The sequence below is a fragment of the Streptomyces sp. NPDC002513 genome, from assembly GCF_053595355.1.
In genome coordinates this window covers 1-56,627 of sequence record NZ_JBSFXK010000007.1, presented here as the reverse complement: position 1 = coordinate 56,627, position 56,627 = coordinate 1, and the positions used below count along the sequence as shown (strand labels likewise).

General features: G+C 71.2%; 50 protein-coding genes, 1 pseudogene and 1 riboswitch (1 of these 52 running past the window's edge). Of the genes and pseudogenes, 36 read left to right on the top strand and 15 right to left on the bottom strand.

The window, feature by feature from the left end:
• The 3 genes in view from ACWD5Q_RS07295 to ACWD5Q_RS07285 are tightly spaced (at most 1 nt apart) and all read left to right on the top strand, a layout consistent with a single transcriptional unit that may run on beyond the window.
• On the top strand, positions 1-949 hold the 3' portion of the coding sequence (locus ACWD5Q_RS07295; protein WP_451426050.1) for a quaternary amine ABC transporter ATP-binding protein. It extends 329 nt beyond the left edge of the window; 949 of the gene's 1,278 nt are visible here — the last part of the coding sequence; its start codon lies off the left edge, out of view; the stop codon is at positions 947-949.
• Complete coding sequence (locus ACWD5Q_RS07290) at positions 949-2,889, top strand: ABC transporter permease (protein ID WP_451426049.1); 1,941 nt, start codon at positions 949-951, stop codon at positions 2,887-2,889. Before ACWD5Q_RS07295 ends, ACWD5Q_RS07290 begins: the two co-directional genes overlap by 1 nt.
• Before the next feature lies 1 nt (position 2,890).
• Entirely contained in the window at positions 2,891-3,850 is a 960-nt protein-coding gene (locus ACWD5Q_RS07285; RefSeq protein ID WP_451426048.1) for an ABC transporter substrate-binding protein, read from the top strand.
• Positions 3,851-3,987: 137 nt separating this feature from the next.
• Here ACWD5Q_RS07285 and ACWD5Q_RS07280 read toward each other — a convergent pair whose 3' ends face one another.
• A complete protein-coding gene (locus tag ACWD5Q_RS07280; protein WP_451426154.1) occupies positions 3,988-4,512 on the bottom strand; it encodes a carboxymuconolactone decarboxylase family protein in 525 nt (174 codons plus the stop codon).
• 68 nt (positions 4,513-4,580) lie between these two features.
• Between ACWD5Q_RS07280 and pdxR the strand changes: the two genes are divergently transcribed.
• The gene (gene pdxR / locus ACWD5Q_RS07275) at positions 4,581-5,972 is read left to right on the top strand and encodes a MocR-like pyridoxine biosynthesis transcription factor PdxR (protein ID WP_451426047.1); all 1,392 of its coding nucleotides are present in this window, start codon (positions 4,581-4,583) and stop codon (positions 5,970-5,972) included.
• A gap of 17 nt (positions 5,973-5,989) precedes the next feature.
• Here pdxR and ACWD5Q_RS07270 read toward each other — a convergent pair whose 3' ends face one another.
• Complete coding sequence (locus ACWD5Q_RS07270; RefSeq protein WP_451426153.1) at positions 5,990-6,844, bottom strand: hypothetical protein; 855 nt, start codon at positions 6,842-6,844, stop codon at positions 5,990-5,992.
• A 321-nt stretch (positions 6,845-7,165) separates the two neighbouring features.
• Positions 7,166-7,254, top strand: a riboswitch (ZMP/ZTP riboswitch).
• 40 nt (positions 7,255-7,294) lie between these two features.
• Between ACWD5Q_RS07270 and ACWD5Q_RS07265 the strand changes: the two genes are divergently transcribed.
• The gene (locus tag ACWD5Q_RS07265; RefSeq protein ID WP_451426046.1) at positions 7,295-8,746 is read left to right on the top strand and encodes a glycine hydroxymethyltransferase; all 1,452 of its coding nucleotides are present in this window, start codon (positions 7,295-7,297) and stop codon (positions 8,744-8,746) included.
• Between the two features lie 81 nt (positions 8,747-8,827).
• Here the strand turns inward: ACWD5Q_RS07265 and ACWD5Q_RS07260 are convergent, their stop codons facing one another.
• Entirely contained in the window at positions 8,828-9,502 is a 675-nt protein-coding gene (locus tag ACWD5Q_RS07260) for a hypothetical protein (protein ID WP_451426045.1), read from the bottom strand.
• Positions 9,503-9,619: 117 nt separating this feature from the next.
• On the opposite strand from ACWD5Q_RS07260, the gene trpS reads away from it, so the two are divergent.
• The gene (gene trpS, locus ACWD5Q_RS07255) at positions 9,620-10,633 is read left to right on the top strand and encodes a tryptophan--tRNA ligase (RefSeq protein WP_451426044.1); all 1,014 of its coding nucleotides are present in this window, start codon (positions 9,620-9,622) and stop codon (positions 10,631-10,633) included.
• Between the two features lie 167 nt (positions 10,634-10,800).
• The gene (locus ACWD5Q_RS07250) at positions 10,801-11,382 is read left to right on the top strand and encodes a 2'-5' RNA ligase family protein (protein ID WP_451426043.1); all 582 of its coding nucleotides are present in this window, start codon (positions 10,801-10,803) and stop codon (positions 11,380-11,382) included.
• A gap of 46 nt (positions 11,383-11,428) precedes the next feature.
• Here the strand turns inward: ACWD5Q_RS07250 and ACWD5Q_RS07245 are convergent, their stop codons facing one another.
• On the bottom strand, positions 11,429-12,193 hold the full coding sequence (locus ACWD5Q_RS07245; RefSeq protein WP_451426042.1) for a decaprenylphospho-beta-D-erythro-pentofuranosid-2-ulose 2-reductase: 765 nt from the start codon (positions 12,191-12,193) through the stop codon (positions 11,429-11,431).
• Positions 12,194-12,351: 158 nt separating this feature from the next.
• Here ACWD5Q_RS07245 and ACWD5Q_RS07240 point away from each other — a divergent pair, with 158 nt between their 5' ends.
• On the top strand, positions 12,352-13,266 hold the full coding sequence (locus ACWD5Q_RS07240; protein WP_451426041.1) for a YihY/virulence factor BrkB family protein: 915 nt from the start codon (positions 12,352-12,354) through the stop codon (positions 13,264-13,266).
• Here the strand turns inward: ACWD5Q_RS07240 and ACWD5Q_RS07235 are convergent.
• The gene (locus tag ACWD5Q_RS07235; protein WP_451426152.1) at positions 13,214-14,476 is read right to left on the bottom strand and encodes a D-alanyl-D-alanine carboxypeptidase family protein; all 1,263 of its coding nucleotides are present in this window, start codon (positions 14,474-14,476) and stop codon (positions 13,214-13,216) included. The genes ACWD5Q_RS07240 and ACWD5Q_RS07235 overlap by 53 nt on opposite strands.
• Positions 14,477-14,678: 202 nt before the next feature.
• Between ACWD5Q_RS07235 and ACWD5Q_RS07230 the strand changes: the two genes are divergently transcribed.
• From ACWD5Q_RS07230 to ACWD5Q_RS07220, 3 genes are all read left to right on the top strand, one after another.
• Positions 14,679-14,921 (top strand): SCO4848 family membrane protein, encoded by a 243-nt coding sequence (locus ACWD5Q_RS07230; protein ID WP_451426151.1) that lies wholly within the window; start codon positions 14,679-14,681, stop codon positions 14,919-14,921.
• A gap of 17 nt (positions 14,922-14,938) precedes the next feature.
• Positions 14,939-16,243 carry a metallophosphoesterase gene (locus ACWD5Q_RS07225; protein ID WP_451426040.1) on the top strand — a complete coding sequence of 435 codons (1,305 nt, stop codon included), beginning with the start codon at positions 14,939-14,941 and terminating at the stop codon, positions 16,241-16,243.
• A gap of 161 nt (positions 16,244-16,404) precedes the next feature.
• Complete coding sequence (locus ACWD5Q_RS07220; protein ID WP_451426039.1) at positions 16,405-17,961, top strand: ABC transporter substrate-binding protein; 1,557 nt, start codon at positions 16,405-16,407, stop codon at positions 17,959-17,961.
• A 77-nt stretch (positions 17,962-18,038) separates the two neighbouring features.
• Here ACWD5Q_RS07220 and ACWD5Q_RS07215 read toward each other — a convergent pair whose 3' ends face one another.
• The 7 genes from ACWD5Q_RS07215 to ACWD5Q_RS07185 all read right to left on the bottom strand — a co-directional run bounded on the left by ACWD5Q_RS07215 (position 18,039) and on the right by ACWD5Q_RS07185 (position 23,691).
• Positions 18,039-18,761, bottom strand: a complete 723-nt coding sequence (locus tag ACWD5Q_RS07215; protein WP_451426038.1) for a TetR family transcriptional regulator — start codon at positions 18,759-18,761, stop codon at positions 18,039-18,041.
• 11 nt (positions 18,762-18,772) lie between these two features.
• Entirely contained in the window at positions 18,773-19,384 is a 612-nt protein-coding gene (locus ACWD5Q_RS07210; RefSeq protein ID WP_451426037.1) for a Uma2 family endonuclease, read from the bottom strand.
• A gap of 166 nt (positions 19,385-19,550) precedes the next feature.
• Positions 19,551-20,312, bottom strand: coding sequence for a succinate dehydrogenase iron-sulfur subunit (locus ACWD5Q_RS07205; protein ID WP_451426036.1), 762 nt, complete (start codon positions 20,310-20,312; stop codon positions 19,551-19,553).
• Entirely contained in the window at positions 20,312-22,066 is a 1,755-nt protein-coding gene (gene sdhA / locus ACWD5Q_RS07200; protein ID WP_451426035.1) for a succinate dehydrogenase flavoprotein subunit, read from the bottom strand. Before sdhA ends, ACWD5Q_RS07205 begins: the two co-directional genes overlap by 1 nt.
• Positions 22,067-22,085: 19 nt before the next feature.
• Positions 22,086-22,568, bottom strand: coding sequence for a succinate dehydrogenase hydrophobic membrane anchor subunit (locus ACWD5Q_RS07195; RefSeq protein ID WP_451426034.1), 483 nt, complete (start codon positions 22,566-22,568; stop codon positions 22,086-22,088).
• Positions 22,569-22,573: 5 nt separating this feature from the next.
• Complete coding sequence (gene sdhC, locus ACWD5Q_RS07190; RefSeq protein WP_451426033.1) at positions 22,574-22,954, bottom strand: succinate dehydrogenase, cytochrome b556 subunit; 381 nt, start codon at positions 22,952-22,954, stop codon at positions 22,574-22,576.
• 167 nt (positions 22,955-23,121) lie between these two features.
• Positions 23,122-23,691 (bottom strand): 2-oxo-4-hydroxy-4-carboxy-5-ureidoimidazoline decarboxylase, encoded by a 570-nt coding sequence (locus tag ACWD5Q_RS07185; protein WP_451426032.1) that lies wholly within the window; start codon positions 23,689-23,691, stop codon positions 23,122-23,124.
• A gap of 358 nt (positions 23,692-24,049) precedes the next feature.
• Here ACWD5Q_RS07185 and ACWD5Q_RS07180 point away from each other — a divergent pair, with 358 nt between their 5' ends.
• The 10 genes from ACWD5Q_RS07180 to leuE all read left to right on the top strand — a co-directional run bounded on the left by ACWD5Q_RS07180 (position 24,050) and on the right by leuE (position 34,478).
• A complete protein-coding gene (locus ACWD5Q_RS07180; protein ID WP_451426031.1) occupies positions 24,050-25,606 on the top strand; it encodes a beta-N-acetylhexosaminidase in 1,557 nt (518 codons plus the stop codon).
• Positions 25,607-25,957: 351 nt separating this feature from the next.
• A complete protein-coding gene (locus tag ACWD5Q_RS07175; RefSeq protein WP_451426030.1) occupies positions 25,958-26,545 on the top strand; it encodes a hypothetical protein in 588 nt (195 codons plus the stop codon).
• A gap of 162 nt (positions 26,546-26,707) precedes the next feature.
• Positions 26,708-27,100 carry a hypothetical protein gene (locus tag ACWD5Q_RS07170; protein ID WP_451426029.1) on the top strand — a complete coding sequence of 131 codons (393 nt, stop codon included), beginning with the start codon at positions 26,708-26,710 and terminating at the stop codon, positions 27,098-27,100.
• 209 nt (positions 27,101-27,309) lie between these two features.
• Entirely contained in the window at positions 27,310-27,927 is a 618-nt protein-coding gene (locus ACWD5Q_RS07165) for an RNA polymerase sigma factor (protein ID WP_451426028.1), read from the top strand.
• A 30-nt stretch (positions 27,928-27,957) separates the two neighbouring features.
• Entirely contained in the window at positions 27,958-28,809 is an 852-nt protein-coding gene (locus ACWD5Q_RS07160; protein WP_451426027.1) for a hypothetical protein, read from the top strand.
• Between the two features lie 407 nt (positions 28,810-29,216).
• Positions 29,217-29,894, top strand: a complete 678-nt coding sequence (locus ACWD5Q_RS07155) for an RNA polymerase sigma factor (RefSeq protein WP_451426026.1) — start codon at positions 29,217-29,219, stop codon at positions 29,892-29,894.
• A complete protein-coding gene (locus ACWD5Q_RS07150; RefSeq protein ID WP_451426025.1) occupies positions 29,894-30,955 on the top strand; it encodes a hypothetical protein in 1,062 nt (353 codons plus the stop codon). The genes ACWD5Q_RS07155 and ACWD5Q_RS07150 overlap by 1 nt, the downstream gene beginning before the upstream one ends.
• A gap of 546 nt (positions 30,956-31,501) precedes the next feature.
• Complete coding sequence (locus ACWD5Q_RS07145) at positions 31,502-33,082, top strand: acyl-CoA mutase large subunit family protein (RefSeq protein ID WP_451426024.1); 1,581 nt, start codon at positions 31,502-31,504, stop codon at positions 33,080-33,082.
• An 80-nt stretch (positions 33,083-33,162) separates the two neighbouring features.
• Positions 33,163-33,756 (top strand): Uma2 family endonuclease, encoded by a 594-nt coding sequence (locus tag ACWD5Q_RS07140; protein ID WP_451426023.1) that lies wholly within the window; start codon positions 33,163-33,165, stop codon positions 33,754-33,756.
• A 65-nt stretch (positions 33,757-33,821) separates the two neighbouring features.
• A complete protein-coding gene (gene leuE / locus ACWD5Q_RS07135; protein WP_451426022.1) occupies positions 33,822-34,478 on the top strand; it encodes a leucine efflux protein LeuE in 657 nt (218 codons plus the stop codon).
• A gap of 162 nt (positions 34,479-34,640) precedes the next feature.
• On the opposite strand, the gene ACWD5Q_RS07130 is transcribed toward leuE, so the two are convergent.
• Both ACWD5Q_RS07130 and ACWD5Q_RS07125 read right to left on the bottom strand, forming a co-directional pair.
• A complete protein-coding gene (locus tag ACWD5Q_RS07130; RefSeq protein WP_451426021.1) occupies positions 34,641-35,975 on the bottom strand; it encodes an alpha-2,8-polysialyltransferase family protein in 1,335 nt (444 codons plus the stop codon).
• Positions 35,972-36,949, bottom strand: a complete 978-nt coding sequence (locus ACWD5Q_RS07125) for a glycosyltransferase family 2 protein (protein WP_451426020.1) — start codon at positions 36,947-36,949, stop codon at positions 35,972-35,974. The genes ACWD5Q_RS07130 and ACWD5Q_RS07125 overlap by 4 nt, the downstream gene beginning before the upstream one ends.
• Before the next feature lie 198 nt (positions 36,950-37,147).
• Between ACWD5Q_RS07125 and ACWD5Q_RS07120 the strand changes: the two genes are divergently transcribed.
• Genes ACWD5Q_RS07120 through ACWD5Q_RS07105 form a run of 4 tightly spaced genes read left to right on the top strand, consistent with a single transcriptional unit; the run spans position 37,148 to position 42,079 of the window.
• The gene (locus ACWD5Q_RS07120) at positions 37,148-38,518 is read left to right on the top strand and encodes a DUF6716 putative glycosyltransferase (protein WP_451426019.1); all 1,371 of its coding nucleotides are present in this window, start codon (positions 37,148-37,150) and stop codon (positions 38,516-38,518) included.
• Between the two features lie 41 nt (positions 38,519-38,559).
• The gene (locus ACWD5Q_RS07115) at positions 38,560-39,861 is read left to right on the top strand and encodes a cytidylyltransferase domain-containing protein (protein WP_451426018.1); all 1,302 of its coding nucleotides are present in this window, start codon (positions 38,560-38,562) and stop codon (positions 39,859-39,861) included.
• A gap of 14 nt (positions 39,862-39,875) precedes the next feature.
• Entirely contained in the window at positions 39,876-40,814 is a 939-nt protein-coding gene (locus tag ACWD5Q_RS07110) for an N-acetylneuraminate synthase family protein (RefSeq protein WP_451426017.1), read from the top strand.
• Between the two features lie 26 nt (positions 40,815-40,840).
• Positions 40,841-42,079, top strand: coding sequence for a hypothetical protein (locus tag ACWD5Q_RS07105; protein ID WP_451426016.1), 1,239 nt, complete (start codon positions 40,841-40,843; stop codon positions 42,077-42,079).
• 167 nt (positions 42,080-42,246) lie between these two features.
• Here ACWD5Q_RS07105 and ACWD5Q_RS07100 read toward each other — a convergent pair whose 3' ends face one another.
• Positions 42,247-42,867: a GNAT family N-acetyltransferase gene (locus ACWD5Q_RS07100; protein ID WP_451426015.1), complete on the bottom strand. Its 621-nt coding sequence runs from the start codon at positions 42,865-42,867 to the stop codon at positions 42,247-42,249.
• On the opposite strand from ACWD5Q_RS07100, the gene ACWD5Q_RS07095 reads away from it, so the two are divergent.
• The 11 genes and pseudogenes from ACWD5Q_RS07095 to ACWD5Q_RS07045 form a co-directional block, all read left to right on the top strand.
• Positions 42,841-43,761: a LysR family transcriptional regulator gene (locus ACWD5Q_RS07095; RefSeq protein WP_451426014.1), complete on the top strand. Its 921-nt coding sequence runs from the start codon at positions 42,841-42,843 to the stop codon at positions 43,759-43,761. The two genes, ACWD5Q_RS07100 and ACWD5Q_RS07095, sit on opposite strands and share 27 nt — an antisense overlap.
• 81 nt (positions 43,762-43,842) lie before the next feature.
• The gene (locus ACWD5Q_RS07090; protein ID WP_451426013.1) at positions 43,843-44,514 is read left to right on the top strand and encodes a class I SAM-dependent methyltransferase; all 672 of its coding nucleotides are present in this window, start codon (positions 43,843-43,845) and stop codon (positions 44,512-44,514) included.
• 354 nt (positions 44,515-44,868) lie between these two features.
• Positions 44,869-46,086, top strand: coding sequence for an amidohydrolase (locus tag ACWD5Q_RS07085; RefSeq protein WP_451426012.1), 1,218 nt, complete (start codon positions 44,869-44,871; stop codon positions 46,084-46,086).
• A 324-nt stretch (positions 46,087-46,410) separates the two neighbouring features.
• Positions 46,411-47,478: a BMP family lipoprotein gene (locus ACWD5Q_RS07080; RefSeq protein WP_451426150.1), complete on the top strand. Its 1,068-nt coding sequence runs from the start codon at positions 46,411-46,413 to the stop codon at positions 47,476-47,478.
• A 331-nt stretch (positions 47,479-47,809) separates the two neighbouring features.
• Positions 47,810-48,859, top strand: coding sequence for a BMP family lipoprotein (locus ACWD5Q_RS07075; RefSeq protein WP_451426011.1), 1,050 nt, complete (start codon positions 47,810-47,812; stop codon positions 48,857-48,859).
• A 212-nt stretch (positions 48,860-49,071) separates the two neighbouring features.
• Positions 49,072-50,754: an ABC transporter ATP-binding protein gene (locus ACWD5Q_RS07070; RefSeq protein ID WP_451426149.1), complete on the top strand. Its 1,683-nt coding sequence runs from the start codon at positions 49,072-49,074 to the stop codon at positions 50,752-50,754.
• Complete coding sequence (locus ACWD5Q_RS07065) at positions 50,751-51,875, top strand: ABC transporter permease (RefSeq protein WP_451426010.1); 1,125 nt, start codon at positions 50,751-50,753, stop codon at positions 51,873-51,875. Before ACWD5Q_RS07070 ends, ACWD5Q_RS07065 begins: the two co-directional genes overlap by 4 nt.
• Positions 51,875-53,137 carry an ABC transporter permease gene (locus ACWD5Q_RS07060; protein ID WP_451426009.1) on the top strand — a complete coding sequence of 421 codons (1,263 nt, stop codon included), beginning with the start codon at positions 51,875-51,877 and terminating at the stop codon, positions 53,135-53,137. The genes ACWD5Q_RS07065 and ACWD5Q_RS07060 overlap by 1 nt, the downstream gene beginning before the upstream one ends.
• The gene (locus tag ACWD5Q_RS07055; protein ID WP_451426008.1) at positions 53,134-53,544 is read left to right on the top strand and encodes a cytidine deaminase; all 411 of its coding nucleotides are present in this window, start codon (positions 53,134-53,136) and stop codon (positions 53,542-53,544) included. The genes ACWD5Q_RS07060 and ACWD5Q_RS07055 overlap by 4 nt, the downstream gene beginning before the upstream one ends.
• Before the next feature lie 68 nt (positions 53,545-53,612).
• Positions 53,613-54,896, top strand: a complete 1,284-nt coding sequence (locus ACWD5Q_RS07050) for a thymidine phosphorylase (protein WP_451426007.1) — start codon at positions 53,613-53,615, stop codon at positions 54,894-54,896.
• Between the two features lie 789 nt (positions 54,897-55,685).
• Positions 55,686-56,531 (top strand): annotated as a pseudogene (locus ACWD5Q_RS07045) (reverse transcriptase N-terminal domain-containing protein); the annotation flags it as partial.
• Between the last annotated feature and the right edge of the window lie 96 nt (positions 56,532-56,627).

The following is a 56,627-nucleotide window of genomic DNA, read 5'->3' as shown; positions in this document are numbered from 1 at the left end:
CGCCATGGACAAGGCACGGCTGCGCGAACTGCGGCGGCACCGCGCCGCGATGGTCTTCCAGCACTTCGGCCTGCTGCCGCACCGCACGGTCCTCGACAACGTCGCGTACGGCCTGGAGATCCAGGGCGTCGGCCGGGCCGAACGCCGCGAGCGCGCCGCGCAGTTCGTCACCAAGGTCGGTCTGGAGGGCATGGAGCAGCGGCGCCCCAGTCAGCTGTCCGGCGGCCAGCGGCAGCGGGTCGGACTCGCCCGCGCGCTCGCCGTCGACCCCGAAGTGCTCCTGTTCGACGAGCCGTTCAGTGCGCTCGATCCGCTGATCCGGCGCGATATGCAGGAGGAGGTGGTCCGGCTGCACCGTGAGGAGGGCCGCACGATGGTCTTCATCACGCACGATCTGAGCGAGGCCCTCAAGCTGGGCGACCGCATCGCCCTGATGCGTGACGGCCGGATCGTGCAGCTCGGCACCCCCGAGGAGATCGTGGGCTCCCCGGCCGACGACTACGTCCGCGCGTTCGTCCGGGACGTGCCGCGCGAGCAGGTCATGACCGTCCGCTCGGCCATGCGCACCGCGTCCGCGGAGGAGGCGGGGGGCGGTCCGGCGGTGTCGCCGGACGCCACGGTCTCGGAGGCGATCGAGGCGGTCGCCCGCACCGGCTCCCCGGCCCGCGTCATGGACGAGGGCCGCTGCCTCGGCGTCGTCGACCACGAACGCCTCCTCGGCGTCGTGGCCGGAACGGACCAGGACGCCATGGCCGGAACGGACCAGGCCGCCGCGACCGGAGCGAGCGAGGGAGTCGTGGCCGGCACCGGTCAGGCCGCCGCGACCGGAACGGACCAGCACCCCGCCACCCCGTCGGACCAGGCCACCGCCCCATCCGACCAGGCCGCCGCGCACGGAACGGGGCACAGCGCCGTGACCGGAACGGGACAGGCCGAGGAGGTGGCGTGATGGCCACGCTCACCGCGACCGCTCCCAAGGCCACGGTTCCGGGCCTGCTCAGACACCGTGCCGTGGGCAAGCTCCTGCTGCTCGCGGCCGTCGCGGCGGTGCTCGTACCGCTGGCCCACGCCCGCTGGGCGAGCGGCACCTGGCCGCACGCGCTCACCGTCGACCTCTCCGAGCCGCTGGCCTCGGCCAGCAACTGGATCATCGACCACCGCGACAGCCACCCCCTCTTCCTGTACTTCTTCGGCTACGTCAGCAACGCCGTCGTCCTGTCCGTGCGCGCCGTCTACCTCGCGCTGCTCGCGGCGGGCTGGGCGGGCGTGACGGCCGCCGCCGCGCTGCTGGCCTGGCGCGCCGCGGGCGTCCGCCTGGCCCTCGGCACGGCGGCCGCGTTCCTCGTCTGCGGTCTGCTCGGCATGTGGGTGCCCACCATGCAGACACTGGCGCTCATGGTGGTCGCGGTACTCGTCTCGGTGCTGCTCGGCGCGCTGCTGGGCCTCGCCGCGGGCCTGTCGGACCGTACGTTCCGCGCCCTGCGCCCGGTCCTCGACACCATGCAGGTGCTGCCGGCGTTCGCGTACCTCCTGCCCGTCGTCCTGGTCTTCGGCATCGGTGTCCCCGCGGCCGTGCTCGCCACGGTCGTCTACGCCGCCCCGCCCATGGCCCGGCTCACCGCGCTGGGCCTGCGCGGCGCCGACAAGGAGGTCCTGGAGGCGGTCGAGTCGCTCGGCACCACCGCCCGCCAGCGGCTGCTCACCGCCCGGCTGCCACTGGCCCGCAAGGAACTGCTGCTCGGCCTCAACCAGACGATCATGATGGCGCTGTCCATGGCGGTCATCGCCTCCGTGATCGGCGCCGGCGGTCTCGGTGACCGCGTCTACCAGGCGCTCGCCTCCGTCGACGTGGGCGCCGCGCTCGCCGCCGGCATCCCGATCGTGCTGCTCGCGGTCGTCCTGGACCGGGTCACCGGTGCGGCGGGGGCCGGGGCCGAGCGGCCCGGCGGGCGCGCCGGATGGGCGTACGCCGCCGCCCTGACCGTCGCCGTCGCGCTGACCGCGCGTCTCGCCGGCCGGCTGGAGTGGCCCGGCGCGTGGACCGTACGGATCGCCGCTCCGGTGAACAGCGCCGTCGACTGGATGACCGCCCATCTGTACTCGGGCGTCCCCTACGTGGGCGGCACCGCCGACTGGGCGGCCCACTTCACCCCCTGGATCCTGGACCCCGTGCGCGCCGGGCTGCAGTGGCTGCCCTGGTGGTCGGTCCTGCTCGTCGTCGCCGCGCTGGCCTGGCTGATCGGGACCTGGCGCACCGCGCTCACCGCCGTCCTCGCGATGGCCGCGACCGGTGTGCTCGGCGTGTGGAAGCCGTCCCTGGACACGCTGTCCCAGGTGCTGGCGGCCGTCGCCGTCACCCTCGTCCTCGGTGTCGCGACCGGGATCGCGGCCGCCCGCAGCGACCGCTTCGAACGGCTGCTGCGCCCGGTCCTGGACGTCTTCCAGACGATGCCGCAGTTCGTGTATCTGATCCCGGTCGTCGCGCTGCTCGGCGTCGGCCGCGCGCCCGCCGTCGCGGCGGCGGTCGTCTACGCGCTCCCGGCCGTCGTCCGCATCACCGCCCAGGGCCTGCGCCAGGTCGACCCGGCCGCCCTGGAGTCGGCGCGTTCGCTGGGCGCGACCGGCGTCCAGCAGTTGCGCCAGGTCCAGCTCCCGCTCGCCCGCCCGGCGCTGCTGCTCGCGGTCAACCAGGGCGTGGTCCTGGTCCTCGCCGTCGTCATCATCGGCGGTCTGGTCGGCGGCGGCGCGCTCGGCTACGACGTCGTCTTCGGCCTCGCGCAGGGCGACCTGGCGACCGGTCTGGTGGCCGGCGCGGCGATCGTCTGCCTCGGCCTGATGCTCGACCGGGTGACCCAGCCGACGGAGCGCCGCGCGAGGAAGGGAGCGTGACATGGCTCGTACACGCACGAAGACGCTGACCGCCGCCCTCGCCGTGCTGGCGCTGACCACGGGCTGCGGTGCCGCCGACATGACCAGGCAGGCCTCGCCGTTCGCGGGTGCCCAGGGTGCGAAGACGGTGACCCTGTCGGTGCAGTCGTGGGTGGGCGCGCAGGCGAACGTGGCCGTGGCCCAGTACATCCTGGAGCACAAGCTCGGCTACCGGGTCGACACCGTCCAGGTCGACGAGGTGCCCGCCTGGGACGCCCTCGGCCAGGGCCGGGTCGACGCGCTCCTGGAGGACTGGGGCCACCCCGACCAGGAGAAGCGGTACGTCGAGGACAAGAAGACCATCGTCCGCGGCGGCGGTCTCGGGGTCACCGGTCACATCGGCTGGTTCGTCCCGACGTACCTCGTCAAGCAGCACCCCGACATCACGGACTGGAGGAACCTCAACACGTACGCGCACCTGTTCCGCACCGCGGAGAGCGGCGCCAAGGGCCAGTTGATGGACGGCTCGCCGTCCTACGTCACCAACGACAAGGCGCTGGTGAACAGTCTGAAGCTGGACTACCAGGTGGTGTTCGCCGGTTCCGAGGCCGCGCAGATCACGCAGATCAGGCAGTTCGCGAAGGAGCACAAGCCCTTCCTGACGTACTGGTACGCGCCGCAGTGGCTGTTCGAGAAGGTCCCGATGACCGAGGTGAAGCTGCCGCCGTACAAGGAGGGCTGCGACCAGGACGCGGCGAAGGTCGCCTGCGCGTATCCGCACACCCCGCTGCAGAAGTACCTGAACGCGGGCTTCGCGCACAGCGGCGGGAAGGCGGCGGCCTTCCTGAAGAAGTTCCACTGGACCACCGAGGACCAGAACGAGGTCGCGTTGATGATCGCCGACCAGAAGCTCACCCCGGACCAGGCCGCGAAGAAGTGGGTGGAGGGCCACCCCTCGACCTGGCGGGCGTGGCTGTCCTGATCAGCCTTGCCGCAGCCGCGCGGCGGTCCTCCCCGGGGCCGCCGCGCGGCTGCGCTGCGACCAGGGCCCGACGGCGGGCGCGGGCGACCCCGCGCCCGCCCAGCCCGGCCCCGAACGCGCCGGCTCCGCTCACCACGTCACTTGTACTGCCCCGGCCGGTAGTGGCCCGGCACGGCACGGGTCGTCACGCCGAACCGGTTCCAGGCGTTGATCACCGTGATCGAGGCGATCAGATGGGACAGCTCCGCCTCGTCGAAGTGCTGGGCGGCCCTCTCGTACACCTCGTCCGGCACGAATCCGTCGGTGAGGACCGTGACCGCCTCCGTCAGTTCCAGCGCCGCGATCTCCTGCTCCGTGTAGAAGTGCCGCGACTCCTCCCAGGCGCCGAGCTGAACGATCCGCTCGACGCTCTCGCCCGCGGCGAGCGCGTCCTTGGTGTGCATGTCGAGGCAGAAGGCGCAGTGGTTGAGCTGCGAGGCGCGGATCTTCACCAGCTCGCGCAGCTTCGGTTCGAGGCCCTGCCCGGCGGCCGCGTCGAGCCGGACCATCGTCCGGTAGACCTCGGGGGCGTGCCGGGCCCAGTTCAGCCGGGGCGTGTGCTCGGGCGCGTACTCCACGCTCGTCGCGGCCTCGCCGGTCGTCGTGGTGTGGTCGTCGGTCATGGTGTGGTCGTTCGTCGTCATGCCCTCGACCCTAGGAGCGAACCAGCCCAGGAGTATGGTCCATTTCCATGGGGAAATCATGGGCCATTCCGGGCACCGACCTCCATCTGGAGCCGACCGGTCCGGGCGTGCGCCGGGGCCTGACCGACGCGCTGCGCGAGGCGGTGCGCACCGGGCGCCTGGCGCCCGGCACCCGACTGCCCTCCTCCCGTTCCCTCGCGGCCGACCTGGGCATCGCGCGGAACACGGTCGCCGAGGCCTACACCGACCTCGTGGCCGAGGGCTGGCTCACCGCACGCCAGGGCTCGGGCACCCGGGTGGGGGAGCACGCGGTGCCCCCGCGGTCCGACCGGGCGGCCCCCCACCCGCGGGAGCCCGGCCGCCTCCCGTACGACCTCGTCCCCGGCCAGCCCGATCTCGCCTCCTTCCCGCGGACGGAGTGGCTCAGAGCCGCCCGCCGCGCCCTCGCCGCGGCCCCCCACGACGCCCTCGGCTACGGCGACCCGCGGGGTCGCGTGGAACTGCGCACCGCGCTCGCCGGCTATCTCTCCCGGGCCCGGGGCGTACGCGCCGACCCCGACCGGATCGTCGTCTGCGCCGGCTTCGCACAGGGCCTGCGGCTGCTCGGCGAGGTGCTGCGGGACCGCGGGACGGGCTCGCTGGCCGTGGAGTCGTACGGCCTGGATGTGCACCGGACCATCGTGGAGCGGGCGGGGCTGCGCACGGTTCCGCTCCCGTTCGACGACCTCGGGACCCGCACGGACGCGCTGACCGGCGTGTCGGCGGTGCTGCTGAACCCGGCGCACCAGTTCCCGATGGGCGGGGCGCTGCGGTCCGGGCGCCGGGCCGCCGTGGTCGACTGGGCCCGCCGCACCGGGGGCCTGGTGCTGGAGGACGACTACGACGGCGAGTTCCGCTACGACCGCCAGCCCGTGGGCGCGCTCCAGGGCCTCGACCCGGACCATGTGGTGTACCTGGGCACCGCCGGCAAGGCACTGGCTCCCGGGCTGCGCCTGGGCTGGATGGTGCTGCCCCCGTCCCTGGTCCCGGAGGTGATGGCGGTCCGCGAGGGCGGCGGCTGGTCCGGGGGCGTCCTGGACCAGCTGACCCTGGCGGAGTTCATCGCCTCCGGCGCCTACGACCGCCATGTCCGCGCCGCCCGCCTGCGCTACCGGCGCCGCCGCGACGCCCTGGTCGAGGCGGTCTCCGCCCGCGCCCCCGGGGTCAGGGTCAGGGGCATCGCGGCCGGCCTGCACGCCGTGCTGGAGCTGCCACCGGGCACCGAGGCGGCGGTGGTGCGGGCAGCCGCCTGGCAGGGGCTGGCCCTTCAGGGCCTGTCCCGCTTCCGTCACCCCGATGCGGCCACCGAGCCCCTGGACGCCCTGGTCGTGGGCTTCGGCACCCCGCCGGACCATGCGTGGACGGGGGCGCTGGAAGCCCTGTGCCGGGTGCTGCCGTGACCGAGGGGCGGCCGTGATCAGGCCTGGCCGGCCGGGACGTTCGCCGCCGGGGCCGTCGCCGCCGGCGCCTCGCCGAACCGGGCCAGCAGCAGCGCCCCCACCACGGCGACACCGAAGCCGAGCACCGCCAGCCAGGTCAGGCCCTCGCGCGTCCGGTCGCCCAGCCACATCACCCCGACCGCCGCCGGCCCCACGGTCTCGCCCAGCACCATGCCCGCCGTCGCCACCGTCACCGACCCGCCTTCCAGGGCCGTGGTCAGCAGCAGGAAGCCCGCGCCGCCGCCCAGCAGCAGCGCGTACGCCGCCGGATTGGTGAGCAGGGCGGACGGTGTCAGCCCGTCGATCAGCCGTACCGCCACCTCGACCACCCCGAACCCGAACCCGGCGCCCAGCCCCAGCACCAGCGACCGCCCCGGCCCCGGCAGCCGCCCCCCGGCCATCCCCAGCAGCAGCACGGCCACCGCGGTCGCCAGCAGCGCGTACTTCAGCGCCATGGACCCGGCCCGGCCGCCCTCGGCCCCGGAGGCCAGCCCCAGCATCGCGAGCCCCGCGCACACCACCGCGACCGCGGCCCACTCGCTCCCGGTCAGCCGCACCCGCAGCAGCCGCGCCCCGGCCACCGCCGTGACCGCCAGGCTCGACGCGAGCGCCGCGCCCACCGCGTAGATGGGGAGCGACCGCAGCGCCGCGATCTGCAGCAGGAACCCGAGCCCGTCCAGCGCCAGCCCCGCCAGATACCGCCACTGCCGCAGGGCCCGCAGCAGCAGCGCCGCGTCCCCGCCTCCGCCCGGGCGGCTCGCCGCGCGTGCCGCGACCGCCTGCAACACCGTCGCCGCACCGAAGCAGACCGCCGCACCGAGAGCGCACACCATTCCAAAGAACACAAAGCGACTGTAGGGGACCGCGCGGAAACAGGGGGCTGATCGAACATCAGAGTGACGCTCTCCAGTCCTCTCTAGTCCATCTCCACTCCGGGGTCGACAACATCTCACCGACATCTCAACGAAAACTCACTCGACGGGGGACACGACCATGGCGAACACCCGCCGGCAACCACGCTCGGGGAGGGTCGTCCTCGGCGGCATGGGACTCCCTCCGGTGAGGCGCGCCGCCGCCCCGGCGAGGCGCGCCTCACGCCGGGGCCCGCATGGTGGACGTAGGCCCACGGCCGCCGGAGCGGCCCGGTAGGCTGATCGCCGGGCCGTGACTGGCGCGCTGGGATGGGACCGACCATCGGGGAGCGGCCCCGAAGTGACGAGTGCCGTGCGCCTGGGCCGACCGTGAACCGTGACCGCTTCAAGCCACGCCACCCGGAGGCCGACATGCCGGAGCAGCAGCCACTCTCCACCGAGTCCACCGCCTTCCGCGCCGCCCTCGACGTGATCCGCGCCGTCGAGCCCGGCGTCGCCGACGCCATCGGGCAGGAGGTCGCCGACCAGCGCGAGATGCTCAAGCTCATCGCCTCGGAGAACTACGCGTCCCCGGCCACCCTGCTGGCCATGGGCAACTGGTTCAGCGACAAGTACGCCGAGGGCACCATCGGCCGCCGCTTCTACGCCGGCTGCCGCAACGTCGACACCGTCGAGGCGCTCGCCGCCGAGCACGCCAAGCACCTGTTCGGCGCCCCCCACGCCTACGTCCAGCCGCACTCCGGCATCGACGCCAACCTCGTCGCCTTCTGGGCCGTCCTCGCCCAGCGCGTCGAGGCCCCCGCCCTTCAGAAGGCGGGCGTCCGCCAGGTCAACGACCTCTCCGCGCAGGACTGGGCGGAGCTGCGCCAGGCCTTCGGCAACCAGCGCATGCTCGGCATGTCCCTGGACGCGGGCGGCCACCTCACCCACGGCTTCCGCCCGAACATCTCCGGCAAGATGTTCGACCAGCGCTCCTACGGCACCGACCCGGCCACCGGGCTGATCGACTACGAGGCCCTGCGCGCCACCGCCCGCGACTTCAAGCCGCTGATCATCGTCGCGGGCTACTCGGCCTACCCCCGCCTGGTGAACTTCCGGATCATGCGCGAGATCGCCGACGAGGTCGGCGCCACGCTCATGGTCGACATGGCCCACTTCGCGGGCCTGGTCGCGGGCAAGGTGCTGACCGGCGACTTCGACCCGGTCCCGCACGCGCAGATCATCACGACCACCACCCACAAGTCGCTGCGCGGCCCGCGCGGCGGCATGGTCCTGTGCGACCCCTCCCTGAGGGAGCAGGTCGACCGCGGCTGCCCGATGGTGCTGGGCGGACCGCTCCCGCATGTGATGGCCGCGAAGGCGGTGGCGCTGGCGGAGGCCCGGCAGCCCTCCTTCCAGGACTACGCCCAGCGGATCGTCGACAACTCCCGCGCACTCGCCGAGGGCCTGATGCGCCGCGGCGCCACGCTCGTCACCGGCGGCACGGACAACCACCTCAACCTGATCGACGTGGAGACCTCCTACGGCCTCACCGGCCGCCAGGCCGAGGCGGCCCTGCTGGACGCGGGCATCGTCACCAACCGCAACGCCATCCCGGCCGACCCGAACGGCGCCTGGTACACCTCCGGCATCCGCATCGGCACGCCCGCCCTCACCACCCGGGGCCTCGGCACGGTGGAGATGGACGAGATCGGGGCCCTGATCGACCGCGTCCTCACCACGACCGCCCCCGGCACCACCGCCAAGGGCACCCCGTCGAAGGCCCATCACATCCTGGACCCGAAGATCGCCGACGAGGTCGCCCACCGGGCGAGCGACCTGCTCCAGGGCTTCCCGCTCTACCCGGAGATCGACCTGGGCTGATCCGGCCGCCGGCCGGCCTCACGGGCGGTCACGGACCGGTGTGCAAGGACCCTCACGGACCGGCGCTCACGGACCGGGCGTTCACAGTTCGATCAGTTCCTGCCGCGGCTCGCGAGGCACCCCCTGCCTCCGGGCCGCGGCCCGTCGCACGGCGTAGGCGCCGCAGACACCCAGCGCCAGCCCCGCCACGAGTCCCGCGGCCCCCCAGCGCAGGCCGTCCGAGGAGCCGTTGCCGGCCGCGGGGACCGGCTGTCCGAGCAGCCCGTCCCTCACCAGCCGGTCGAAGACCGGCCGCGGTGCTCGGTGCCACCGGATGTCGTCGTCGGAGACGTCCGGCGCCGGATCGGACCGCACCCACGCCGTCCCGTCCGCCGCCAGGAACACCTGGTCCTCCCGCTCCACCGCCACATCGCCGCCCGGCGCCCGGCGCGTGTACGGCCATCCCCCGATCCCGGTCAGCGCCCACACCACGGTGGCCCGCACCCGCGGATACCGGCCCTCGGCCCAGGCGTCCGGCACCGGCTCGGTCGAGGTCTCCGTCGGGGCCGTCAGCTGCCACAGCAGCGCGAAGTCCCGGTCCCCGGAGCGCAGCGTCGTCGTACGGCCCGTGCCGTTCGTCACGACGAGTGCCAGATCGGGGATGTCCTTGGCCATCGCCCGCGCCGGCGCGGCCGACCCCGCGAGCACCGCGACCGTCACCGTCAGCGCCACCATCAGCGCACCCACCCCGCGCACGCCTTCCCCCTCGCTCCTCATGCCCCCTTGTTACACCGTGCGCCGCACCGCCGGGTGACCGCATGGGGCACGGTCCGCTCCGCACCTGATCTCCCTCCGCTTCCGGACCGGTCCCCCGAACCTGAGAGAATGGTGAACATGGCCTCAGACAGTCCCCGCGTGCTCTCCGGAATCCAGCCCACCGCCGGCTCGTTTCACCTCGGCAACTACCTCGGTGCCGTCCGCCAGTGGGTGGCCCTCCAGGAGACCCACGACGCGTTCTACATGGTCGTCGACCTGCACGCGATCACGGTCCCCCAGGACCCGAAGGAACTGCGCGCCAACACCCGTCTGGCCGCCGCCCAGCTGCTCGCGGCCGGGCTGGACCCGGACCGGTGCACGCTCTTCGTCCAGAGCCATGTCCCCGAGCACGCCCAGCTCGCCTGGGTCATGAACTGCCTCACCGGCTTCGGCGAGGCGAGCCGGATGACCCAGTTCAAGGACAAGTCCGTCAAGCAGGGCGCCGACCGCGCGAGCGTGGGCCTGTTCACGTACCCGATCCTCCAGGTCGCCGACATCCTGCTGTACCAGGCGAACGAGGTGCCGGTCGGCGAGGACCAGCGCCAGCACGTCGAGCTGACCCGCGACCTCGCCGAGCGCTTCAACGGCCGCTTCGGCGAGACCTTCACGGTCCCGCGGCCGTACATCCTCAAGGAGACGGCGAAGATCTACGACCTTCAGGACCCGTCGATCAAGATGAGCAAGTCGGCGTCCACGCCGAAGGGACTGATCAACCTGCTCGACGAGCCGCGGACCACCGCCAAGAAGGTCAAGAGCGCCGTCACGGACACGGACACCGTGATCCGGTTCGACCCGGAGGAGAAGCCGGGCGTCAGCAACCTGCTGACTGTCTACTCCACCCTCACCGGCACCGGTGTCGCCGAACTGGAGCAGCGCTACGCCGGCAAGGGCTACGGCGCGCTCAAGACGGACCTCGCCGAGATCATGGTCGACTTCGTGACGCCGTTCCGGGAGCGCACCCAGCAGTACCTGGACGACCCCGAGACGCTCGACTCGGTCCTGGCCAAGGGGGCGGAGAAGGCGCGTGCCGTCGCGGCGGAGACCCTCGCCCAGGCGTACGACCGGGTGGGCTTCCTGCCCGCCAAGCACTGACCCGCCCGTGCCCCGACGCGCCGTGGAGTGCTGCACTCCACTGTGACGGTGCCTGCCCGACGGCAGGGCGTGGTCGTACAGTCGGAAAGCGAACACCGGGCGGCGGCCCGTCCTGCCGCCCGCCACGCACACCAGCACGACACCAGGACACGACGACAGGAGACGACGTGGGGACCGTAACGATCGGTGTGTCGATCGCGGTCCCGGAGCCTCACGGCAGCCTGCTCCAGGAGCTGCGCGCGGGCTTCGGCGACGCCGCGGCCTACGGCATCCCCACACACGTCACCCTGCTGCCGCCGACGGAGGTCGACGCCGCCGACCTGTCCGCGATCGAGGCGCACCTCGTCGACGTCGCGACGGCCGGCCGTCCCTTCCCGATGCGGCTGTCCGGGACGGGCACGTTCCGGCCCCTGTCACCCGTGGTGTACGTCCGGGTCGTCGAGGGCGCGCAGGAGTGCGCCTGGCTGCAGAAGCAGGTCCGGGACGCCTCCGGGCCGGTGGCGCGCGAGCTGCTGTTCCCGTACCACCCGCATGTCACGGTGGCCCACGGGATCGACGAGGCGTCCATGGACCGGGCGTACGAGGAGCTGTCCGGCTACGAGGCCGAGTGGCCGTGCACGGGCTTCGCCCTGTACGAGCAGGGCCCGGACGGCGTCTGGCGCAAGCTGCGGGAGTTCCCGTTCGGGAGCGCCGTGGTGCCGCCCCAGGCCGCCGCCCCGACCGAGGACGCCACCCTCCCCGCCCGTTAGTGCTGCGACCGGAAAGATTCACCGGCGAACCCTTCCGGTCACATGACTAGAGCGGCAGCCGCCGGAACACCGCCCGCGGCAGATGCCGCAGGGCCGACATCACCAGGCGCAGGGACCCCGGCACCCACACCACCTCCGACCGCCTCCGCAGCCCCAGCTCGATCGCCGTGGCGACCTTCTCCGGGGTCGTGGTCAGCGGCCCCTGGTCACGCGCGGCCGTGCCGGGCCGCCGGACGGAGGCGGGGCGTACGACCATGACGTGCGCCCCGGTGCCGTGGAGCGCGTCGCCGAGGCCCTGCGCGAACGTGTCGAGCCCCGCCTTGCTGGAGCCGTAGAGGAAGTCCGAGCGGCGGGCGCGCTCACCGGCGGCCGAGGACAGCACCACCAGCGAGCCGTGGCCCTGGGCCTGGAGCGACCGGGCGCACACCAGGCCCGCCGAGACCGCGCCCGTGTAGTTGGTCTGCGCGATACGTGCCGCGGCCACCGGATCGCGCTCGTCGGTCGCCTGGTCGCCGAGCACGCCGAACGCGAGCAGCACCAGATCGACCGCCCCTTCCGCGAACACCTTGCCGAGCGCGGTCACATGGGACTCGACATCGAGCGCGTCGAAGGCGACGGTGAAGGTGTCGGCGCCGAGCCCGCGCAGCTGCCCGGCGGCCCGCTCCAGCTCGGCGCAGGGACGGCCGGCCAGCCGCACGGTCCGGGTGCCCCGGACGATGAGGCGGCGGGCGGTGGCCAGCGCGATCTCGGACGTGCCGCCGAGGATCAGCAGCGAGCGAGGAGCGCGGAACGCGTCCTGGTGGGCAGGCATGACCGTGACCGTAGCGCTGCCCCAGGGGCATACCCTCTCCATATCCCCACTCGGTGTCGCTGCTCACTGAAACGGGTGAAGCGGGGAAGCCTGAGTACGCCGGGAGGCGGTGACGGGCACGAGGGGGAGCGTCTGATCATGGACTGGTTGATCTGATCATGGACTGGCTGAAGAGACTCCCCGGCATCGGGCCGCTGGTCGTCCTGCTGACGGCCACGCACGCCTGGCGCTCCTACGAACGCCTCGCCCGCGTGAAGTGGACCCGGCTCGCGGCGGCCATGACGTTCGTCAGCTTCGTGGCGCTGTTCCCGCTGCTCACCGTCGCCGCCGCGATCGGCGCCGCGACGCTCAGCGTGGACCAGCAGGACACGCTGCAGGGCAAGGTCGCCGAACAGTTCCCCGGCATCTCCAGCCAGCTCGACATCCACGGACTGGTCCAGAGCGCCGGCACCGTCGGCATTATCGCCGGTGCCACCCTGTTCTTCATCGGCATCGGCTGGGTCGGCCAGATGCGGGACTGTCTGCGCGCGGTGTGGGAACTGCCCGACAGCGGCCAGAACCCGGTGCTGGCCAAGGTCAAGGACGCCGTGGTGCTCATCGGCCTGGGCGGCGCGCTTCTGGTCACCATCGCCATCTCCGCCCTCGCCAGCGCCCTGGTCGACTGGATGGCCGGGGAGCTGGGCCTCGACAAGGGCGGCTGGGGCAGTGTGCTGCTGCGGACCGCCGCCTTCGCCGTCGCCGTCCTCGCCGACTTCCTGGTCCTGCTGTACGTCCTCACCCTGCTGCCCGGCGTGGAACCCCCGCGGGACCGGCTGCTGGTCGCCGCGCTGATCGGCGCGGTCGGCTTCGAACTGCTCAAGGTGCTGCTCAGCGGCTATATCCAGGGCGTCGCCGCGAAGAGCATGTACGGCGCCTTCGGGGTGCCGGTCGCGCTGCTGCTGTGGCTGAACTTCACCGCGAAACTGGTGCTGTTCTGCGCCGCCTGGACGGCGACGCGGAACAGCGGCGGGACCGACGAGGTCAGGGACGGGTCCGGCGACGTACCAGATCGGGCAGCGGCCAGCGGCGATTGACCAGGAAGACGCCCGCGGCGAGCAGGACGAGCACGGCGCCGGAGAGGGCGAGCGCCACCCCGGCCCCGCGCGAGCCGCCGCCCTTCGCCGAGGCGGCCACCGGCTGCACGGGCTCCGCGCTCCCGCCCCCGTGCGGGGTCGCTCCGGCGCCGCCCTGGGAGCTCGTGCCGGCGCCCTTGGGGGCGACCAGCTCGCCCACCGGCCGGACCTTCCCGGCCGCGCCGAAACCCCAGTCGAAGAGCCGGGCGGTCTCCCGGTAGACCTCGTTGTGATCCTTCTTCTCCGGGTTCATCACCGTGACGAGCAGCACCCTGCCGTTCCGTTCGGCGACCCCGGTGAAGGTGGCGCCCGCGTTGGTGGTGTTGCCGTTCTTCACGCCCGCTATGCCCCGGTAGGGGGTGAGGTCGAAGTCCCCCGCCATCAGCCGGTTGGTGTTCTGTATCTCGAAGGACCCGCGGGTCGCCTTGCCCTTCTTCTCCGTGGTCTCGCCCGGGAACGCGGCCCGCACCGTCGAGCAGTACTCCCGGAAGTCCTTCTTCTGCAGTCCGGACCGGGCGACCAGTGTCAGGTCGTACGCCGACGAGACCTGCCCGGCGGCGTCGTAGCCGTCCGGGCTCACCACATGCGTGTCGAGGGCTTGCAGCTCCTCGGCGTGCGCCTGCATGTCCTGGACCGTCTGCGCGACCCCGTGGTTCATCGCGGACAGCACATGAACGGCGTCGTTGCCGGAGCGCAGGAAGACGCCGAGCCACAGGTCGTGGACCGTGTAGGTCTCACCCTCCTTGATCCCGACCATGCTGGAACCGGAGCCGATGCCGGCCAGGTCGGCGGGGGTCACCTTGTGCGTCTGGGTCCGGGGGAACCTGGGCAGCACGGTGTCGGCGAACAGCATCTTCAGGGTGCTCGCCGGGGGCAGCCGCCAGTGCGCGTTGTGGGCGGCCAGAATGTCACCCGACTCGGCGTCGGCGACGATCCAGGAGCGGGCAGTGAGGTCCTTCGGGAGCACCGGGGCGCCGCTGCCGAGGTTCACCTGGGTTCCGGGCCGGCCCAGCAGCTCGCCGCCGACCGTGGACATCACGGCCGGCGGCGTGGCCGAGGGCGACACGGCCGGGCTGCGCGGGGCCGCGAACGCGGTCGCGGGTGCGGCGAGCGAGAGGGACAACACGGCGGCGGAGGCGATCGGCAGGCGACGCCCGGCGATCTTCTTCATGGCGGACACGGTCGCGAACGTACCGGGTGCGCGGGTGGAAGTCCCGGCCGGTCCCAGCCGATACCGCGCACCCCCGGACGAGCGGCCGCGGGAGAGCGACGATACTGGGCTCATGCTGTGCTCCTCCGGGGAACAACTCCCGGACCCCCGGCCGGCCGGCTCGGCCTCGGGTGCCCCGCGCAGCGAGGAAAGGCCCGGTCTTGTGAAACTCAGCCGTCCCGTTTCCTGGTTCCTGCTCGCCTTCGGGGTGTGGAGCTGGGTCATCTGGATCACTTTCGTCAAGAACTTGTGGAAGGACGGCAGCGGACTCGCGTTCGACGACGCGGGGAATCCGACGGCGTACTTCTGGGTCCATCTGACGCTCGCCGTCGTCTCCTTTGTCTTGGGGACAGTCATCGGCGTCATCGGGTTGCGCGGACTGCGCGCGCTGCGACGAACGCCATAACGGGGAGCGGACACACGGTGGTTGTCGTTCTGCTCCTGGTCGCCGGGGCCGTCCTGGCCGCGTTCGCGGCGCTGCACTGGTGGGCGTGGCGCCGGCTGGTCCGCGACACGACCCGCGGCCCGGGCCTCGCCCGGCGCACCGGCACGGTCGTGCTCGTCGCCGGACCGGTGCTGATGGTCGCGGCCCTGGTCGCCGAGCGCGCCGGAGCCCCCTTCTGGCTTCAGCGCGTCCTGGGCTGGCCGGGCTTCCTGTGGCTGGCGCTGTCGCTGTATCTGCTGCTGGCGCTGGTGGCGGGCGAGGTGCTACGGCCTCTGGTGCGCCGCCTGGCGGACCGCGGCGCCCCGGCCGGTCAGACCGCGCCGAGCCCGGCCCCGGTGCCGGCGGGAACGGCCCCCACGACCCCGCCGGCCGCATCGCGGACCCTGGCTCCCGCGCCGGCCCCGAACGCGGACCGGGACCCGAACGCGGCCCCGGCCCCCGCGATCCCGGCCCCCACCCCCTCCCGCCGCCTCTTCGTCTCGCGTGTCATGGGTGGGGCCATGGCCGCCGCCGCGGCCGGCACCGTGGGCTACGGCACCTACGGCGTACTGCGCGGCCCCGCGGTGAAGCGCGTCACCATCCCGCTGGCCAGACTCCCGCGCTCCGCGCACGGCTTCCGCATCGCCGTCGTGAGCGACATCCACCTCGGCCCCGTACTCGGCCGGGACTTCGCACAGCGCGTGGTCGACACGGTCAACTCCACGCAGCCGGATCTGATCGCGGTCGTCGGCGACCTGGTCGACGGCAGCGTGCACGACCTGGGTCCGGCGGCGGCACCGCTGTCCCGGCTGAGGGCCCGCCACGGCAGCTACTTCGTCACCGGCAACCACGAGTACTTCTCCGGCGCCGACCAGTGGGTCGAGGAGGTCCGCAGGCTCGGTCTGCGTCCGCTGGAGAACGCGCGCACGGAACTGCCCGCCTTCGATCTGGCCGGGGTCAACGACGTGGCGGGCGAGAGCGTGGGCGAGGGTCCCGATTTCGCCAAGGCGCTCGGTGACCGTGACACCTCACGCGCCGTCGTCCTCCTGGCCCACCAGCCCGTCCAGATCCACGAGGCGGTGCGGCACCACGTGGACCTCCAGCTCTCCGGCCACACCCATGGCGGCCAGCTCTGGCCCGGCAACCTCGTCGCGGCCGCCGCCAACCCGACCGTCGCGGGCCTGGACCGCTACGGCGACACCCAGCTCTATGTGACCCGGGGAGCGGGCGCCTGGGGCCCGCCGACGCGGGTGGGCGCGCCGTCGGACATCACGGTGGTGGAACTGGCGTCGCGTCAGGCGTGAACCGTGGGCGCTTCACCTGCGGTGAAACCGGCCTGAAACAGCCCCTCGGTAAGTTCTTTCCCATCTCGACAGATCCCCCTTCCCCCGGGTGAAACACCTGTGATTAGGTGATCCGCGCCACAGGGGAGTGGTATGCGCTGAGGGCCTGGGGAGGGGCGCCGATGCGATCTGTTCGCATGCGGATTCTCGCGACCGTGCTGGTACTGGCGGGCGTGGGAGTGGGCGGGTGGCAGTTGCTGCCCGCCAAGGAGAACACCGACAAGACCATCACGGTCGGCACGGCGGACGCCGTCACGTCACTCGATCCGGCGGGCGCCTACGACGCCGGGTCCTGGGCGCTGTACAGCAATGTCTTCCAGTCGCTGCTGACCTTCGAACCCGACGGCGTGGCCCCCGTGCCGGACGCCGCCCAGAACTGCGCCTTCGTGGGCACGGACCTCACGACGTACCGCTGCACCCTCCGCAAGGGACTGAAGTTCCCCGACGGACGCGGCATGACCGCCGAGGACGTCAAGTACTCCTTCGACCGGGTCAAGCGCATCAACTCCGACGTCGGCCCCGCGAGCCTGTTCAAGACGCTCCGCTCGGTCGACGCGGACGGGCTCACGGTCACCTTCCATCTGTCGTCGCCCGACGCGACGTTCCCGTTCAAGGTGGCCACCGGCGCCGGCTCGATCGTCGACCGCAACACGTACCCGAGTGACGCGCTGCGCGAGGACGACGGCGTCGACGGGACCGGCCCGTACACCCTGACGTCGTACACCAAGGGGACGGAGGCCCGCCTCGCCCCCAACCCGCACTACCGGGGCGATGTGAAGAACACCGGCCGGCCCGTCGTGCTGCGCTACTACGCCGACCCGGGCGCCCTGGAGAAGGCGTGGACGGCGAAGGAGGTCGACGTCGCCACGCGTCAGCTGCCGCCCTCCGTGCTCGCCGGTCTCTCGCCCAGCGACCCCGGCCGGCGCGTCAGCGAGACCGACAGCGCCGAGATCCGCAACCTGGTGCTCGACACCGCCGCCGGATCGCCGCTGCACGACCGCCGTGTCCGCCAGGCCCTCGCCCTGCTGGTCAACCGCGAGGAACTGGTCAGCAAGGTGTACGAGGGCACCACCGACCCGCTGTACTCGCTGATCCCGACGGGCATCACCGGGCACACCACCTCCTTCTTCGACCTGTACCCCAGGCCCGACGTGGACAAGGCCCGGGCCCTGCTCACCGCCGCGGGGGCGCAGCTGCCCGTCCACTTCACCTACGGCTATGCCGAGGGCAGGGGCGCCGCCGCCGAGGAGGCCGCCGAACTCAAGCGGCAACTGGAGGCGGGCGGCCTGTTCCAGGTGGACACCAAGGGCTATGAGTGGACCGACTTCCAGAAGCGGTACACGAGCGGCAAGCTCGACGCGTACGCCGTCGGCTGGGTCGCCGACTTCCCCGACCCAGACACCTTCGGCGCCCCGCTCGTCGGCACCGGCAACAGCATGAAGAACGGCTACGGCAACAAGGACGTCGACCGTCTGATCCTGGACAGCCGGCGCTACTCGGACCGCAGCCGCGCCGCCGACGACTTCCAGCGGATGCAGGAGATCGTGGCGCAGGACGTACCGCTGATCCCCCTGTGGCAGCGCAAGGAGTACGTGGTCAGCAGCGAGGACGTCGGCGGCGGACAGTACCTGTCGGACGGCACCGGTGTCTTCCGGCTGTGGCGGCTGGGCTGGATCTGACGGGTCGCCGGGCACGAACCGCCGGTCCACGGCGTGGAGCTGGGGGGCGAGAAGGCGGAGGTGCTGAACCGAAGCGCTCAGGGGCGCCCGTCGGTGGCGGGCGCCCTCGTCCGCCCGGCGGGGTCCGGGAGCGCCTTCGTCATCCCCGGCAGGAAGTCCGTGAACAGCTCGTGCACCTCGTGGACGAGCGGCCTGAGCACCCGGAACCGGGCCAGCGAGACGCCCCGCGCGGTGAGCCGGGCACCGCGTTCGGCCAGCCGGTAGCTGCGCTCGCGCCCCTCGGTCCGGTCGAAGACCCAGTACAGGACGAGCCCCATCTGGGCGAGCCACATCAACTCGGGCAGCACCTCCCGCAGTTCCTCGGGCACCTTGGTCCTCGCGCCGCGGAGCACCTCCTTGTGGACGCTGATGGCCTCCACGCGCGCGTGCTCGGACTCGGGGGAGAACGGGCTGAGCGGGCTGTCAGGGTCGGCGGCGTTCTTGAAGAACTGCACCGCGAACTCGTGGTACGGCGTGGCGATGTCCAGCCATGCCTTCAGCACACCCGCGAGCCGCGCCTCCAGGTCGGTCTCCCCGGCCAGGACGTCCCGGACGGCGGCCTGGTGCTCGGCGGCGATCCGGTCGTAGAAACCCTGGATCAGGTGTTCCTTGCCGGCGAAGTAGTAGTACGCGTTGCCCACGGAGACCCCGGCCTCCTGGGCGATGGCCCGCATGGTCGTCTTGTCGTAGCCGCGCTCCTGGAACAGCCGCATCGCCGTCTCGAGGATCAGGGCGCGGGTCTGCTCGGACTTGGAGGGCACGAGGACAGAGCCTAGTCCTCCTGCTTGCGCCGCCCCGCGTCGAGGATCTCCGCGACGTCCAGGGTGACCTTGGCGCCGAGGGAGTCGGGGAGGGTGACCAGTTCGCCGGGGGCGTGGACGCGGTGGGTGGCGTAGTCGCCGTCTTGCGGGTCCGTGAGGACGTGGATGCGCCGGTGCTGGCGGTCGACGATCACGTACACGGGGACATGGGCGTCGGCGTAGGCGGACACCTTGGTGCGCAGGTCGGTCTTCCAGTTGCCGGAGGTGACCTCCAGGACGAGCCGGAAGGCCACCGGGTCGTGACAGTTGTTCTGGACGAGGTGTTCCTCGAAGTCGGCGTCGACGATGGAGAGGTCGGGAATCGCGTAGTCCTCCCCCCCGTTCCCGAGCCAGAGACCGACTCCCTGGATCACCTTGGACTCCGGTCCGTGCAGGCCGGCTGCGAGGAAGGGGAGCATGACGTCCGTCAGGGCGTTGCCGTGGGCGCCGTCCGGTGGCGGGGACACGATGATCTGGTCTCCGATGATCTCGACTCGGTAGCCCGGCAGGCGCTCCATGATCCGCTTCGCTTCCTCGATCAGCGGACGCTCGTCATGGGGCCGCTCGACAGCTGCTGCTGACATCGGGTGCCTCCTGGGGGCTGGTGTCGAGAGCATCATCGTAGACAAGGGAGCCCCGATTCGTCCCGATCACGACGCTTCACCCGATCGTGACTCCCACGCGTGAGGGCCCCCGTTTCCAGCGGAGACGGGGGCCCTCAGTCGTTGTGCAGGATCGTGCGGGCAGACCTCAGAAGCGGCGCGTGATCAGCGCTCGCTTCACCTCCTGGATCGCCTTGGTCACCTCGATACCGCGAGGGCAGGCGTCCGTGCAGTTGAACGTGGTGCGGCAGCGCCACACGCCGTCCTTGTCGTTGAGGATCTCCAGACGCTGCTCGCCGGCGTCGTCACGCGAGTCGAAGATGAAGCGGTGCGCGTTGACGATGGCCGCCGGGCCGAAGTACTGCCCGTCGTTCCAGAACACCGGGCACGAGGACGTGCACGCGGCGCACAGGATGCACTTCGTGGTGTCGTCGAAGCGCGCGCGGTCCTCCGCCGACTGCAGACGCTCGCGCGTCGGCTCATTGGTGTCCTTCGCGATCAGGAACGGCATCACGTCCCGGTACGCCTGGAAGAACGGCTCCATGTCCACGACCAGGTCCTTGAGGACCGTGAGGCCCTTGATGGGCTCGATCGTGATCGGCGTCTCGGGGTTGATGTCCTTGATCAGCGTCTTGCAGGCGAGACGGTTCTTGCCGTTGATCCGCATGGCGTCCGAGCCGCAGATGCCGTGCGCGCAGGAGCGACGGAACGTCAGCGTGCCGTCCATGTCCCACTTGATCTTGTGCAGACCGTCGAGGACGCGCTCCTTCGGGTCGATCTCCAGCTGGAAGTCTTCCCAGGTCGCCTCCGCCGAGACCTCCGGGTTGAAGCGGCGGACCCGGAAGGTGACGGTGATGTACGGGGAGGCCGCGGACTCCGCCTCGACCTTGTCCAGAACAGGGGTAGCCATCAGTACTTACGCTCCATCGGCTGGTAGCGGGTCTGGACGACCGGCTTGTAGTCGAGACGGATGGACTCGGTGCCGTCGTCGCCCACCTCGCGGTACGCCATGGTGTGGCGCATGAAGTTGACGTCGTCGCGGTTGGGGTAGTCCTCGCGGTAGTGGCCGCCGCGGGACTCCTTGCGGGCCAGCGCGGACACCGCCATGACCTCGGCCAGGTCGAGCAGGTTGCCCAGCTCGATGGCCTCCAGCAGGTCCGTGTTGTACCGCTTGCCCTTGTCCTGGATGGCCACGTTCTTGTAGCGCTCCCGGAGCTCGGCGACCTTCTCGACGGCCGTCTTGATCGTCTGCTCGGTGCGGAACACCATGACGTTCGCGTCCATGGTCTCCTGCAGCTCGCGGCGCAGGTCCGCCACGCGCTCGGTGCCCGTCGACGCCCGCAGCCGCTCGATCTGCGCGACCACCTGGTCCGCCGGGGCCTCGGGCAGCTCGACGAACTCCGCCGTCTGCGAGTACTCCGCCGCCGAGATGCCCGCGCGCCGGCCGAAGACGTTGATGTCCAGCAGCGAGTTGGTGCCCAGGCGGTTCGCGCCGTGGACGGACACACAGGCGACCTCACCGGCCGCGTACAGGCCCGGGACGACGGTGGTGTTGTCCGCCAGGACCTCGCCCTCGACGTTCGTCGGGATGCCGCCCATCGCGTAGTGCGCGGTCGGCTGGATCGGGATCGGGTCCGTGTAGGGCTCGATGCCGAGGTAGGTACGGGCGAACTCCGTGATGTCGGGCAGCTTGGCGTCGAGCTGCTCCGGGGGGAGGTGGGTGAGGTCCAGGTAGACGTGGTCGCCCTCGGGGCCGGAGCCCCGGCCCTCGCGGATCTCCGTGTAGATGGAGCGGGAGACGACGTCACGCGACGCCAGGTCCTTCATGACGGGCGCGTACTTCTCCATGAAGCGCTCGCCGTCCTTGTTGCGGAGGATGCCGCCCTCGCCGCGCGCGCCCTCGGTGAGGAGGATGCCCATGCGCCAGATGCCGGTCGGGTGGAACTGGAAGAACTCCATGTCCTCCAGCGGCAGGCCCCGGCGGTACACCGCAGCCTGGCCGTCACCGGTCAGCGTGTGCGCGTTCGACGTCACCTTGAAGAACTTGCCGCAGCCGCCGGACGCGTAGATCACGGCCTTCGCCTGGAAGACGTGGATCTCGCCGGTCGCCAGCTCGTAGGCCACCACACCGGCCGACTTCTTGACGCCGTCGACCTCGGTGATCAGCTGGTCCAGGACGTAGAACTCGTTGTAGAACTCCACGCCCTCCTTGACGCAGTTCTGGTACAGCGTCTGGAGGATCATGTGGCCGGTGCGGTCGGCCGCGTAGCAGGCGCGGCGGACCGGGGCCTCGCCGTGGTTGCGGGAGTGACCGCCGAAGCGGCGCTGGTCGATCTTCCCCTCGGGCGTCCGGTTGAACGGCAGGCCCATCTTCTCCAGGTCGAGGACCGAGTCGATGGCCTCCTTCGCCAGGATCTCGGCGGCGTCCTGGTCGACCAGGTAGTCACCGCCCTTGACCGTGTCGAAGGTGTGCCACTCCCAGTTGTCCTCCTCCACGTTGGCCAGCGCGGCGGCCATGCCGCCCTGCGCGGCGCCCGTGTGGGAGCGGGTCGGGTAGAGCTTGGTCAGCACGGCGGTGCGGCTGCGCTTCGTCGCCTCGATCGCGGCGCGCATGCCGGCGCCGCCGGCGCCGACGATGACGGTGTCGTACTTGTGGATCTTCATGATTCTCGCAGCCCCGTGCCTAGCGGATGTTCGGGTCGAAGGTGAAGATCACCAGCGTGCCCAGCAGGATGGTGAACACCGTGGCGGTGTACAGCAGGCCCTTCAGCCACAGGCGGGTGTTCGCCTGCTCGGCGTAGTCGTTGATCACGGTACGCAGGCCGTTGGCGCCGTGCAGCATGGCGAGCCACAGCATGGCCAGGTCCCAGACCTGCCACCACGGGGAGGCCCAGCGGCCGGCCACGAAGGCGAAGCCGATCTTGGACACGCCGCCGTCGAGGACCAGCTGGATCAGCAGGTGGCCGAGGACCAGGACGACCAGGACGATGCCGGACAGGCGCATGAACAGCCAGCCGTACATCTCGAAGTTGCCGCGGGTGGACTTGGGAGTCCTCTTCGTCCGCTTGCGGGGCGGCTCGATGACCGGCGCCGGGTGGTCGACGTCGTAGAGCGGGGCACCCTCGACAGGGCCGATGCCGGAGGCGGTGGTTTCAGTCGTGGACATACGCGTCAGCTCCCGAACACTTCACGAGCGGCGTGGCCGAGGACGGGATAGATGGCCCCGAGCATCAGCACGACCCAGAGGCCGACGACCGTCCAGAGCATCTGCTTCTGGTAGCGCGGGCCCTTCGACCAGAAGTCGACGGCGATGACGCGCAGGCCGTTCAGCGCGTGGAAGAGGATGGCGGCGACCAGGCCATACTCCAGTACGGCGACGATCGGCGACTTGTACGTGGCCACGACCTTGTCGTAGGCCTCGGGAGACACACGCACGAGAGCGGTGTCCAGCACGTGTACGAACAGGAAGAAGAAAATGAGGACACCGGTGACTCGGTGAGCCACCCACGACCACATTCCTTCCCGGCCGCGGTACAGCGTTCCAGCCGGCACGGAAGAACCCTCCGGGAGCGGGGACTAGGGCCGCGCCGGCTTCTGTGTCGGTCGGGCCCGGCCGGGTACGGTGCACCGGCCCCCAGCATCGTAGCGACGTGTTGTCGGAACGCTTACGGCGGCCCTACCGATGTGATCAAACCGGCAATCAAACGAGCACGGACGGGCTACTGGGTATGCCCCGCTATGGGGCGGTCCGATGGATTCCGGACGAGGCGGGCCAGTCTGCCCTTCGCCAGGCGGCGCAGTTCCTCGGCGGCGAGCAATCGTTCCTCCTCGGGGTCGTTCGCCCATCGTGACCGGATGGCGGCCAGTATCCGGTCGGCGGACTCCTCCGGGCTCACCTCGTCCAGGCAGATGACGAACACGTGCCCGAAGCGGCTCTCGTAGGCTGCGTGCGCGGCGCTCAGCGCGGTGTGGGCCGCGGAGTAGGCGCCGTCGGGCAGCAGGGTGAGCGTCTCGCCCGCCAGGGCTTCGGCGAGGTCCGCGGGCGACAGGTCGTACGCCGCCTCGTCGGCCGCGGCGAGCAGCGAGTCCACGTCCGGATAGGGGCGGTGCTCGGCGACGCGGTGGACCCAGCGCAGGCTGCGGCAGCAGGCCAGGAGGGCCTGCCGGGCCTCGTCGGCGGGCGCGGAGTTGAACCGCTCCAGGCCGGTGGGGCCGGGAAGGCGGGGGAGACGGTGCGCGGGCAGCGTGGGTCCTCGGCGGATGGCGGCGCGGCGTCCTGTGGACGTCACGTGCGGGGCGGCAGGGAGGGGTGGGGGGAAACGCGCCGTCACGCTATCGACGGCGGTCGGGCAGGCGTCCAGCGCCTGTCCGGTTTTCACCCGAACGGGAGAGTCGTGGAGCGTCCTGTGGACGATCGGAAGCGGCCGGGGTCGTAGGTTCGGAAGGGACGAAGGGGGATGAATGTGTGGAGGTGGGTAGCGTGTGGTCGATAGTGGAGCGAATACCTGCGGGTGTGGCACGTGACGTGGTGGAGCGGGGGCTTACGGTCACGGTGCGGCCGTACGCGGGTGCGGTGCGGGGTGTGGCGCGGTGACCGGCCGGAGGCGACGGGTTCCCGAGGGGAAGACGCACAGGAGGCGCAACGGGTTGCTGCTGGGGGGCGCCGTGGTCGTCGTCGCCGGCGCGGTCGCGGCGGCCGTGGCGCTGTGGCCGTCGGGCGGCGGCACACCTCCCGGTTCCAGGGTCACGACGGGCACCTCCGCCGCGTCTCCGCCCTCGGCCTACCCCCTCTCCCAGGCGCCCCGCACCATCCCGGCCGTCCGTGCGTTCACCCCCGCCCGCGGCCCGGGCTGGCGGCCCGCCTCCGGGGCCCGGGTGGTCGTGGAGGACGCCTCGCTCGCCGACGAGGGGCGGCTGCTGGCCGGGGAGCTGGGAATGGCGTACGGGGGGCGGGGCGGTGCCCGCACAGGTGACGTGGATCTGGACGTGACCGGCGGCGGCGACCCGGAGTCGTACGTCCTGACCGTCCAGAACGGCCGGGTCCGGATCACCGGCCCCGGCGAGGCCGGGGTCTTCTACGGCACCCGCACCCTCAAGCAGGAGGTGCACAACGGCGCCACCGCGCCCGAGGGCGTCGTCCGGGACGCGCCGGCCAAGTCCCGGCGCGGCTTCATGCTCGACATCGCCCGCAAGTACTACACGGCCGGGTGGATCGAGGACCGCATCCGGGAGCTGGGCGACCTGAAGTACAACGAGATCGGGCTGCACTTCTCCGACGACCAGGGCTTCCGTATCGAGTCCACCTCGCATCCGGAGATCGTCTCCGCGCAGCATCTCAGCAAGGCGCAGGTCAAGGCCATCGTCGATCTCGCCGCGAGCCGGCACATCGCCGTCGTCCCCGAGATCGACTCGCCCGGCCATCTGGGCGCCGTGATCGCCGCGCACCCCGACCTCCAGTTGCGCAACGCCTCCGGCGTCGCCGTGCCCGGGGCGGTCGACATCTCCAAACCGGCCGCCGCGAAGATCGTGGACGACCTCCTGAACGAGTACGCGGGCGTGTTCCCCGGTTCCTTCTGGCACCTGGGCGGCGACGAGTACCAGGCGCTCATGGCGTCGAACCCGTCCGCCTCCTTCCCGCAGCTCGCCGCGGCCGCACGGGCCAGATACGGTCCGCGGGCGGGCGTGGCGGACCTGGCGACCGGCTGGCTCAACGACCGGGCGAACGTGATACGCGGCCACGGCCGCACCATGCGCGCCTGGAACGACGGCTTCTACCGGTCGAGCACGGTGGTGTCGCCGGCCAAGGACCTCCAGGTCGCGTACTGGACCGGCAAGGAGTTCGGCGCCCGGCAGCCGGCGGACTACCTGGCCGCGGGCCGGCAGCTGATCGACTACAACGACGAGTACCTCTACTACGTGCTCGGCCAGCCGCAGACCTTCGTCTACCCCACCGGCCGGCGGATCTACGAGCAGTGGACACCGCGGGTGGTCCGGGGCACGACGGCGGTGCCCGCGCAGTACGACGGGCAGATCCTCGGCGGGGTGTTCGCGGTGTGGGGCGACCGGCCGAACGCGCAGACGCAGGACCAGGTGGCGGCCGGGATCCGGATGCCGCTGCGGGCGATGGTCCAGAAGCTGTGGGACCCGCGTACGCCGACGCTGCCCTGGGCGCAGTTCGGGCAGTTGGCGGACCGTCTGGGGTAGGGCGGACCGGGCGTCCGTCCCGGTGGGGGGCGCCCGGCTGCCCGGGGCGGGGGCGCCCGCACGATTGCCGGAGTGGGGCGCCCGATGGCCCGGAATCACGCATTCCGGGTGCGCGCCCGGTGCCGCTGTGGTCTCTTCGGTACCCGGCGACGGAACCGGGGCTCGGCACCCGGCGACGGAACCTGGGCGCACTTGGCCGAAAACACCTCTTCGATCCCTCCGAGGTCCCGGCCGGCGCCCGGCCGGGACGGCGGAGGGCCTCTGTGACACTCCCGATCCGTCTCGCGCAGTAAGGGGAAGTGCAGGCTCCGTGGAGACGAGGCGCCCCGTCGAGGGTGTCGAGGAGGCGTGATGACCCTGGTGGACCTGATCGCGCAGGCCGACGAGCGTGCACTCGCGGCAAGCGGACTGGCTTGTTTGGATCGGTGCATCCCCCTCCTCGGAGGCGACGACGACATCCTGCGCCCGCTGTGGGCGAGCCTCGTCGAGGGCCGCGCGTGGGAGGAGCGGCTCGCGAAGGCGCGGGCCGGACTGGGGACGGAGCCGGCGACGGTGCAGGAGCACGCCCCCGCCGCGGAATGCGCCTTCGAGGCCGAGGCCGCCCGGCTCGCCCGCCGGATGCTGGCGGGCGTCCCCGCCGAGCCGTCCGCCGACGCCCTGCGCCGGTGGGCCGAGGCCTGCTCGGCCGATGCGCTGCGGATCCACCAGCTCCTCGACCCCGCCGCCGGCGACGGCGAGTCCTCCGCGGCGGCCCACCGCGCCGGCCGTACGGATGGCATGCCGCCCCTGGTCGCCGCCGAACTGCGGCGCCAGATGACCGTCCTGGAACTGGTCGGCGGCCACGGGGCGACCGGACTGCGGCACGCCCGTGACGTGTCGGCCGAGGGGCGGCGGGTGCTCCAGGCGGTGGTCTCCCGCCGCGCCCGCGGCCGGTCGTAGGTCCGCAGCGGTCCCCAGCGGACCAAACCCCCTTCCGTGCAAGGATCCTGTGCCCGTCCGGTGGGGCGGTGGGGCGGTCCTGCACCGGTGCCGGGGAACCCCTGGGGAGGGCGTGACGTTTCCCGGCGGCAATGCGCTCTTCCGGATGTGAACGCAACTGAGGTGACCAGGCCCCAAGCCGCCGCCAAGCCCGTGCGCTGGGCGGCCGACGCCGTCGTGGCCCTGCGCGAGGGCGCCCGCCTGCGGCTCGACTACTCGGCGCAGAGCCTGTGGCGGCTGGACCGGACCATCGAGGAGATACGCGGTCAGGGCGCGCCCCATGAGGCCGTGCAGACCGCGCTGCGCGGCTTCGGCGCGTACGCGGGCGAGGTCGTCGTACGGCTGACCGGCGGCGAGTGGTGGACGGCCGGCGACGACCACTGGGTGCGTACCCCCGACGGCCGGCTGTGGGACCCGATCGACGAGGCCCGCCGCTGCTTCCAGGGCGAAGGCTCCCTGCGGCTGCTGTGCCGGGACGCGACGGGCCTGACCGGGAGGCAGGAGGGCACCCTCTGACCCGGGACCCCGGGCCGGTGCGGCGCGTGGGACCCGCACGGATGTGCGCCGCACCGGCACCCCCACCCCCAACGGAGGCGCCTGCCCGGACTCCTGACGGTCAGTGACATTTCCGTGGGAGCGGACGCTGATGACCTTGAGGGCGTGGGCACGACAGGAGTGCACCACGTGCGGGGACGCGAGACCACTCGCCATGAACGAGGACAGCGTTGGGCCACGGAGGGGAACCCCGTCGCACGCAGACGTACGACGGGGAACTGGGCACGGTCGTCGAACGGGCCCAGCAGGGGGACGAGGCCGCCTTCGCGGTGGCGTACCGGATCGTGCAGCCGGGACTGCTCGGCTATCTGCGCGGCCTCGTCGGCGACGACGCGGAAGACGTGGCGTCCGACGCCTGGCTGGAGATCGCCCGTGACCTCGGGCGGTTCAGCGGCGACGGCGCCGGCTTCCGCGGCTGGACCGCGACCATCGCCCGGCACCGCGCCCTGGACCATCTGCGCCGCCAGAAGGTCCGCCCCCGCCCCGCGGTCCTCGACGGCGACGTCCTCCAACTGCCCGGCCGTCACGACACCCACGAGCAGGCCCTGGAATCCCTGTCCACCGAGCACGCCCTGGAACTGGTCTCCCGGCTGCCGCGCGACCAGGCGGAGGCGGTGCTGCTGCGCGTGGTCGTCGGCCTTGACGGGCCCGCCGCCGCCCGGGTTCTCGGCAAGCGCCCCGGCGCGGTCCGCACCGCCGCCCACCGGGGCCTGAAGCGACTCGCGCGCGAACTCGCCGCCCCGGGTGTGACGGAAGACGGCACGGGGACGCTGGGGGAGTCGGAATGAGCGCGGTGCGGGACGGGGACGGACACGGTGATGGGTGAACGACACGACGGTGGCGGGCGCACCGCCCGCCGTCCCGTACGCCCCGGCCCCGAGACGCGCGCGGCCGACGCCCTGCGCGCCGCCTTGCAGCCAGGGCGCCTCGACCCGGAGGCGGAGTCGCGGGCTCTTGCCGCGTTCCGGGAGGCCCGCAAGCAGTGGCAGGACGCACGGCCGGCGCGCACCCGGCGGCGCGACGACTGGCGCCCGCGTGCCCGGCGCCATGTGGGCCGTTCGCTGCGTACGCTGCTCGCCGCCCTGCTGTCCGGCGTGACCCTGGGCGGAGTCGCGGTCGCGGCGATGGGCGAGCTGCCGCACGTCACCGCGCCGCCGCCCGCCCGCTCGGAGGCGCCCGCGAGCCCGGGGGTGCCGGAGCGCACCAGCGGCACCGGTACGGCGGGCGAGACGGCCGGGACGGGCGGGCGGTCCGGGGCGGGCGCGCCGCGCGACGCGTCCCCGAGTCCGGACGCCTCGGCGCGGAAGGCGGCCGACAAGGCGGCCAAGGGGCGACGGAAGGCGGACCGCAAGGCCGCCGAAGCGGCAGCCAAGGCCGCGAACGAAGCGGGCAAGTCGGCAGACAAGGCGACGAAGGAAGCGGGCAAGTCCGCAGACAAGGCGGCGAAGGAGGCGGGCAAGTCCGCCGGCAAGGCGGCGAAGGAGGCGGCGAAATCCACCAAGCTGCCGAAACCGGCGGAGAAGCCGAAGCCTGCCCCCTCCCCGAAGTCCGAGAAGTCCGCCGCGCATCCCGCCAAGGCTCCGAAGCCCGAGAGGACCGTCGCGAACCCCGCCAAGGCTCCGAAGCCCGAGAAGACCGTCGCGAACCCCGCGCACGGGAACCACGGGTAAGAAGAGGTAAGGAAAACGCGGACCCCGCGCGCCGGTTGCGCGCCATCGCCAGGGCCCGCCCAGCGCACTGACGGCAACGGCCGGGGCCGCCACCCCCCACAGGAGAGGCCCCGGCCGTCGCGCGGTACGGGCCGCGCGGCGGCCCGTACTCCCTACAGCGCCGAGGATGCGTTTTCTGTCACACCCCGCCGTGTCACGGGTTGGTCGCGCCGGGTGGGGACGTGGACGCGGAGCGGTTCCAAGTCGTAACGTGCCTTGCGCGCCGACCGCGGATGATCAGCACATCGGGTGAGAGGATCCGCCGCGTCACGAGGGGCCGCAGACCGCAACGAACGATCAGGAACCACGACAGCGAGAACCCGGTCCGCGGGAACGTGCGGGCTGAGGCGTACAGAGGGGCAGTTCGGGTGCTGGGGGACGACGCGGAGCTGACGGCCGCGGTGCTTGCGGCACAGGGCGGGGACGAGACCGCGTTCCGTACCGTGTACCGCGCCGTGCACCCACGGCTGCTCGGATATGTGCGGACGCTGGTCGGCGAGCCGGACGCGGAGGACGTCACCTCCGAGGCATGGCTGCAGATCGCCCGTGACCTGGAGCGGTTCAGCGGCGACGCCGACCGGTTCCGCGGCTGGGCGGCCCGGATCGCCCGCAATCGCGCGCTCGACCACATCCGCATGCGCGGGCGCCGCCCCGCGATCGGCGGCGACGAGACGGAACTGACCGGCAAGGCGGCCGAGTCGGACACGGCGGGCGAGGCCATGGAGGCCCTGGCCACCGGCCGCACCCTCTCCCTCATCGCCCAGCTCCCGCAGGACCAGGCGGAGGCCGTGGTGCTGCGCGTGGTCATGGGCCTCGACGCCAAGTCCGCGGCCGAGACACTCGGCAAGCGCCCCGGAGCCGTCCGCACGGCGGCCCACCGCGGCCTCAAACGGCTGGCGGAACTGATCGATGCCGCCGGTGCGGAGGCGGATCCGGAATCGGCCGGCGGGCTCGGCGCCATGCCTCCCCAGCGCGGGCTGCGCGGGCGCGCGGTGACGTCCGCCGGTGTGACGCAGATGCGCTCGCGGATGCAGAGGGACATGTGATGGCCGACAAGCGGTACAGATGGCTGGACAGTGACGCGGCCGAGCGGCTGCTGCGCGCAGAGCCGCTGGACGCCGTCGACGACGACGCCCGGGAACACGCCGCACGGCTCGCCGGAACCCTTGCCGCACTTGCCGTCACACCCCCGCCGGCCGGCGCGGAACTGCCGGGCGAGGCCGCGGCGCTGGCCGCGTTCCGGGCCGCGCGCACCGCTGCGGAGCGGACGGAGGAGACGCTCGGCCGGCCCGGTCCCGCGTATGCCGACCACCGGGCGGCCGACGCCGGACTGGTACGCCTCGGGCGTTCCGCCGCAAACGGGCGAAGGGCCCGCTGGGGGCGCCCTCTGCGGTTCGGCCTGGCTGCCGCGGTGGCCGCCGGGATGATCGGCGGAGTCGCGGTCGCGGCCGGAACCGGAGTCCTGCCGACGCCCTTCCACGAGGACCCGGGACCCGGGGTGTCCGTGTCGGCGGCCGCGTCGCCGCCGCAGCCGCTGCTCACGGGGACCGGCGGACCGGTGTCCCCTGCGCAGGACGCCGGCGCCGGGTCCGTGCCGGGCGGCTCCCCGAGCGGCGAGGCGGGAGCCGGCCCCACCGCGACCGGCTCCCAGGGCCCCGACGACAACCGCCCCGCCGGACGCTCCCGGGGCGGGTGGACCGCCCTGCGCTCGTCCTGCCGTGACGTGACGGTCGGCAGGGAACTCCGCGCGGACCGGCTGCGCGACCTCCAGGACGCGGCCGGCGGCAGCGGCCGGGTGAAGACTTTCTGCGAGGGCGTGCTCGGCGGCGAGGGCGGTAAGGGCGCCGACGACGGCCGGAAGTCCGGCCAGGACGGAAACGGCCGGAGCGGCGTCGGCGGCGGCGAGGACGGCCACGGCGACGACCGCGGCGGTGGCGGTGACGACCACGGCGGTGGCGGGGGCGACGACCGCGGCGGTGGCGGTGACGACCACGGCGGTGAGGGAAAAGGTCACACACGCCCCGACGGCAGCCGGCTGTCCGGCGAGGAGCCGTCGGGCGCTGCGTCTGCCCCGATCTCGGCCCCGTCGTCACCTAACCCAGGCTGACCTGCGGTTTCGTGTTTGATTGAATTTCCTTCGAGGCGGGTGTGACACTTTCGGCCCCCGCTGCGCAGTACTGAGTGAGCCGACTGGTCATCGGCCGTCGCACAGAGCCGGGGTTCCCCCCGTACCTACGGCTCGTGCCCCGGCGCGGGCGGGACACGTTCCCCCGGTCCCGCCCGCGCCCCCACACGCTTCCACCGGGCCCCTCTCCCCAGCCGACGACGACCTTGTCGCCCGTCCTCACCTGGGAGAACAGCGCCGCGATCGCGCTCTCGTCCCGCCCGCTCCCCGTGTCCATGCTCACGCCGGTCGGCCCACCGCTCCCCGGTGTCACGTCGTGTTCCGTCGTGCCCCGGGAGGCTCCCCCTGCGTGACCGCCGCCGAACCGAGGAGCATGGTTGTGAGCAAGGTCCCAGCCGACGGATCTCCACGGGGCGCACGGCCGCCGCTACAGTCCGTCGCGAGAGAAATCTACTGGCAAGTAACCAAAGCCGGGTAACCCAGCCGGGTCACCGAGCCGGGTCACGGAGCAACGCGGAGGCACACACCATGGCGCGCGAGTCGGAGTCGGGGCTGCCCATCGAGCCGGTGTACGGGCCGGAGGCCCTGGAGGGCTGGGACGCGGCACGGAAACTGGGTGAGCCGGGCGCCTACCCGTTCACGCGGGGCGTGTATCCGAGCATGTACACGGGCCGCCCGTGGACGATGCGGCAGTACGCGGGGTTCGGTACGGCGACAGAGTCCAACGCGCGGTACAAGCAGCTGATCGCGAACGGGACGATGGGGCTGTCGGTGGCGTTCGATCTGCCGACGCAGATGGGGCATGACTCCGACGCGCCGATCGCGCACGGCGAGGTCGGCAAGGTGGGGGTGGCGATCGACTCGGTCGACGACATGCGGGTGCTGTTCGGCGGGATCCCGCTGGACAAGGTGTCGACGTCGATGACGATCAACGCTCCGGCGGCGCTGCTGCTTCTGCTGTACCAGCTCGTGGCCGAGGAGCAGGGGGTGCCGGCCGGGAAGCTGACGGGCACGATCCAGAACGATGTGCTCAAGGAGTACATCGCGCGCGGGACGTACATCTTCCCGCCGAAGCCGTCGTTGCGGCTGATCGCGGACATCTTCAGGTACTGCCGGGCCGAGATCCCGAAGTGGAACACGATTTCGATCTCGGGCTATCACATGGCCGAGGCGGGGGCCTCGCCCGCGCAGGAGATCGCGTTCACCCTGGCGGACGGTATCGAGTACGTGCGCACCGCGCTCGCGGCCGGGATGGACGTGGACGACTTCGCGCCGCGTCTGTCGTTCTTCTTCGTGGCGCGGACGACGATCCTGGAGGAGGTCGCCAAGTTCCGGGCGGCGCGGCGGATCTGGGCGCGCGTGATGCGGGAGGAGTTCGGGGCGCGGGATCCGAAGTCGATGATGCTGCGGTTCCACACGCAGACGGCGGGGGTGCAGCTGACGGCGCAGCAGCCGGAGGTGAATCTGGTGCGGGTGGCGGTGCAGGGTCTGGCGGCGGCGCTGGGCGGGACGCAGTCGCTGCACACGAACTCCTTCGACGAGGCGATCGCGTTGCCGACGGACAAGTCGGCGCGGCTGGCGCTGCGGACGCAGCAGGTGCTGGCGTACGAGACGGATGTGACGGCGACGGTCGACCCGTTCGCGGGCAGTTACGTGATCGAGACGATGACGGACGACGTGGAGGCGGCGGCGCTGGAACTGATGCGGAAGGTCGAGGACCTCGGCGGTGCGGTCGCGGCGATCGAGCACGGTTTCCAGAAGCGGGAGATCGAGCGCAACGCGTATCGCATCGCGCAGGAGACCGATTCCGGTGAGCGGGTCGTCGTGGGCGTCAATCGGTTCCAGCTCGACGAGGAGGAGCCGTACGAGCCGCTGCGGGTGGATCCCGCGATCGAGGCCCGGCAGGCCGAACGCCTCGCCGGGCTCCGCGCGGAACGTGACCAGGGGGCCGTGGACACCGCCCTGGCCGCGCTGCGGAAGGCCGCCGCGGGCGAGGACAACGTCCTGTACCCGATGAAGGGCGCCCTCAAGGCCCGTGCGACGGTGGGCGAGGTGTGCAACGCGTTGCGGGAGGTGTGGGGCGCCTACGTTCCCTCGGATGCCTTCTGAGCTGGTCATTTCGTCCGTATGGGGGAACGTGGGCGGAATCTGCGCACTTCCGGTTACTCTCGTGAAGAGTGGGCCCCGAAATGGAGGATGCCGTGGCTGTACTGCAACACGAGCTGACGTTGGGCGAGGCCGCCGACCTGCTCTCCCGTGCACTGCCTGGGCACCGCGTGGAGATTCTCCAGGGGAGGCTCACTGTGACACCGCCGCCGGACGGCTCGCACGCGCTGTCGTTGACGAAACTCGGCAGGGCGTTCGACCGGGCAGGGATCGTCGAGGCAGGCCGGGAGTACGTCCAGGGCGTCGGCCTCTGGTTGCCCACGCTGCCTGAGGACTTCGCGATTCCCGACTTCTCCGTCGTCGACGAGGACTTCCGCGACGCCCACGTCACCAAGAACTATTACGCACCGGACGTCTTCCGGCTGGTCGTCGAGGTGACGTCGTCGAACTGGGCGGACGACCTGGGCCCCAAGGCCGAGTGCTACGCGGAGGCCGGTGTCCCGGTCTATGTCGTAGCCGATCGCAAACACGACGAGGTTCTCGTCTACCAGGACCCGGTCGACGGTAGGTACCCAGCCCCCGTGCGTTACAAGCGTGGTATGACCGTCCCCGTCCCCGAGTCCGTCGGCGTCGCTCTCGACCTCTCCGTCGACACCCTCCTCGACGGCGACGACTGACCGCCCCGTCTTATCCGTCGAAACCCGCGACCGGAATGTCGTATGCCCGTGCGACACTCCTGTCCATGTTCGGCGTGATCGATCTCCCCACGTATCTGGCAGGACTCGTCCTGATCGTGCTCCTGCCCGGCCCCAACTCCCTGTACGTCCTCTCCGTCGCGGCCCGGCGCGGTGTGCGCGCCGGGTACACCGCGGCGGCCGGGGTGTGGTGCGGGGACACCGTGCTGATGACGCTGTCCGCGGCCGGAGTCGCCTCGCTGCTCAAGGCGAACGCCGTGCTGTTCGGGATCGTGAAGTACGCCGGGGCCGGTTATCTGACGTGGCTCGCGATCGGGATGCTGCGTGCCGCGTGGGGGATGTGGCGGACCCGGCGGGAGAAGAGCGCGGAGGAGGCCCCGGCCGCCGCCACCGCCGCCGGGGAGCGGCCCTTCCGCCGCGCGCTGGTGGTCAGCCTGTTCAACCCCAAGGCGATCCTGTTTTTCGTCGCCTTCTTCGTGCAGTTCGTCGACCGGGCGTACGCCTATCCGGCGCTCTCCTTCGTCGTCCTCGGCGCCTTCGCCCAGCTCGCCAGCTTCCTCTACCTGACCGCGCTGATATTCAGCGGTACGCGCCTGGCGGCGGCCTTCCGCCGACGCAAGCGTCTGTCGGCGGGAGCCACCTCGGCCGCGGGCGCCCTCTTCCTCGGCTTCGCGGTGAAGCTGACGCTGGCGACGAGCGCGTAGCGACGGATCCGGTACGCGATCGGACGGGCCGCGGCCGTGTCAGGGCCCTGCTGAGCCGCGGCCGCCCGTACCGCGCCGGCCGCCGCCCGGCAGCACGACGCCCCCGCCCCTGGCGAACCGGGACGAGGGGGCGTTGCTGGGGGACGGCCGTGGCGGCGGGCGTCAGCGCTTGGCGCCGCGGCGCAGCTCGCGGGCCCGGCGGGCGACCTTGCGGACGGTCGCGTTGCGCGGGATGAACGCGAGCTGGACGGGGATTCCGCCGGGCAGCGCCAGCGAGGTGAGCCGGCGCCGCTTGAAGTACCGCCAGGTGTGGGGGCCGAGGTGCTTGGACAGGTACGCCTCGGCCTCGCCGCGCAGACCCGGGTAGATCTTCGACTGCATCGCGAAGCCCACGGCACGCACGAGCGCGTCGAGGGACGCGACGTCCATGCCCTGGTCCTGGCTGGTGACCGCGGTGCGGTCGGTCAGCTCGGGCAGCAGCGCGTCGACGATCGTGACGGGGATGCGGTTGCTGTTCTCGTACGGCGTCAGACGCTCCAGGAGGGTCTCGGTGCCGATGCGGGCGACCGGGAGGCCGTAGAGCGCGGAGGCGGTGAGCAGAGCGGTGGAGAAGCAGCCCACCACCAGCGCCGGACGCATGCGCTGGTAGAGGACCTCGGCGAGGACGGGGGTGTCGAGCACCGTCAGGTCGGCGCCGAGCTTCTCCGCCTCCTTCTCCAGGATGCGCGACCAGCGCGCCGGGGCCGTCGGATGCGGTTTGAACACCACCCGGGTGTGGCCGAGCGCGACCGCGCCCTTCAGCATCCGTACGTGGAGGTCCTCTTCCTCCTCGGCGGTGAGGATGCCGAGCGCGGAGAGGTACTGGCCGAGCAGCAGCGCCGGTGCGTCGGGGGACGGCAGCGCGTCGCCGGTGTTCTCCAGTTCGGTGAGGACCTTGGCGAACGCGTCCGTCGGCACGATCTCCGGCTCGACCCCGAACTCGGTGAGCAGCAGCGGCTTCAGCCCCGGCACCAGGTCCAGGTGGAGGAGGCGGTCGATGCGGGTGCCGACCAGCGGGTCGATCTTGTTGCGGGTGGGGCCGTAGCTCATCAGGCCGTCCGCGTACACCGTGACCGGCGCCCCGGTGAAGATCTGGCAGAACCCGAGCGCCGGGTTGACCTGGATCGACTCGACGGCCAGCTCGATGTCGTCGTCGCCGAGGTTCCAGGCGAGCCGGAGGTGCCGCTCCCACAGCGGGACGTCGTCCAGCCGCGGGGCCCAGCCGCCCGGGTGGAACGGGGAGATGGTCTCGTTCCAGGAGACGACGTCGTCGAAGCGGCCGCGCAGTTGCTCGAAGCCGGGCATCTCGTCCAGGCCGGGCGTCGTCTCGGGCGTCGCCGCGTTGTTGCAGACGAGGAGTATGCGCCGGTCGGCGGGCGTGAAGCAGTCGCTGTCCAGCGCCGCGGCCAGGGTCGCCGTGCCGTAGAGCGTCGACGCCAGGAAGATCTGCGTCGTCACGCGGCCACCCCCGAGGAGGCGGGACGGCGGCGCAGCCGGCGCAGGCGCGAGGCCCGCTGGATGTCCATGGAGTCGAGGGCCTCGTCGAGTACGTCCTGCGGCATGCGCCGTAGCGCCGCAGCACTCATCGACTTCAGTTTCCGTGCCACCGCAGGCTCGAACCTTTCGATGGATCCCAGATGATGGGAAATGATTGCGCAATATGTGCGAACAGCTTTGGGGAGGAGTTTATCCGCGTCGCGGTCCTCGGCCGTTTCGGCCACCACCTGGTCGAACGCACGGATGAAGTCCAGCTGGCGCACATCGCCGATCTGGGTGAGCGAGGAGGCGACACCGCGCCGGTAGAAGACACCGAGCAGCCCCACCGCGGCGAAGGACTCCGCCTCCCGGTGCAGCTTCCAGATCCACGGCCGGTCCTCGGCCGTGCGCAGCCCGTCGGTGAAGTGCAGCAGGCCGCGGTCGAGGAGCCGGCGGTGGTAGACGCCCGCCCACGCGTACGCGTAGTCGACGGAGGTGGAGCGGTCGGCGGGCAGGATCGCGTCGCGCGGGTTCATCACCACCCCGCGCCGGCCCAGCGGCACCCGGTGGATGGTGCGCGCCCGGGCGGTGGTCTGGACATGGTCGGTGCGGATGAAGTCGCAGCCCAACGTCTCGATGGCGGAGACGAGTTGGGCGTAGTAGCCGGGGGCGAGCCAGTCGTCCCCGTCGAGGAACGTGAGGTACTCGCCGCGCGCCTTGTCGATTCCGGTGTTGCGCGCGGTGGCCAGCCCTCCGTTCTTCTCGTGGCGGACATGCACCGCGCCCGGCAGCTCGCGCTCGGCGCGCGCGAGGATGTCCGGGGTCTCGTCGCGAGAGCAGTCGTCGACGAGAATGAATTCGAAGTCCTCACGCGCGTTCGCACGCAGGCTCTTCAGGGTGTCTGGCGCGTATTGCTGCACGTTGTAGAACGGCACGATGACGGAGAGCTTGACCACCCCTGTGACGTTAGGCGGCGGCCCGGCATTCGTCTTGACCGGCGGCTTGATGCCAGGTGAACGACGCGTGGCGGAACAGTGAATCAAGCTGTTTCATCGGCGTTTCGCGCTCTGATTCGCCGTTCGGAGGTGTGCTGTTAACCTTTTGTTGTATTCCGGTTGGGCTGGGCATCGGAATTGCTTCCTAGCGTCTTCGACGTGCCAGCAAGTACCGCGAAGTCCCTTCGGGTCGCCGTCCTAGCCGATTCCGACACCCGGTGGAAGTGGGGTGCGCTCACCGCGAACCGCATCGCGCCGGCGGAATTCACCGAACCCGTCGGATCCGTCGAACCCACCGAATCCGGCGAATCGCCTGAAACGGTTGATTCAGGCATACGGCTTGACGGCTTCCTCCTGAGGGGCCGTGCCACCCCCACCGCCCGCCAGCTCGCAGAGGTCGGCGTCCACGCGGACTCCCTCCGCGAGGTGACCGCCGTCGAGTTCCTGCGCGAGATGGCGGAGGAGACCTACGACGTCGTCGTGCTCGCCCTCGTCGGCGGCGCCGTCCAGGCGATGCTGCACGGGCTCGCACACGCCTGGCAGGGACACGCACGACGACCCGTGGTCGTCACCGGCTACGTCGGCGTCGTCTACGAGAAGCTCGCCGACGGCCTGCTGCTGCGGCACGGCGCGGACCTCGTACTCGCCAACTCCCGCCAGGACGCCGAGCGTTTCCGCGCGGTGTACGAGGGAGTGGGCGCCGACGCCTCGTCGGTGACCGAGGTGGCGCTGCCCTTCCTCGGAGGCGCCGCCTACGAGAAGAAGGACCCCTACAGGGTCGTCTTCGCGGCGCAGCCCTCCGTGCCCGAGAGCCGCAAGGACCGCACCTACCTGCTGGAGAGGCTGGTCCGGCACGCGCGCGAGCACCCCGAACGCGAGGTGCTGCTCAAGCTCCGCTCCAAGCCGGGCGAGCACACCACGCACATCGAGGAGCTGCCGTACCAGAAGCTGGCCCAGAAGGAAGAGCCGCCGGCCAACTTCCGCCTGGTGTACGGGAACATGGGCGAGGTCCTCGACCACACCGACCTGCTGGTCACCGTCAGCTCGACGGCCGCCCTGGAGTCGCTGCACCGCCGTATCCCCACCGTCGTGCTCACCGACCTCGGGGTGCGGGAGGCGCTCGGCAACCACCACTTCGTGGGCTCCGGCTGCCTCGCCTCCTGGGACCAGCTCGACGCCGGGTACGAGCCGGTGCCGAACGCGGAGTGGGTGGCCCGGCAGGGCGTCGCCGCCGACGGCTCGTACGCGAGCGCCTTCGCCGAGGCGCGCGGGCGCATCGCCGGGCTGCTCGCCGCCGGCGACCTCCCGCCCCTCGCGCCCTACTACACCCCCGTCACCGCGCCCGGCTATCTGCCCGGCGTCCTCGCCCGCCACCACCTCGCGCCGGACGGCAGCCCACTGCCCGGCGCGCCCGCCGCCGACAAGGCGCCGAGCCCCGTACGCCAGATCGTCCGCCGCGCCGCGCGTGGCGCCTACCGCCACGGAGTGCAGCGCGTGGCACCCGTGATCCGACGGATGGGGGAGCTGTGAACGAGCGGTTCCCACGCCAAGGACCCCAAGGAGCTGAACCCATGTCCAACCCGGAAGCGGGACAGGCGGCGCCGGTGCGCTGTGTGCTCGCGGTGATCCCCGCGCGCGGCGGCTCCAAGGGTGTGCCCGCGAAGAACCTCGCCCCGGTCGGCGGGATCCCGCTGGTCGCCCGCGCCGTGCGCGAGTGCCTGGCCGCCCGGCTCGTCACCGACGTCGTGGTCTCCACCGACGACCAGGCGATCGCCGCCACCGCCCGCGGGGCCGGCGCCGAGGTCGTGCTGCGCCCCGCCGCCATCGCCGGCGACACGGCCACCTCCGAGGACGCCGTCCTGCACGCCCTGGACGCTCACGAGGCGCTGCACGGCTCGCCCGTGGACGTGGTGCTGCTGGTCCAGTGCACCAGCCCCTTCCTGGTCCGCGAGGACATCGACGGGGTGGCCGCCGCGGTCGTCCGCAACGGCGCGGACACGGCGCTGACGGTGGCGCCCTTCCACGGCTTCGTCTGGCGCGACGCGGCCGACGAGCCCGCCCCCGTCATCGGCTCCCAGCGCACCGGGGAGGTCGCAGGGGCCGCCCGGGTCGCCAGCCCCACGGCCACCGACGGCGGATACGGCGTCAACCACGACAAGTCCTTCCGGCCGCGCCGCCAGGACCGCCCCCAGGACCTGCTGGAGACCGGCGCCGCGTACGCGATGGACGCGGCCGGGCTGCGCGAGCACCGGCACCGCTTCTTCGGCCGCACCGAACTCGTGCGCACCGACCCGGCCCGCGTGCTGGAGATCGACGATCCGCACGACCTGGCCCGCGCCCGCGCCCTCGCGCCGCACTTCGACGCCGCGCGGCCCGGCGCCCTCCCGACCCGCGCCGACATCGACGCGGTCGTACTCGACTTCGACGGCACCCAGACCGATGACAGGGTGCTGATCGACTCCGAAGGACACGAGTTCGTCTCCGTGCACCGCGGGGACGGCCTCGGCATCGCCGCGCTGCGCAAGAGCGGCCTCGCGATGCTCACCCTGTCCACGGAGCAGAACCCGGTCGTCGCCGCCCGGGCCCGGAAGCTCAAGATCCCGGTCCTGCACGGCATCGACCGCAAGGACCTCGCACTGAAGCAGTGGTGCGAGGAGCAGGGCATCGCGCCTGAGCGCGTGCTCTACGTCGGCAACGACGTCAACGACCTCCCGTGCTTCGCCCTCGTCGGCTGGCCCGTGGCGGTCGCGAGCGCCCACGACGTCGTGCGCGGCGCCGCACGCGCGGTCACCACCGTACCCGGCGGCGACGGCGCGATCCGAGAGATCGCCAGCTGGATCCTCGGCCCCTCTCTCGACTCCCTCGACAAGTAAGGAATGTCCCTTTCATGAACACCAACTCCCGTCTGCGCACGTTCGGTTCGCGTACCGCCGGTCCGGGTCAGCCCGTCTACATCTGCGGTGAGATCGGCATCAACCACAACGGTGAGCTGGAGAACGCGTTCAAGCTGATCGACGTGGCCGCCGAGGCCGGCTGCGACGCGGTCAAGTTCCAGAAGCGCACCCCGGAGATCTGCACCCCCCGCGACCAGTGGGACATCGAGCGCGACACCCCCTGGGGCCGGATGACCTACATCGACTACCGCCACCGCGTGGAGTTCGGTGAGGACGAGTACCGCCAGATCGACGCGCACTGCAAGGAGAAGGGCATCGACTGGTTCGCCTCCCCGTGGGACACCGAGGCCGTCGCCTTCCTGGAGAAGTTCGACGTCCCCGCCCACAAGGTGGCCTCCGCCTCCCTGACCGACGACGAGCTGCTGCGCGCTCTGCGCGCCACCGGCCGTACGGTCATCCTGTCCACCGGCATGTCGACCCCGAAGCAGATCCGCCACGCGGTCGAGGTCCTCGGCTCGGACAACATCCTCCTGTGCCACGCCACGTCGACGTACCCGGCGAAGGCCGAGGAGCTGAACCTGCGCGTGATCAACACCCTGCAGCAGGAGTACCCGAACGTCCCGATCGGCTACTCCGGCCACGAGACCGGCCTGCAGACCACCCTCGCGGCGGTCGCCCTCGGCGCCACCTTCGTCGAGCGCCACATCACCCTCGACCGCGCGATGTGGGGCTCCGACCAGGCCGCCTCCGTGGAGCCGCAGGGCCTCACGCGCCTGGTCCGCGACATCCGCATCATCGAGTCGTCGCTCGGCGACGGCGTGAAGAAGGTCTACGACTCCGAGCTGGGCCCGATGAAGAAGCTGCGCCGCGTCGCCGGCGTGGTGGCCGAGGCGGAGATCGCCGCGGCCGCCGGCGAGCCGGTGTCGGTCTGAGCGCCTTACGGGACGGTCGTACGCCGATGAGCCCCCGCGCCGGATCCGCCGGCCAGCCCACGCTCGCCTTCGTGGAGAGCCCGGTCCAGCTCCTGAACGTCCTGGAGTGGGCATACGGGCACGCGCTCCGCACGCAGGGGAGCGGTGCGCCCGAGCGCGGGGCGGCGATCCCCGCGCAGGGCGGACCCCGGTCCGGCGCGGGGCGCACGGCGGAGAGAGGCCCGGGGGCCGGCGGCGCGGGGCGTACGGGGGCGTCGGCCGCGGCGGGTCCGGCGCGTGAGGGGCTCACCCTCGTGGTGCTGTCGCCCACCGACCCGATGACCCGCGGCCAGCTCCGCCGCATGGCGGAACTGGCCCGCGAGGAGGGCCACGAGGTCCGCTGGGAGGAGGCCCGGGGCGGCGCGATGGCGCCCTTCCGGACGGTCGGCGGCCTCGCCCCCCTGCTGCGCCAGGCACGCCGGGTGGTGATAGGGGACCCTTTCTCCCGCTATGTCCAACTACTGCTGACCATCACCCGGGCCCGCGAGCTGGTGGTGGTGGACGACGGCACGGCGACGATGGAGTTCGTCGCCCAGCTCGCCCGCGGCGAACGCCTGGTGCGCTGGCACCGCAAGGGCGGCCGTCCGGGCCCCCGTGACCTGCTCTTCGCGCCGGTGTCGGCGTCGGCGCGGCGCCGGCTGAGGCCGGGCGCGCGGCGCACCGTGGAGGTCTTCTCGTCGATGCCGATCGACGAGGTACCGGCCGGGATCACGGTCACCGCGAACGACTTCGCCTGGACCCGGGCCCGCTTCGGACCGCCGCGTCTCACCAAGGGTGCGGACCTGGTGGGCACCTCCCTCGTGGAGACGGGCGTGGTGGACGGCGAGCGCTATCTGGAGGCGGTCCGCGGCCTCGTCGCGGCGTACGGCGCACGGCGCTACTTCGCCCACCGCCGCGAAAGCCCCGAGAAGCTGCACAGGCTGGCGGTCGAGGCGGGCCTGGAGGTGGTCCGCCCGGATCTGCCGCTGGAACTGATCGCCCGGCGCGGCCCCATCGGCCGTACGATCCTCAGCTTCCCGTCCACGGTCGTCCACACCCTCCCCCTGGCCCTGGCCGGCACGGAGGTGCGGGTCGCGGTGTGCGACATCGACCCGGCCTGGCTGACGGACCGGGCCTCACCCCGGGCCCAGGGCTTCCTGTCGGGAGTGACCGGAACGGCCCGGGACGTGGACCGGCTCTCGACGAGGGGCCCGACGGGTTCCCCGAGTTCCGCGAGTTCGGCGTAGCCGGTCCGGCGCGCCCGGCGCAGGACCGCGGGGCGGGGCCGCGTCCGTCGTCCTACGGCGCGGGGCCCGTCCCCTTCCCGTAGGAGGGGAGGAAAGGGACAGGCCCCGAGTACGGGTGAAGACAGCCGTGGCACGGCGGATTCCGGGCTCCGGGCCGGGCCGGGACGTCACTTCCGTTCCATGAGAACGTCGGCGCGGGCGTAGTAGTCGGCCACCGGGAGGCGGCTGCGGGTGATCCTGACAAACCCGGCTTCCTCGTAGAGGTGGATGGCGGGAGCCAGCTTGCTGTTCGTGCCGAGGAACAGCCGGGCACCGCCGAGCGCCTGGGCACGATCGATCGCTGCGGCTATGAGCCGGCGGCCGATGCCGCGTCCCTGCGCGGCGGGGGCCACAGCCATCTTCGCCAGCTCGAACACGGCGTCCGGGTAGGCAAGAAGCGCGACGCACCCGACGACGGTGCCGCTTTCCGGCTCGCGCGCCAGGAGCACGTCGCCGCCCGGGCCCACGATGCGGCCGAACGGATCTCCGAGTACCGCCCGGTCCTCTTCCTGCAGGGTGAACAGGCGCGAGATCCACTCCTCGTTCAACGCGCGGAACGCGTCGGCATCATCCGGTGAGGCGATCGAGGAGACCACGATCGGGGCAGCGGTGTACGGCATGAGGCGGGTTTCCTTCCCGGGGCAGCTTCCCGTCAGTAGCCTCCGGCCCCACTCACTCATATGTCCAATACAAGCGGTGGCCTCGATCGATAAGTTTGAACTATGGATCAGCGCATCGAGCTCCGTCATCTGCGGTACTTTCTGGCCGTGGCCGAGGAACTCCACTTCGGCCGTGCCGCCCAGCGGCTGAACATCGCCCAGCCGGCCCTGTCCCAGCAGATCAGGCAGCTCGAGAAGACCGTCGGCGTCGAGCTGTTCCGGCGGACCTCCCGAAGCGTCCGCCTCACCGACGCGGGAGCGGCGTTCCAGCCACGGGCGAGGGACCTGCTGGGCCGTCTGGCGGCCGACCTCGACGAGGCCGGCCGTGTCGGGCGCGGCGAGGCCGGCCGCCTGGACGTCGCCTTCATCACCTCCGCCACCGCGATCGTCAGCGAACGGCTCCGTGCGTTCTCCCGCCGCCGCCCGGACGTCCAGATCAAGCTGCACGACGGCTTCACCGTCGACGTCCTGGCGGCCCTGGAGCGGGGCACGGCCGACATCGGGATCGTGCGGGACGCCGAGGAGCGAGACGACATCGACCTCTCCCCGCTGACGACGGAACGGTTCGTCGCCGTCGTCCCCACAGAGCACCCCGCCGCAAGGGGTGACCACGTGGCGGCGGCGGCGCTGGCCGCTGACCCGCTGATCCTGTTCCCCCGGACAGCGGGAGCTCACGCGTTCGACGTGAACACACAGCCGTTGCGGGACGCCGGCATCGACGTCCAGGTCGCGCAGGAGTGCTCGAACTGGCACACCATCATCATGTTCGTCGCCGCCGGCCTCGGCGTCACCATCGCCCCCTACAGCGTCACGACGCTGCTCCCCGCGGGCGCCCGACGTCTCGAACTCGACGGGCCTCCCACAACGAGCCGGATCTTCATGGCCGCCCGCCGAGGAGACAACCGCCCCCTCGTGCAAGCCTTCGTCACCGCGTCCGAGTCGGTGACGGGTCGTGGCCACGACCGGACGACGAGAGCACGTTGACCTGCCGAGCGAGCACCTCCGAGCAGCCCGTCCGGCCGGTTCTCGCCGCTCGCCTCAGCGCCAGGAACTACTGTCGCGAGCATGGTCGAACACGATGCCCTCAGCACCACCCGCGAGGCCTACGACGCTGCTTCCTCCACGTATGCGGAGCTGTTCCGGGACGCGCTGCGTGACAGGCCCCTGGACCGAGCGATCCTGAGCGCCTTCGCCGAGGTCGTCCGTGCGAGCGGGGACGGTCAGGTCGCGGACCTGGGGTGCGGACCTGGCCATGTCACCGCGTATCTGGCCGGGCTGGGGCTGGCGGCGTTCGGCGTCGATGCCTCTCCTGCAATGATCAAGTTGGCTCGGCAGACCTATCCGGACCTGCGGTTCGACGTGGGCTCGATGGCCGCGCTGACCATCGCTGACGGCGTGCTGGGCGGCGTGCTCTCACGTTGGTCCGTCATCCATACTCCGCCGCAGGAACTCCCCGTCATCCTGGCGGAGTTCCACCGTGTGCTGGCACCCGGCGGCCACCTTCTGATCGGCTTCTCGGCAAGCGAAGGTCCGTCTCACCCGACACAGGTCTTCGATCACGCGGTCGCGCCGGCCTATCGGTGGTCGCCCGACCACCTCGCGGCGCTGCTGCGCAAGGCCGGGTTGGCCGAGGTGGCCCGGATGGTTCGCGAACCTCAGCCCACCGACCGACGGCAGTTCCAGGAGGTCCAGCTGCTCGCCCGCAAAGCTGAGAGGACGGCGGGCCGCTTCGGCTGACGGGCCGGCGGTGTGCCGTAGGGCGCGGACGGCGGCGTGGTACCCCCGGCCGAGGGGAATTGACCGGTCTTCCCGAGCGTTGCGCGGACGGGACGCTCGGACGCGAGAGCGGTCCCGGTCAGGGATCACCGGACGCCGTCGGCGGCGCCGGGACGGCCCGCGGTCACCCCGGCGGACCCGTTCACGGCCTTCTCAAGGATCCCCTCGTCCGGAAAAGACGGGCGAGTTTACCCCTCGTCACTGCCGGCTATGCGGCGTGCGGCCAGTTTTTCTTCCCCTGACGGGCTAAAGATTTGTTGATCGCAGGGAGAACGGCCGCCCGATCGCCCTACCCTTCAAAGGGTGAACCAATTGATGTCCCGAGAGCCCGAGGCCGATCACCCCGGGGACGCACTCCCCGGTTCCCTGCCCGAGTCGCTGCGTGCCGAACTCGTGGCCTTCCGCCGCGACCTGCACATGCACCCGGAACTCGGCAACCAGGAGTTCCGCACGACCGCCGCGATCAAGTCCCGCCTGGAGCAGGCGGGACTCGTGCCGCGCGTGCTTCCCGCCGGCACCGGGCTCATCTGCGACATCGGCGAACCGGACGGCGTACACCCGATCCTCGCGCTGCGCGGCGACATCGACGCGCTCCCGATCCCCGACACCAAGACCGACTGTGCCTACCGGTCCACCGTGCCCGACCGCGCCCACGCGTGCGGACACGACGTCCACACCACGGTCGTGCTGGGGGCCGGACTCGTCCTCGCCGAACTGCACCGCGAGGGCAGGCTGCCGCGGCCGGTCCGGCTGATCTTCCAGCCCGCGGAGGAGATCCTCCCGGGCGGTGCCACCGATGTGATCGAGGCCGGTGTGCTCGACGGGGTCGGACGGATCATCGCCGTGCACTGCGACCCGAAGGTCGACGTGGGGCGCATCGGGCTGCGGCACGGCCCCATCACCTCCGCCTGCGACCGGCTGGAAGTCACGCTCGCCGGTGCGGGCGGCCACACCGCGCGCCCGCACCTCACGACCGACCTCGTCACGGCGGTCGCGCGCGTCGCGGCGGATGTGCCGGGCCTGGTCGCGCGCCGCGTCGACGCCCGCAGCGGGCTCTCGGTCACCTGGGGGCGCATCGAGTCGGGGCACGCCTGCAACGTCATCCCGCAACACGCCGAGCTGGCCGGGACCGTACGCTGCCTGGACCTCGACACCTGGCGGCACGCGCCCGACGTCGTCCATGCGGCGATCGACGAGATCGCGAACTTCCACAAGGCGAAGTCCGCGATCAACTACGTACGCGGAGTGCCGCCCGTCGTCAACGACCTGGCCGTCACCGAACTCCTGCACGACGCCATGGCCGCACGCCGCGGTGTCCACGCCGTCGAGGACACCCAGCAGAGCCTCGGCGGTGAGGACTTCTCCTGGTTCCTGGAGCGGGTGCCCGGCGCCATGGCCCGCCTCGGTGTCCGCCGGCCGGGCGAGCGGACCGTCCGCGACCTGCACCAGGGCGACTTCGACGTGGACGAGGACGCGATCACGGTCGGGGTGGAGCTGTTCACGGCTGCCGCGCTGCTGGACGCGGAGCGTTAGACGGACGGGGAGGCCGGGGAGCGTGGGCGGTGCGTGCCCGCGCTCTCACCGGGGCACCCGGCTCGCCCGCCCCGCCCCGCCTCTCCCGATGGCCGGAAGAAGCCGCCGTTCGCCCCTCTTTGTCCGCTTGCGTGATCCGGCCGTAACGGGCGGCGCGGAATCGTGACCCGATGTCGGCACAAAACGATAACGGCCAGGAGATACCCCGTTCCCCTCCCCTTCTACGCGCGTTACTGTGCGCCGGAATCGCTGCGGTGGCGGCGCGTTCGGGAAACGGACCGGTGACGGTGCCGTGGGGATGAAGGGGTGCTAGCTGTGCGTCTGATCTCTCGGAGGACGAGGTTCTCCCAAGCTGCGGTGGCCGTCGCGGTCGTCGCCCTCGCGGCCGCCGGGTGCGGCAAGTCCAGCACCGATTCCACCGGCAGCTCGGGTGGTAAGAACGCGTCCGGCTACGCGGGCAAGGGCATTGGTCTCGCCTACGACATCGGCGGCAAGGGCGACCAGTCCTTCAACGACGCAGCCTTCGCCGGTTTCGAGAAGGCCGAGAAGGAGTTCAAGATCGGCGGCCGGGACATCGAGCCGCAGGACGGCGAGTCCAGCGCGGACAAGGTGCAGCGCCTGGAGCAGCTCGCGAAGGCCGGTTACAACCCGATCGTCGGGGTCGGCTTCGTCTACGCGCCCGCCGTCAAGGAGGTCGCGGCCAAGTACCCGAAGATCACCTTCGGCATCATCGACGACGACACGGTCAAGGCGAGCAACGTCGCCGACCTGGTCTTCCACGAGGAGCAGTCCTCGTACCTGGCCGGTGTCGCCGCGGCGAAGGCGACCAAGAAGAACCACATCGGGTTCATCGGCGGCGTGGACATCCCGCTCATCCACAAGTTCGGGGCGGGCTTCGTCCAGGGCGCCAAGTCCGTCAACCCGAAGATCAAGATCGAGTCGCAGTATCTGACCCAGACGCCTCAGGAGGGCGGCTTCTCCAGCCCCGACAAGGGCAAGGACGCGGCGAACGGCCAGATCGAGGCGGGCGCCGACGTGATCTACCAGGCGGCGGGTCTGTCGGGCCAGGGCGTGATCCAGGCCGCCGCCGAGCACAAGGTGTGGGCGATCGGCGTCGACTCCGACCAGTACCAGCAGTCCGCCCTGGCCAAGTACAAGGACTACATCCTCGGCTCGGCCCTGAAGAACGTCGGCGGCGCGGTCTACGACCTCACCAAGTCGGTCGTCGACGGCAAGCCGCTGACCGGCGAAGTCCGCGGCGACCTCAAGTCGGGCGGCGTCGGCTTCGCCGACTCCAACCCGAAGTACCAGGCCATGAAGGACGTCGTCGCGGCGGTCGACAAGGCCAAGCAGGACATCATCGACGGCAAGGTCACCGTCAACACGCAGTGACGCCACCGGCCCGGCCGGCTGCCGGCCGCCCGGGCCGGAAGCGCCGGACACCGTCTGCCCATCCGCCCCGTTGGACCCGCTCCGACGGGGCGGAGTGCTGCGACGGGCTCCCCCCCGTCCCACCCCCGCACCACAAGCCCCACCCCTCCCTGTGACGCCCCGCACCCTTGCCATTCGCAAGCGCCGCACCGCGCTCCGTGACGTGCCCTGTGTCAGTGGCCACATCTCGATAACGGACCGGACAGAAGGGGTTTTCCGTCCGGTCTACGCGCGTTACGCTGCCGCGGAACCAGCGCCTGGTATGGGCGCTTGCACAAAGGAGTCACGTTCCATGCGCCGGGTGTCCCGCATCGCCGTCGCGGGGGTTGCAACCGCAGCTCTCGCCGTCACCGTATCCGCCTGTGGCAGCTCGTCCACGTCGTCCGCCGGTGGCAGCGGCAAGTCCAAGGGCATAGGCCTCGCGTACGACATCGGCGGCAAGGGTGACCAGTCCTTCAACGACGCCGCGTACGCCGGTTTCCAGAAGGCCGAGAAGGACTTCGGCGTCAGCGGCCGGGACGTCGAGCCGCAGGACGGCGAGACGGACGCCGACAAGGCGCAGCGCCTGGAGACGCTCGCCAAGGCGGGTTACAACCCCGTCATCGGCGTCGGCTTCGTGTACGCGCCGGCCGTCAAGGAGGTCGCGGCCAAGTTCCCGAAGGTGACCTTCGGCATCGTCGACGACAACACCATCCAGGCGAAGAACGTCGCCGACCTGGTCTTCCACGAGGAGGAGTCCTCCTACCTCGCCGGTGTCGCCGCCGCCAAGACCACCAAGAAGAACCACATCGGGTTCATCGGCGGTGTGGACGTCCCGCTCATCCACAAGTTCGGGGCGGGCTTCGTCCAGGGTGCCCAGTCCGTCAACCCGAAGATCAAGATCGAGACGCAGTACCTGACGCAGACCGCCCAGGAAGGCGGCTTCGCCAGCCCCGACAAGGGCGAGAACGCCGCGAACGGCCAGATCGACGCCGGTGCGGACGTGATCTACGCCGCCGCCGGCCTCTCCGGTCAGGGCGTCATCAAGGCCGCCGCCACGCACAAGGTGTGGGCGATCGGCGTCGACTCCGACCAGTACAACCAGAGCGCTCTGGCGGCGTACAAGGACTACATCCTCACCTCGGCGCTCAAGAACGTCTCCGGTTCGGTGTACGACCTCGCCAAGTCCGTCATCAAGGACGGCAAGCCGCTGAGCGGTGAGATCCGCGGCAGCCTCGCCAACAACGGCGTCGGTCTCGCCGACTCCAACCCGGTGTTCAAGAACAACGCCGACCTCCAGGCCGCCCTGAAGAAGGCCGAGCAGGGCATCAAGGACGGCTCGATCAAGGTCAAGTCCTCCTGACCGGGCGATCGCGGCCGGCCGGGGGCATGGCCAAAAAGGCGCTGTAATGGCAGCGTTACGGTCACGGAACGGGGCGCGGGGAGGATGACCCACTCGCGCCCCGTTCGCGCGGCAGAATGCTCGGAACGGATCGAAAGTGACCGGGTCCGGGCACTATTTAAAGCAGGGGCGCTACGCGCGTAGAGCGGCCCCTTTCCCAAGGAGAGTGCGCCATCGACGCGTCCAGCAGCCCTCCGCTCACCGCACCGTCCACGACCGCGGTCGAGCTGGCGGGTATCACCAAGCGATTCCCCGGTGTCGTCGCCAACCACGACATCCATCTGACCGTCCGCAAAGGCACCGTGCACGCCCTCGTCGGCGAGAACGGCGCCGGCAAGTCGACGCTGATGAAGATCCTCTACGGCATGCAGAAGCCGGACGAGGGCACGATCACCGTCGACGGCGAGCAGGTGACCTTCAACAGCCCCGCGGACGCCATCGCGCGCGGCATCGGCATGGTCCACCAGCACTTCATGCTCGCCGACAACCTCACGGTGCTGGAGAACGTGGTCCTCGGCAGCGAGAAGCTGTACGGCATCGGCGGCGGCGCCCGTAAGAAGATCAAGGAGATCTCCGAGCGCTACGGCCTCGGCGTACGCCCCGACGTCCTGGTCGAGGACCTCGGCGTCGCCGACCGCCAGCGCGTCGAGATCCTCAAGGTCCTCTACCGCGGCGCCAAGACCCTCATCCTCGACGAGCCGACCGCCGTACTCGTCCCGCAGGAGGTCGACGCGCTCTTCGCCAACCTGCGCGAGCTGAAGTCCGAGGGCCTCTCCGTCATCTTCATCTCCCACAAGCTGGGCGAGGTCCTGTCGGTCGCCGACGACATCACCGTCATACGGCGCGGCACGACGGTCGGTACCGCCGTGCCCTCGAAGACCACCCCCCGCCAGCTCGCCGAGCTGATGGTCGGCAGCGAACTGCCCACCCCACAGACCGCCGAGTCGACCGTGACGGACCGGCCGGTGATCGAGGTCAAGGGCCTCACCGTCCTCGCGAGCGGCGGCCCCTCGCTCGGCGAACTCGCCGAACCCGCCTCCACCGGCCTGCTCACCGAGACGACCGCCGAGAGCGCGGCGGGTGTGCGCCGCGTCCTCGACGACGTCACCTTCACCATCCACGCCGGCGAGGTCATGGGCATCGCCGGTGTCGAGGGCAACGGCCAGACCGAACTGATCGACGCGCTGATCGGCCTGAAGAGCGCCGACTCCGGTTCCCTCTCCTTCCTCGGCGAGGACATCACCGCCTGGCCCACCCGCAAGCGCCGCGAGCAGGGCGTCGGCTACATCCCCGAGGACCGCCACCGCCACGGCCTCCTCCTCGAGGCCCCGCTGTGGGAGAACCGCATCCTCGGCCATGTCACCGAGCGCCCCAACGCCAAGGGCTTCTGGCTCGACCCCAAGGGCGCCCAGAAGGACACCCGGCGGATCGTCAGGGAGTACGACGTCCGCACGCCCGGCATCGACGTCACCGCCGCCTCCCTCTCCGGCGGCAACCAGCAGAAGCTGATCGTCGGCCGCGAGATGAGCCACCACCCGAAGTTCCTGATCGCCGCCCACCCCACCCGCGGCGTGGACGTCGGCGCGCAGGCGCAGATCTGGGACCAGATCCGCGCGGCCCGCCGCGAGGGCCTGGCCGTGCTGCTGATCTCCGCCGACCTGGACGAGCTGATCGGCCTCTCCGACACCCTGCGGGTGATCTACAACGGCCGGCTGGTCGCCGACGCCGACCCCGCCACCATCACGCCCGAGCAACTGGGCTCGGCCATGACGGGTGCCGCGTCCGGTCACCTGGAACACGTAGAGAACGCCACAGAAGGCGACGCAGACGCCGGCCCGGAGGACGACGCCCGATGAAGAAGTTCGACAAGGAGCGGGTGCTCCTCGCGGTGGCCGGTCCGGTCATCGCGCTCGTCGCCGCGATCCTGCTCACCTCGATCGTGCTGGTCGCCTCCGGCAAGAACCCGTTCGAGCCGTACCGGCTGATGATCGAGCAGGCGACGTTCTCCGACGTCCAGGTGCTGATCATCAACCAGGCGTCGATGTACTACCTGGCGGCGCTCGCGGTGGCCGTCGGCTTCCGCATGAACCTGTTCAACATCGGCGTCGACGGCCAGTACCGCCTCGCCGCGATGATGACCGCCGTCGTCGGCGCGCACCTCGCGCTGCCGTCCTTCCTGCAGATCCCGGTGCTCCTGCTGGTCGCCATGTGCACCGGCGCCTTCTGGGCCGGTATCGCGGGCGTCCTGAAGACCACCCGGGGCGTGAGCGAGGTCGTCGCGACGATCATGCTCAACGCCATCGCCACCAGCGTCATCGGCTATCTCACCCTCTCCGACGTGTGGGGCGTGCAGGTCGGCAACAACATGACCACCGGCACCATGAAGAAGTCCGGCTGGTTCCCGGGCATCAACCTGGGCTCCGACGTCGGCGAGATCTACGGCCTGGTCTTCCTCGCCGTCGTCGCGGGCGTCCTGTACTGGCTCGTCCTCAACCGCACCCGCTTCGGCTTCGACCTGCGCGCCACCGGCGCCTCCGAGACCGCCGCCGCGGCCTCCGGCGTCGACGCCAAGAAGATGGTCCTCACCGCGATGCTGATCTCCGGCGCGGTCGCGGGCCTGTCCGGCCTGCCGCTGCTGCTCGGCGACGCCCACACCTACAGCCTGAGCTTCCCGACAGGCCTCGGCTTCACCGGCATCACCATCGCTCTGCTCGGCCGCAACAACCCGGTCGGCATCGCCTTCGCCGCGCTGCTGATCGCCTTCCTGGACAAGGCGTCTCCCGCCCTCGACTACGCGACCCCGGTGGCGTACGAGAAGGAGATCGCCACGATCATGCAGGGCCTGATCGTCTTCGCGGTCGTCATCTCGTACGAGGCCGTACGCCAGTGGGGCCTGCGCCGCCAGCAGAAGCGGGTGGGCGCCGAGCTGGCCGCCCAGGCCGTCAACAACTCGCACAAGAAGGAGGTGGCTGCCTGATGTCCACCGCGACCGTCGCCAAGCCGAAGGCGCAGCAGCCCGGCAAGGGCAGCCGCCGTATGTCGCTCCCGGTACTCCTGCTGATCGTCGCCGGTGTACTGGTCCTGACCTCGATCGTCCGGCTGATCACCGGCGCGGACGGCATCACCTCGACCGGCCAGATGTCCACGGCGCTGCGCCTGGCCGTCCCGATCGGCCTCGCGGGCCTCGGCGGTCTGTGGGCCGAGCGTGCCGGCGTCGTCAACATCGGCCTCGAGGGCATGATGATCCTCGGCACCTGGTTCGGTGCCTGGGCCGGCTACCAGTGGGGCCCGTGGACCGGTGTCGTCTTCGGCATCATCGGCGGTGCGCTCGGCGCTCTGCTGCACGCCATCGCCACCGTCACCTTCAACGTGAACCACATCGTCTCCGGTGTGGCGATCAACATCCTGGCCCTCGGCACCACCCGCTACCTGTCGAAGTTCACCTTCGAGAACGCGCCCCAGGGCTCCTCCAAGCAGTCCCCGCCGATCGACTCGCTCGGCACCTTCGACATCCCGGGCCTGTCCAGCGCCCTGGACACGCTCAACCAGAAACACTGGTTCCTGGTCTCCGACATCGCGGGCCTCATCGGCGGTCTGGTCACGGACCTGTCCCCGCTCACCGTGATCGCGGTGGCCCTCGTCCCGCTCAGCTGGTGGGTGCTGTGGCGCACGGCCTTCGGTCTGCGGCTGCGCTCCTGCGGCGAGAACCCGGTGGCGGCCGAGTCGCTCGGCGTCAACGTCTACAAGTACAAGTACATCGCCGTGATCATCTCCGGTGGTTTCGCGGGCCTCGGCGGCGCGTTCCTGTCGATCGTGGCGTCCAACGTGTACCTCGACGGCCAGACCGCCGGCCGCGGCTACATCGGTCTCGCCGCGATGATCTTCGGCAACTGGATGCCGGGCGGACTCGCCCTGGGCGCGGGCCTGTTCGGCTACACCGACAGCCTGAACCTGCGCGGCGGCACCACCAACGTGCACGCCCTGATCCTGCTGCTCGGCATCCTGGTGGTGTGCGGCGTGGCCTACCTCGCCTGGAAGAAGCGGTACGTCCCGGCGGTGATCACCGCCGTGGTCGCGGCGCTGCTCTTCGTCTGGTACTCCACCACGAGCGACGTGCCCGCGCAGCTCGTGACCGCGACCCCGTACCTCGTCACGCTGCTGGTGCTCTCGCTGTCCGCGCAGAGCCTGCGGATGCCGAAGGCGGACGGCATGCCGTACCGGAAGGGACAAGGCAAGTGACCCCACCCACCCCGCCCACCACAATCGACTGGGAAGCCCTGCGGGAGCAGGCGCGCGCGGCGATGGCCCGCGGGTACGCCCCCTACTCGGGCTACCCGGTCGGTGTCGCGGCACTCGTCGACGACGGACGCGTCGTCACCGGATGCAATGTGGAGAACGCCTCCTACGGCCTCAGCCTGTGTGCCGAGTGCGGACTCGTCTCCGCGCTGCAGAACAGCGGGGGCGGCCGGCTGACGCACTTCACCTGCGTCGACGGCGACGGCAGCATCCTCGTGCCGTGCGGCCGCTGCCGCCAGCTGCTGTACGAGTTCGGCGGCCCGGATCTGCTGCTGGAGACCCCGGCGGGCATCCTGCCGCTGTCGCAGATGCTGCCCCAGCCGTTCGGCCCGGACCATCTCGCCAAGTGACTCCCGTGCGGCCCCCCGAGTCGACTGGCTCAGGGGGCCGCACACCTTCGGACCTTCGGAAGGAAACCATGGCCATGGACGCCATCTCCGTCATCCGCACCAAGCGGGACCGCGGTGAGCTGAGCGACGAGCAGATCGACTGGGTCATCGACGCGTACACGCGGGGCGAGGTCGCCGACGAGCAGATGTCCGCACTCGCGATGGCCATCCTGCTCAACGGCATGAACCGCCGCGAGATCGCCCGCTGGACCGCCGCGATGATCTCCTCCGGCGAGCGGATGGACTTCTCCTCGCTGTCCCGCCCGACGGCCGACAAGCACTCGACCGGCGGCGTCGGCGACAAGATCACCCTCCCGCTGGCACCGCTGGTCGCCGCCTGCGGCGCGGCCGTCCCGCAACTGTCCGGCCGCGGCCTCGGCCACACCGGCGGCACCTTGGACAAGCTGGAGTCGATCCCCGGCTGGCGCGCCCTGCTGTCGAACGAGGAGATGCTGCACGTCCTCGACACGACCGGCGCGGTGATCTGCGCGGCGGGCGACGGCCTGGCGCCCGCCGACAAGAAGCTCTACGCGCTGCGCGACGTCACCGGCACGGTCGAGGCGATCCCCCTGATCGCCTCCTCGATCATGTCGAAGAAGATCGCGGAGGGCACGGGCTCGCTGGTCCTGGACGTGAAGGCCGGCTCGGGCGCCTTCATGAAGACGATCGAGGACGCGCGGGAACTGGCGTCCACGATGGTGGGCCTCGGAACGGACCACGGTGTGAAGACGGTGGCGCTGCTCACCGACATGTCCACACCCCTGGGCCTGACGGCGGGCAACGCGCTGGAGGTCCGCGAGTCGGTCGAGGTCCTGGCGGGCGGCGGTCCGGCGGACGTGGTGGAGCTGACGATCGCCCTGGCGCGCGAGATGCTGGACGCGGCCGGCGTGAAGGACGCGGACCCGGCGAAGGCGCTGGCCGACGGCTCGGCGATGGACGTCTGGCGCCGGATGATCGCGGCCCAGGGCGGCGATCCGGACGCGTCGCTGCCGGCCTCGAAGGAACAGCATGTGGTGAAGGCCCCGTCGGCGGGCGTGCTGACCCGGCTCGACGCCTACGCCGTCGGTGTCGCCGCCTGGCGCCTCGGTGCGGGCCGCGCCCGCAAGGAGGACCCGGTGCAGGCCGCGGCCGGCATCGAGATGCACGCCAAGCCGGGCGACACGGTGACGGCGGGCCAGCCGCTGCTGACCCTGCACACGGACACCCCCGAGCGCTTCGCGTACGCGCTGCAGGCGATCGAGGGCGCCTACGACCTCGCGGCCCCGGGCGCGGACTTCGCCGCCTCGCCGGTGGTGCTGGAACGCATCGCCTGACCTGGGCTTTCCCCTTTCGGGTGAACGGGACCGGTGGACCGCCGCCGGTCCCGTTCGGCATGCTGGGATCGGTGACGCACCGATAGGAGACACCGCCAGTGCGACACGAAGTCGCTCCACCCAAGTGGATGGCCTGTACGAGGAAAGAAGGTCATGAGCAGGTCATCCCGGACCAGTGTCCAAGGTCCGTCCCCACTTCCGCATGCGTCGCTGGCAACGGCGGGGTGTGAAGCCGGAAGCGCAAGCCCAAGAGCGGCACGGCCATCGGACCGCAACAGGCGAGGGGAAGACCGGACGGGCTAATGCGAATGAACCCTTGACGAAGTCTCGTAACTCCTCTGCCGCGTCGATGGTGAGCTGTCGGCGGCGAATAGGCCCTGGCGTGGAAGAGCGCATGACGACCCCTGAAGATTGGCGTCGAAGGGGGAGGACACCGTCGGGCCCGGGATTAAGAGGGAGCCCACCCCGGTCGCATCTTGTGGGAGTGGAACGTGGAAACCCCGTTGGAGTCCGGGAGCGATCCCGGTAAGCCGGAGGTAACGAAGGCCCAAGCCTCCAGCGGGACAGGATGATCCGAGAAGCGAACGCCGACAGGGTGAAAGCCCAGAGGAAAGGGACGCGGAGTCCTCTACCGCGTCACATAACTCGTCGGATACGGGAGCAATACCCCGGCCCGAAAGGGAGCCCACGCGGATCAGGTGGGCCCGTGAAGAAGAACTGCAAAGGACCTCGAACCGAAGGGCAAGTTGGATGCCGAAGGCAGGTGAAGCAGCGACGCCTGTGGCGACGATGCCTCCTACGACGGCGAACGGACCGGAGGACTACGCCCAAGCCTGGCACGACATTGATTGGGCCAAGGCGGAAGCGGTGGTACGGCGACTGAGGCAGCGCATCTTCACAGCCACGCAGGAAGGGGACCTGAAGAAGGTCCGGAACTTGCAGAAGCTGATGCTGCGGTCTCACGCGAACACGCTCGTGAGCGTGAAGCGGGTGACGCAGCAGAGCACAGGCCGTCGGACAGCAGGGATTGACCGAGAACGTGCGCTCACTCCGAGCGCGCGAGGGCGACTGGCCGCTGAAATCGCAGCGGAGCGTTGTCCTGGAAATCCCCTGCCCGTCCGGCGTGTGTACATTCCCAAAGCCAACGGAAAGCAGCGCCCCTTGGGTATTCCAGTGATCCGTGACCGGGTCCGCCAGGCTCGCGTCAAGAACGCACTGGAACCCGAGTGGGAAGCCCGGTTCGAGCAGCGAAGCTACGGTTTCCGCCCTGGCCGGGGCTGTCATGACGCGATCGGTGCCATCTTCAATATCGCAGGCCAGAGACGGGCCAGGCGGTTATGGGTGCTCGACGCTGATCTGACAGCGGCTTTCGACCGCATTTCGCACGACCACCTGATGGGCCTCATCGGTACCTTCCCGGCGCGGGAAGCGATCCGGGGGTGGCTCAAGGCGGGGGTGATGGATTGCGGACGATTCTCGCCCACCGATGAGGGGACTCCTCAGGGTGGTGTGATCAGCCCGCTGCTGCTCAACGTGGCCTTGCACGGCATGGAGACAGCGGCCGGACATATCACGGAGGGACGCTCCAACAAGTCCCGAAGGGATGCTCCGGTCCTGGTTCGGTACGCGGATGACTGTGCGCCACGAACACAACAGGAGGTTCCGATGTAGACGGAAGCTCTTGACGTGATGCTGCACTGGTGATGGAGGTGGGCCCTCCGGGATCGCCCA

Bases quoted from the DNA above. Each gene is read 5' to 3' on its own strand.
- ACWD5Q_RS07290 (WP_451426049.1), top strand. From the start codon at position 949: ATGGCCACGCTCACCGCGACCGCTCCCAAGGCCACGGTTCCGGGCCTG.
- ACWD5Q_RS07285 (WP_451426048.1), top strand. From the start codon at position 2,891: ATGGCTCGTACACGCACGAAGACGCTGACCGCCGCCCTCGCCGTGCTG.
- ACWD5Q_RS07280 (WP_451426154.1), bottom strand. From the start codon at position 4,512: ATGACCGACGACCACACCACGACGACCGGCGAGGCCGCGACGAGCGTG.
- pdxR (WP_451426047.1), top strand. From the start codon at position 4,581: ATGGGGAAATCATGGGCCATTCCGGGCACCGACCTCCATCTGGAGCCG.
- ACWD5Q_RS07270 (WP_451426153.1), bottom strand. From the start codon at position 6,844: ATGGTGTGCGCTCTCGGTGCGGCGGTCTGCTTCGGTGCGGCGACGGTG.
- ACWD5Q_RS07265 (WP_451426046.1), top strand. From the start codon at position 7,295: ATGCCGGAGCAGCAGCCACTCTCCACCGAGTCCACCGCCTTCCGCGCC.
- ACWD5Q_RS07260 (WP_451426045.1), bottom strand. From the start codon at position 9,502: ATGAGGAGCGAGGGGGAAGGCGTGCGCGGGGTGGGTGCGCTGATGGTG.
- trpS (WP_451426044.1), top strand. From the start codon at position 9,620: ATGGCCTCAGACAGTCCCCGCGTGCTCTCCGGAATCCAGCCCACCGCC.
- ACWD5Q_RS07245 (WP_451426042.1), bottom strand. From the start codon at position 12,193: ATGCCTGCCCACCAGGACGCGTTCCGCGCTCCTCGCTCGCTGCTGATC.
- ACWD5Q_RS07240 (WP_451426041.1), top strand. From the start codon at position 12,352: ATGGACTGGCTGAAGAGACTCCCCGGCATCGGGCCGCTGGTCGTCCTG.
- ACWD5Q_RS07235 (WP_451426152.1), bottom strand. From the start codon at position 14,476: ATGAAGAAGATCGCCGGGCGTCGCCTGCCGATCGCCTCCGCCGCCGTG.
- ACWD5Q_RS07220 (WP_451426039.1), top strand. From the start codon at position 16,405: ATGCGATCTGTTCGCATGCGGATTCTCGCGACCGTGCTGGTACTGGCG.
- ACWD5Q_RS07210 (WP_451426037.1), bottom strand. From the start codon at position 19,384: ATGTCAGCAGCAGCTGTCGAGCGGCCCCATGACGAGCGTCCGCTGATC.
- ACWD5Q_RS07205 (WP_451426036.1), bottom strand. From the start codon at position 20,312: ATGGCTACCCCTGTTCTGGACAAGGTCGAGGCGGAGTCCGCGGCCTCC.
- sdhA (WP_451426035.1), bottom strand. From the start codon at position 22,066: ATGAAGATCCACAAGTACGACACCGTCATCGTCGGCGCCGGCGGCGCC.
- ACWD5Q_RS07195 (WP_451426034.1), bottom strand. From the start codon at position 22,568: ATGTCCACGACTGAAACCACCGCCTCCGGCATCGGCCCTGTCGAGGGT.
- ACWD5Q_RS07175 (WP_451426030.1), top strand. From the start codon at position 25,958: ATGACCCTGGTGGACCTGATCGCGCAGGCCGACGAGCGTGCACTCGCG.
- ACWD5Q_RS07160 (WP_451426027.1), top strand. From the start codon at position 27,958: ATGGGTGAACGACACGACGGTGGCGGGCGCACCGCCCGCCGTCCCGTA.
- ACWD5Q_RS07150 (WP_451426025.1), top strand. From the start codon at position 29,894: ATGGCCGACAAGCGGTACAGATGGCTGGACAGTGACGCGGCCGAGCGG.
- ACWD5Q_RS07145 (WP_451426024.1), top strand. From the start codon at position 31,502: ATGGCGCGCGAGTCGGAGTCGGGGCTGCCCATCGAGCCGGTGTACGGG.
- ACWD5Q_RS07140 (WP_451426023.1), top strand. From the start codon at position 33,163: ATGGAGGATGCCGTGGCTGTACTGCAACACGAGCTGACGTTGGGCGAG.
- leuE (WP_451426022.1), top strand. From the start codon at position 33,822: ATGTTCGGCGTGATCGATCTCCCCACGTATCTGGCAGGACTCGTCCTG.
- ACWD5Q_RS07115 (WP_451426018.1), top strand. From the start codon at position 38,560: ATGTCCAACCCGGAAGCGGGACAGGCGGCGCCGGTGCGCTGTGTGCTC.
- ACWD5Q_RS07110 (WP_451426017.1), top strand. From the start codon at position 39,876: ATGAACACCAACTCCCGTCTGCGCACGTTCGGTTCGCGTACCGCCGGT.
- ACWD5Q_RS07105 (WP_451426016.1), top strand. From the start codon at position 40,841: ATGAGCCCCCGCGCCGGATCCGCCGGCCAGCCCACGCTCGCCTTCGTG.
- ACWD5Q_RS07095 (WP_451426014.1), top strand. From the start codon at position 42,841: ATGGATCAGCGCATCGAGCTCCGTCATCTGCGGTACTTTCTGGCCGTG.
- ACWD5Q_RS07100 (WP_451426015.1), bottom strand. From the start codon at position 42,867: ATGACGGAGCTCGATGCGCTGATCCATAGTTCAAACTTATCGATCGAG.
- ACWD5Q_RS07090 (WP_451426013.1), top strand. From the start codon at position 43,843: ATGGTCGAACACGATGCCCTCAGCACCACCCGCGAGGCCTACGACGCT.
- ACWD5Q_RS07085 (WP_451426012.1), top strand. From the start codon at position 44,869: ATGTCCCGAGAGCCCGAGGCCGATCACCCCGGGGACGCACTCCCCGGT.
- ACWD5Q_RS07075 (WP_451426011.1), top strand. From the start codon at position 47,810: ATGCGCCGGGTGTCCCGCATCGCCGTCGCGGGGGTTGCAACCGCAGCT.
- ACWD5Q_RS07065 (WP_451426010.1), top strand. From the start codon at position 50,751: ATGAAGAAGTTCGACAAGGAGCGGGTGCTCCTCGCGGTGGCCGGTCCG.
- ACWD5Q_RS07060 (WP_451426009.1), top strand. From the start codon at position 51,875: ATGTCCACCGCGACCGTCGCCAAGCCGAAGGCGCAGCAGCCCGGCAAG.
- ACWD5Q_RS07050 (WP_451426007.1), top strand. From the start codon at position 53,613: ATGGCCATGGACGCCATCTCCGTCATCCGCACCAAGCGGGACCGCGGT.